This is a genomic window from Paenibacillus sp. P4_A9 (assembly GCF_056402415.1).
This window is the reverse complement of sequence record NZ_JBFUHL010000048.1, coordinates 1-41,309: the sequence shown is the minus strand read 5'-3', so window position 1 is coordinate 41,309 and position 41,309 is coordinate 1. Positions and strand designations below refer to the sequence as shown.

The window sequence follows — 41,309 nt, the reverse complement described above, 5'->3', positions numbered from 1 at the left end:
GTTTTTTTGCTACTGATACCGTTTAACCTTGATCCTTGCATGAAGAGACGAACAGGTTTCGTCAAAGTGACATTCCCGAATCCAGAGATCGAATCCGCCCGTGATCCGCCCTTGTCGGAAGTAGGCCGCATACCAATTGAGAACGGGGGACGATAATCCACCGAATTGATGCCAACCTGCGCCATTCCCTGACGAGATGATGAAATGCTCGAAGCAGTTGTAAGTCTGCTCCGTATTCGCTTTCCATAGATCAAGTGCCGTTATCGCGATTTGCCGTGCATAGTCGGCGTATCCTAGGTCTAGCATCGTTTTCCAGTAAAACCATTGGTGAGCCATCCAGACGGTGCCGTTCCAGTATCCGTCCTCCTTATAATAGGGGGCAGTCCGGTCGACGGCGGACATTCCGATCGACGTCCACATCCGCTCAGGGTTCATCAATCGGTCAAGCAGCGTACGTTCCTGTTCATCCGTACATATTCCGGCAATGATCGGATATGTCCCATCCATTCCCATATTAAAGTTCGCTCCGCTATCATGCTTTAGAATGCCTTCCGGCAACCCTTGCGTATCATGCAAGATATAGCTGTAATAGCCTGCATCCTCATCCCAAGCCAGCTGTTGCAGCGAATCGGTAAACTTGGCGATGTCCACATTATAAGAACGGATATCATCGTTGTAATGCAATTCCTCCGCCGCTTGCCGTAAAATTACGGCAATGCGAATGGCATGACTTGTCACGGAAGAAGGGGTGGTTTTGGACTGCAGCTTGTTTTGATGCACGTGCGCTTGCGGAGGATAATCATCCCACCCACCCGAATTATAGAAGTAATCCCAAGTTTGAAGCAGATTCGACCGTAGGCTTCCAGTCGTAGAACTACCCGCTTGACCGCTAAAGAACATATAATATTGCTTGAGTCTAGGATAGAAATAGGCCAAAAGCTCGCGGTTCTGCGTTCTGTTCCACAATTCGTGATATAGATAATGCTGCACGGGCACCATGCTGCCATGATGAAGAAAAGCGGCATCCGGATCGCCGGGTGCTGTCAGGTAAGCGTTCAGACATTCGATTGCGCGGTTTTGGTCCAGCTCAAGCAGGCCGAGTCCAATGAAACCCGAGTCCCACGTATACAAGCAATCCCACCATCGTCCGGGAGTATAATGCCTGATGTATGATCGTCTCGTATATATGGGATAAACAACATTGGTCATCAATGTCGCAGCCATCAATTGCTGGCTCATTTGATACCGTTCTCCGGCAGGAACCGGGGTTAGATTTGATACGGCCGATTTGGCCGCCAAATATACCTCTTCATGGCACTTCGGGTCCTTCGCATATTGCTGCAGCATTCGCGTAACCTCTTCCGGATTTCCGCAGCATACAAAACCGTAAATAATACGCGAAGCGTGCGGTTGTACGAAAATCGGCCTCATAAATATATTCGTGTAATGGCCATTTCCCTGCTCGCGATACACCTTTTTCACATGATCATTGGCGCTCATGCGCATGGATCGTTCCAATTCATCGCCGAAAAATTGCCTGATTTCGGCCGTCTCTCCACCCCAGTGAATCCCGTAGCAGGTTGCTTCATGGTCATATTTCAGAATGAGACTATTGCGGTCCGGACCGTCGATCAACTGCGGAACATGGTTACGGATTACCTGCTGAAAATCCGTTTGTTCAAGCTCGTAAGCCGAGCCGATGATGAATCCGTCTAATTCGACCGTATCTTCACCAAGTGCTTGCAAGTTGAAACTTTGCGCTCCGGCGCTTAGCTCCCCAACCGAAATATCCGTTGTCTCGAAACTACCTGAAAGCTTAAAATTGACGCTCTTTACAATATTTCCATTGATGGTTAACATCATGGGGGTTTCCAAGTTCTTCTCCGCCCCGCCGTATGCTCGATAACGGATTCGCATCCATGCGTCTGCCTCCGTTTGATCTAGAACAAATCGATAATGGACTTCGTCCCCGGGGGTTTGCCCGAACCCTTGGCCTAGCGCCGTCCCTTCGACAAAACCATGATCCCTCTTCTCACCCCTTCGATATCCGTCATAGACCAGATTGTCCGTCGGTCTTTGATTTGCATAACGCAATTCCGCATAATCCATCGCGTCTATCCAAATGGCATGCTCCGAAAGTTGGACCTTGTACGGCAAAATCTCTTCATCGGAATAAGACTTCAGCGGTGGGAAATTCATATTCATCATATAGTGCAAAACATGACTTTGCTGGATTTCGGACTCATTGACGAACTCAGCGCGAATCAGTCGCGAGCATTCATTCAGCGCCGTATAAGAAACTTGGCAATAGACTCGATCCTTCCATTCCAGCTCGTGACGGAACGAATAATACCGAAGATCCCCTGTCGCTTCCCAAGGATGATAGCCCGATTCCCACTTTGCCGACGGAACGTCTACCCTGCCCCTGTAATAACCGGGAATGACGCTGAGGTCAAAGCGATGTCCAAGCTTGGCGTCCGGGATATGAGAAATCCCGATATATTTCTTGGAATACGGCCCCCAAGAAGGCAGCCCAACATCGTGGTTGTTCGGCGGCCGGAATATTTCTTCTTCACCTGGCATATGTGGGTCCTCCCAATTCAGGCCATTTCAGTGAGAAAACCTCTATCAAGGCCTCTCGAAGACGAGCGACCRCGGTCAGACGTAGGTTTTATCGCCAATTTTGAACTTCACTTCGTTTACTTTGCAAAAGTTGTAAATTCTATATTGGTCAACCAATCCTGGCATAGTTCTTTACCATTAATGATGATCACCGGGGTAACTCCATGACCTATCCTTACTTTTATCGTTGGAGTCCTTTCAAAGCTTTCCAGCATGTTGACTTCCAATTCGACTTTACCCAGTACGAATAAGCGCGAAACAACAACACAGCCATTTATGCCAACGGCATGTTTTCGATCGAAATCAATATACAAGTCTCCGTACTTTTCACGATGAATGATCCATCCCGTTAATCCCGAGCCCACCTGCCAATCGAAACCTGATGCCCCAGCGGGCAAATCTCCATCATGGGCATAGTTTTCAGGCGAATGACCGATGGCATATTTCTGCCAATAGGGGTAAATCGCATGATTTTCAGGAATATTCATGGTCAGGAAGGAAGCTCTTGCCGCATAAACCGCTCTTTGCAAATACTCTTCGTTGCCGGTTAACGCATAATAATCTCCGTAGGTTTCCGTAAAAACTCCTTGCCTCGCATCGTTCCATTCGGCATCACTGTTTTGAACCCCGAATCCGCCGAAAGTATACACAGATAAGAAGGGCGCATCCCAAATCTGTTGAAACAGGCTTAAATAGTCCAGAACGGCCGTCCCTTTTTTTAGAAAACGATCCTCTCCGGTTGCTATATACAGATGCTTGAATAGTTCCGCCGTCCAATGAATCACGAGATTATTTTGACCATACTGCCTAGTATGGGAGTCGTAAAAGTCCAGCGGCTTTCTAGAACACGAAAAGAAGACTTCAAAGTCCGTCCAACGGTTTTCGGAAATGATTTCATTTTCCAAAAATGTAGCAATCTTTCGTGAAGCTTGTAAATATGCCGATTCTCCGGTAAGATCTGCAAGCAGTGCGAGGAATAGTCCGGAGACGCTGCTCTGTGCCGATTCTTTTAAAACCTCAGACGGAGTTCCCTCCGTTACATGCAGCCAACTGGGAATCGCGCCGGATGGCAATTGAATACGCAGCAGGTATTCACCGTAATTGCGGCAAAACCGAATAACAGCTTCTTCCGCTTGAATATCTTTATGCCACCTAAGCAGCCAATAGGCCGCCCACGACATGTCGGTCGTGTGAAAGTGAGAATCCCCKCCTCCCTGACGGGTAGACGCTCGCCAAGCCGGATATTTCGTCGCATTGACCAACTGCTGATAAAAAACCGTCGGAAATGCTCCTTCGTTTGATGTATGCCTCATTGAAACAGCGGAATCGATTTTTAGCGGACATGTCTCCCGTTGGTCATCGGATGCTGACTGAGGCGCTGCCAATAATAATCGTTTTATTGCTTCTCCCCTGCTTTGCCAATCTTCATTTTCGGAATAACTTCCAAGCAGCTTCATCCCGTACGCGGTACGAATATGGTTGAACCACGCTTGAAAATGCACATCCAAAGGAAGCTCGCGATTCATGATCACATAGCCGATCTTCTTGTCACCGATTCTACCGTTCATCCAAAGCTCTGAAAGCGCATAGTCCATACCGTACTCCGCGTATTTTTCTAGCGTGACCGTTTGCGGGAGAAGAGATTTGAGATATTTGGCTGAATATTGTCGCCACATCCAATGAACAACGGATCGATAGCCTTCTCTAGCGGGAGCCCGCGTATCCGTAAACAAGTGAAATCCATACGAAAGACTCGTACCCGCAGCAATTTCAACTTTCTCGTTCGGATCGTGCCTATAGTAAACGTGACCTTCGCTTCGATGGAGCTGAAAACCGTACCCCACCTCGGGAAAGAGGACCGTTTGCGGATCGGCTTCCACATGAATGCAATGAGGCATAGTCGGATTTCCGTCTTGAAACAGCCTTTCAATCTCTGCGAGATCTGGGATCAAGGCTCCACAGACTGTCTTTTGTTGAAAGATGACGGCCGGACTGCGGAATACATGTTGGCCGATCACTTGATTTTCTTTAGGACGAACGTTCGGCACATAACTGAAATCAAGCTCCGACCCTAAGAAACGATATAAAGAGTGAAGCTTATTCAGCATGATACTTCGGGTGAAATGCACTTGTACCCGGATATGAACGATAGGCTGAGTCTGATCTACGGATATCATTACCGTCTGATGCATCGAATCTTCCGTATTTGTTTTTGTTATGTAGATGCTTTCGGAATCATGGCCATATTTAATATCCAAGTTTTTATTTCCAGACTCCACGTCGCCATTCCATTGGCAAATATCACCAATCGTTTCCCACACCAATGCATTTGTACTTTTATCATAGACTCTGTGTATAACAGCTCCCATTTCGTTAACGGACACTTCACATAGCAATGTTTCGTTCGCGATTGTCCAGTAGTTCTGCTCTGATTTCATGGTTCACCCGCTTGCCGACGTCTCTTATAAGTCTTACAAGCAATTTCGAATGTACTTCTTGTTTACTTCCCATAGCTCATCCAGAATGTGAATTGCTGCATCTGTACTATTAATAACCGGATCAATCAGCAAGGCTTGCAAGGCTAGCTCTTTGGAACCGCGGACGGCCGCTTCTACCGATTGCTGCTGGACGCCGGCCTGCACCATGAGGAACTTCTGCAATTGAGCCGGCAAATCGCCTACCGTAACGGGGTGAAAGCCATGAACATCAACCATTACCGGAACTTCAACCGCCAGATTTTGAGGCAAATTGGTAATGGCGCCCCGATTATACACAACCCCCGAATCCAGCACCGTTTTCCGATTATGCAGAATGCCCGCTATCAAATGGACCGCCTTTTCTCCTGAAGGTGTAAACCAGTCTTTGAGCGGCAATCTTCCGGCTATGCGTTCATCAATGGCAGTTTTCATTTCAACTCGTTCTTTCTCATCTGCATCAAAGTCATAGCCGTGCTCTCCGCCTTCCCATCCATAGGCCATATATTCGCCGATATGGTCATCGCTGCAGGAAGGATAATAGCCGAAAGCACGCATTAATTTACGGGATAACGGYTGGTGCGACACGTCGTATGTCAGATCTTTCTCCCGAAGCAGAGGATATAAATCCTCTCCCGTTTGTTTGTCCCGTATTTGCAAAAACCACTGGAGGTGATTCAGGCCTGCGGCACGAACATCGATGCTATCGGCCTTTTTGCCCATAATTTTCGCCATCCGCTTTGTCCCGGAATAGATGCCATGGCATAAACCGATCGCCTTTATCGATGAGTACATATTGACAGCCAGAATGATTCTGCTTTCCGGATTTGAAAAATTAATAAAATATGCATCAGGACACAGCTCTTCCATATCTCGTACGATATCGAAAATAGCCGGAATCGTCCTCATTCCGAAAAATAATCCACCTGGTCCGCCATTCTCTCCGAGCGCGTGACGAATCCCGTATTTCTTCGGAATCTGGAAATCCTGCTTCCATAGCTCACAGCGTTCGATGGCGATACTGTTGACGACAAATGAAGCCCCCTGAAGCGCCTCCCGCCGGTCAGTCGTTTTCTCGATCGTCATGTTTGTCCCGGCTTCCTGATTCATCTTGAGCGCGAGCTGGTACATGCGTTCCAGACTGTCGGCATTCAAATCAACAAGTGTCAGCGTGCTGCCTTGCAATTCCCTTGAACCAAACACATCTCGAAAAAAGGTAAGACCGAAACACATGCTTCCAGCACCGATAAATGCAATTTTTGCAGTTCTCACACAATCACCTCGCAATGCTAAATTTTTCAAACCTGACTTTCAACGGTGGCTTAATTTGATTTAAGCAGTATTGCAATTTTCATTCAACCGATATGATTCTGACTGCCAACATATTTACATTTTTGACTAAAATATTTATCCAACTATATTCATTCAAGAGAAGTTTGGTCGAATTTCCGTTCGAGAAAGAAAAAGTCTCCTTGGTATGATGTTGATCGGGTTCCCGACGCCGGCCAGCTGACGGATCCTAAAACAAACCAAGAAGACTACACCTTCGGAAAGCTCATTTAAAATATTTGGCTAAGTGTTCATAGCCTTTCACAATACCTTGCTGTTCGTTCTCCAAGGTACCGCCGAACCGGTGGTCCTCTAGTTCAAGGCTAATCGCGCCTTTGTAACCCAGACGATCGAGACGAACCGCCACTTTATCCCATTCAACAGTACCGTGGCCTGGAATCGTATACCTCCACGAACCTCCGCTATTTTTGTATCTCGTGCCGAAGGTCGGGGGTATAACACCAGAATTGTACAACTCCTCGTATAAAATTTCTGTGTCCTTTCCGTGACAATGATGCACCCGTTCCCCGAATTCGGTCAGAGCCCGCAAGTAGTCGACGCGCAGCCAAACAAGATGGGAGGGATCATAGTTCAGTCCGAAATGCTTGGAAGGAATCGCCTCGAACATGGCGCGCCACATCTCGGGCGTACAACCGATTGTAGGAAAATCAGGGCCCGGCCCCGGCCATCCTTCGATCGCGATGTACACCCCCTTCTGTTCTGCATACTGGACGAGTTCGGGAAAGGTGTCTTTCCAAATGGCAAAGGTTTCGCGCCGATGCATTTTACGATCTTCCGGTACGAGGCACATAAACATGATGCTGGCTCCAACGGAGGCCATGTCGTCCATTTGTTTTTTGACGGTAACGAGAGCGTTTTCCCGCTTGTTTTCGTCTACGCTGAGCAAATGGCCTTCACGTATAGCGTCAACGGAACCGATTTCAAGGCCGTACCGTTTGCAGATTTCATTCTTTTCGGCCAAATCTGACCCACCGACATCCAATACGTCGAGCCCGACCTCTGCCGCCCACTTCGCGGCATTTTCAAAGCCCTGCTCTCCGATTATTTTGGGTAAGCGCATTCCGATTTTCCATTTCATCTTCTCACCGGATCCTCTCTACCGTCATTAAATTCGGGGGATATGAACTTCAACTTCCCTGCGCAGTGCCGCTGAACGGAGAATGCCGTCAAGTATAGCTTGGTTAATCAAGATTTGTTCACCCGGGATCGGAGCCGGACGGTTCTCACGGATTGCCTCCACAAAATCGCGGATTTTCTCATGGAACACATCAAGCTTATGCTGTTTGACAGGAATCGTCGTCTCCGTTTGATGTCCCAGGGTATCTTGATACAGCGTCATATTTGCAACGGCACTGTCCCATGTCTGTCCCAAAGGATTTGCTTTCAGACCGCCTTCTGTACCAAGGAACAAAGTAGGGCCGAAAGAATCGGCGTGCATCGCCCAAGATATTTTGAAATTGAGAAGGATGTCGCCTTCGAGACGGATCATGGCAACACCGAAATCATCGACTTCGAATTTATCCCATTGTTTGAAATATTTCGGATTCGTGCCAATGAAATTGGACGTATAGGCCGAAACTGTGATCGGTTTGGGATAACCGATCGTATTTAGCGCCGTATCGAGCGAATAACATCCGACGTCGAATATAGCGCCTGCACCCGATATTTCTTTGCTAATAAACGTACCGTCGGGAATAAAGCGTCTGCGGCCAGCGCCCGTTTGTACATAATAGATTTTGCCAAGCTGTCCGGATTCGACGATCTGTTTCATTGCCTTGTGGTTGGGGTCATAACGCGGTTGGAATCCGACCGTTAATATTTTACCCGACTTTTTACCGGCCTCGACCATTTCCACCGCTTGCTCCAACGAGGAGCACATCGGTTTCTCGACAAGCACGTGTTTTCCCGCGAGAAGCGAATCGACCGTTGTGCGATGATGCGCAACGTGCGGCGTACAAATGCTGACAGCATCGATGTCTTCGCCCAGCAGTTCGAGGTGGTTTTCGAACGCCTTTGCACCGTCGAGCTCCCAAGCTTTTATAAATTCCTTCGCCTTGCCCGGAACAATATCCGCCACCCCGACAATTTCAACTCCCGGCAGCGCTTTGTAATTTGCAGCATGTGCTCTGGCGACTCCACCGCTGCCTATAATCCCCACACGAATTGTTTTTGTCATCGCTTACAATCTCCTCCTCATTCTTTAACCGATCCGAGCATCGATCCCGAAATGAAATACCGCTGCAGCCATGGGTATACGAGCAGAATCGGGACCACGGCGAAAATGATACTAGCCGCCTTCGTGCTTTCAGGGAGAACTGGAATCTGCAGCAGCGACGCCCTTTCCGACAGATTCTGATCGACCATCATGCTGTTCACAACCACCTGATACAATTTCAATTGCAACGGATATAGCTTCGGATTAGAAATGTAGAACAGCGTGTCCGAAAACCCGTTCCATCGGCCGACAGCATAAAACAAGCTCAAGGTCACGAGTACGGGAATAGACAGGGGAAGAACGAGCCGTATAAGTATTCCGAGTTGGGAAGCGCCATCAATTTCCGCTGCTTCCTCCAGCCCCTGCGGAATCGAACGAAAAAACGACATCATGATGATCATGTAGAACGGACTGATGAGTCCAGGCAGAATGAGCGCCCACATCGTATTGAGCAAATGCAGCTCCTTGATCAGCATGTAGTCCGGAATGATGCCGCCTCCGAAATACATCGTCAGCACGATAAAATATAGGATGGGTTTCCTTCCTTTCAAACCTCGTTTGGTCAACGGATAGGCCGCCAAAATCGTCACGAACATGCACAAGACGGTGAAAGTGACCGTCATCACGATGGTGAACAGAAGCGACCGAAACATACCGGAGTCCTGCAGCACCTTCTTGTACGATTCGACACTCCATCCTCGCGGAAAGAGTGTTACATGTCCTGATAATATCTCGGAACTCGAGCTAAGCGACAGGGAGATGATATGCAGCAGCGGCGCCAGACATAGTACAATCATCACGCACAGAAACGCGAGATTCACTGGTTCGAACATTCGTCCCGCAACCTTTGGCTTCACTGTCCGGCCTCCTTTCGAATATAAAGGTCAAATTAAGCTTTGGTCTGCAAATTTTTTGGAAATCGCATTGGCGCTGAGCAGAAACGCGAGCGCGACTACCGACTGAAACAGACCTACGGCGGTTGCAATGGAGAACTCCCCAGTCTGCAGACCGACTTTGTACACAAAGGTACTGAGTACCTCGGAGAAATCGCTTACCATCGGATTTCCGAGAATAAAAGGTCGTTCGAAGCCGATCCTCGGCATCTCTCCGATTGCGAGAATGAATAGAATGATAATGGTAGGCCGAATGCCCGGCAGCGTGATGTGCCAAATTTTCCTCATTCTTCCGGCACCGTCCGTCTCGGCCGCTTCGTACAGCTCTTTGTTGATGCCGGTCAATGCGGCCAGATAAATGATCGTTCCCCAACCGGCGCTTTGCCAAACCCCTGCGAACAGGTAGGTGAGCAGCCACCAATATTTATCCGAGAGAAACGGGATCGAATTGAATCCGCCATTGTGCAGCAGCTGATTGACGATCCCACTGTTAGTCGAAAACATTTGCAAGAATAACCCGCCGATGATCACCCACGAGATGAAATGCGGAAAGTACATCACAGTCTGGAAAACCCTCTTGAGTCGCATCTGTCGAACCTCGTTCAGCATGAGTGCTAAGATGATCGGCGCTGGAAACGAGATGGCGAGATCGAGAACGTTCAACAGGAACGTGTTCCTGAATGAGGTTTTGAAGGTTTGCATGGTGAAAATGGTCCGGAACGTTTCGAGCCCATTCCATGGGCTCTTCGATATGCCCTGAAACAGATTGTAATCCTTGAACGCAATAATGATGCCGTACATGGGGAAGTATCTGAACAATGCAAAAAACATAACCGGCAGAAGCAACATGGCGTACAGTTGCCAATACCTTCTGAAGTATGTGCCACGGCCCATTCGCCGTTCCTCCCTTCGCACGCCGAAAGCCGCGCGTCCGTGCCTCGGACCGTGCGGCTTTCGATCGTGCCCGAATTACTTCTTCATGGACTGATAGGCTGCTACTCTTTCTTTCTGAATCTCAACCCCGCCGCTTGTCATGTATTGCTTTAACAGATCATCGTACGTTTTGTCGAAATCGCTCGGTTTGGCTAGCACGGATTTGACGAATAGTTCCTCGTATTTACCTTTAAGCACTTGGCCGAACTTCGCTTCCGAATCGATCGGCTTCGGGAAAGTGTGAATCGGTACGGCATCCACTTCGCTCGACAGTCGGTACGACTCTATCGCACTGGGGATATATTCTGGAAGAAAGTTTTGAGCCATAAATTTGATATTCGTTTGTCCCGTTCCGAAATCGAGACCGTTGGTTACGATCGCCATATCTCCGCCGTTGAATATTAAGTCCTCGGGCTTAACATCCCGTTTGATCAAAACCGGGATACCGTTTTGCATTTGATACGCTGTTCCTTCCGGACCTCCTAATATATAGTAGAGCAAGTTGTTTATCTGAGCCAACCAATTCAAATATTGTACAGCTTGCGCTGCAACCTTGCTCGTCTTCGGTACCATTAAGTACATGCCTGTCGCAGGATTGAGTTCCTTGACATGCTTGCCTTGATCGTTCGATATCGGATCGACCGGAATGAGAGTCCCGCCAGGGACATTCTTCGCCAGTGTGCCCGCTTGCCCGTCTGCGCCGTTTTCGAAGCTTTGCCCGGATTGTTCGCTATACAGGCCGATTTTTCCGGTCGCTACTCCCTGTTTGCGAGCGTTTTCATCCTTGTCAAGTCCGAAATCTGGGCTGATCAGGCCTTCGCTATACCATTGGTTTATCGTTTTCAAAGCTTCCTTGTGCCCATCCATCAGAATCGGGTATTCTTGCAAACTAAGTCTTTGCATCCCGGTGTAGTATTGCTCTTCTGTCGGGTTCTTGATTAACCCCAGAACCAGCGGAATGTATTCGTCTGGATGCAACGCAAGGCCGAGCGGAATCGTTCCCTGACCGCCGAGCTGCTTGTCTTTGAAGGCTTTCAATACATCGTGCGTTTGCTGCGTAGTTTGGGGAGCGGAAACACCCAGCTTGTCGAGCCAGTCCTTTCTCATCTCCCATGTCGTTAGTCCCGTAAACACCCGTTTGGCCGGAATGGCAAGCTGCTTATCTTCCCACTTTCCATAGGCAAGCGTCTTATCGCCAAGATAGGTCTTGAGGTTAGGGCCATACTGATTAACGAGACTGGTGAGGTCCGTGAGCCCGCCTTGCGCCATATACTTGCGGGCAACTGACTCGTTGTACGTGAAGACGATATCCGGCGCGTCGGAGCTGGCCATTAAAACATTCAGCTTATCGACTTCCTGACCTCGAGGAACCGGAACGAATTCCATTTTGATGTTGTTCGGATCTCCGAAAGTCTTCTGGATGTACCGGGTCAGAGCGTTATCAGTAACCGTCAAACCCGACGGGGCATTCCCACGGTCGAATATTTCCACCCGCAGGGTTACCTTTTCTTTAGGTGCAGTCGATGCACTCGGTGCAGTGGATACAGTGGAGCTAGGTTGGCTCGTTTGTTCGGTCTTCTGAGTGTCCGAACAACCAGCGCTTACTGCGACAATCCCCATGACGGTTGTGAATACCAGCGTCTTGAAACCCTTCCCTCTACGCTTCAACTATCATCATCCCCTTCTGATAGGCACTAGCCAAGTTGACCGCTACACGATCTGCATCCATACGTACAGCTCATAGCATACCATGCTGCCTGAATGCGGTTTTTTGCAACGTTGTTCCGGACCGTACTCTTGTTATAACCCCGTTGACGTCAGACGAGCAATCTACAAGATTCAGGCTCCCAACCTTACATCAGAATAGGACATCCGAAAGCACACAACCGGATACAGCGACCCAACGTTTTAGCAGATTCCGTTCGTGACGCTTGAATTTTAGCTATTTTGCAGATTCCTCAACAAAAGGATAGCACATGTATTTGCGAAAATCGCTTGGGGTAACGCCGGTCGCCCGCTTAAAGGTTCGGCCGAACGAGATTGGATGGAGATAGCCCACTTTCATGGCGATATCGTTTATCGATTCCTCAGTTTCGAGCAGATTGCGTTTGGCATGCTCCATCCGCAGGTTGATGAGAAAATCAACAAACGTCATGCCGAATTGCTGCTTAAAGAGTTGACTGGAATATTTCCCGTTGATATTAAATTTGTCGCCTATGTGATCTAGAGACAAATCGGGAGAAGCGTAATTGTCCTCGATGTACATCCGGATTTCGGTGAGAAGCTGGCGGTTCGTTTTCGCCTGCCGGTAAACGATGCAGAACGCGCTCAGCCGTTTCAATCTGGACGAAAGCGGCGGCAGCATCGCCTCGAGCGTCTCCAGCTCCATAATCCCGGCTATATCCACTTGTGCGGACTGCCAATACTCCCTGATCTCCTCGGGCATGGTGTCTATCATACGTTGGAATGAACGAAGCAGAAAGACGAACAAATGCCGGATCTCTTCTTCCTGGAACAAGTCAATTTCCAATTGGTGGAAAAATTCATCAAGCCGCACTTCCCAATCCATCTTAAATATGCGAAACTCGTCAATGATGGAGCCGATTCTGGCGTAATATCGCGATAAATCACCGTTTTTCTGTGCGCTTATCTCGTCATACTGAATCAACCGATTCGTGCCCAGTGAGCATTTGAATTTGAGCGCAATGGCAGCCTGAGCGTAGGTGGCGGGAATTTCCCGCCACGAATCGGCTTTGCTTCCAACGCCGATCGTTACGGAAAACCTCAAGTGAACGGCGACCCATGTGCGAAATTTCTCCCAGACATCGTGGTCCGTCGGGGTAGGGGAATGGCTCATGAGAAGCACCGTAAGCCGGTTAGCTTCTATCCACTCCGGCCAAAGATCGTAATGATGACGATCGAAAAACTCTTGCAGTACGTTCGTCAGCGAAAATCGCAGCAAATTTTGATCCTGCGTGTTATATTTGGCCTGAAAGTCCCGAAAACCGTCAATTTCCACTATGGCGGAGAGAACAGGCGACGTCTCGGCTTCTTCAGGCAAAGTGATATTGACATTCGACAGGTTTGTTCGCAATTCTGACGCAGAAACGGACTTATCGCCGGAGAGCAGATCCATTAAAAACTGCTTCCGGCGGACGGGCAAATCCTGACGGCTCTGCTGTTCGTAGGAATGATTCTGATCCATGACATTTTCCAGCACTGTGCTAATGAACACGAATTCGTCCTGTCCGGTTCCTTTCGGCTCATATTTACCGACCCAAGTCTGCATCTGTCCCAAGATTTGCTCGATCGGGCGGTAGTTTCTTCTCGTGATATAAACAAGATAGATGAGGCTCGACAGGATGGTGACAACGCCAAGGATAACCCATCCTCGGGAGATGGCATGCATCCATTCGAAAAACAGGCCTCCTGTAATCCCGCTCTCGAATTGCAAACCAGCATAGGGCAAATCGATTCGGGTCAAAATATCCTTCCGGCTGGACATTCTATTGCCGGATGGATATAGTTGCATTTGGTCCCCACTGTTAATAAACATAAACATAATATCCGGATCGATCATATCGTTGGCGATGGAAAGAAGTGAATCGAGCGACACATTGATGATGACAATGCCTTGATTGCCAAGTGGAATTGGTGCTTTTTTCACGATGGAAATCACTTTCTTGTCGGGCACCCCGATCAGCTGCTCCGGTAAATCTCGTGCATCCGACCAATGCCCATTAGGCGCCGCCTGAATCGATTGGGTGATGAACTCGTGGTCCCGAAAAATCGGAAGCGGTTCGAAACGTTCTTGTGTCAGTACGGTATTGTCGCTCGCCCGGTAAAGATTGATAGAGTAGATGACCGGCACGTCATCGATGATTTGTCGTATTTCCCTGGATACCTCATAATTGATCAACCGAGAATCGTCTGAGGGGGAAGGTTCGAAAAAACCTTGAAAGGCACGGTTGCCCTGAAGCTGCACGAGCACAACCCGTTCGGCTTCTCTTAGAGAGTGTTCGATGGAATCGGAGACATAGGAAGCTGACACGCGGTTGGCCTTCTTTGCTCCCTGGAACGAAACCTCGCTGATGACGAAACAGGATAAGAAAAGGATGATAGAAATCGTCGTATACAATGCTCTTGCATAAGAAAAAAGCATTCTCTTGTACCATCTTTTTTTCAAGCCGCATCTCTCCCGTATCAATCATATTGGACAGCCAACACCGCATGCGAATCTATTAAAGAAATTCGACGAAAGTGTCTTGACTCCTTGTAGAATATGGAAATAGATCCTTTCACTCGACCGTTCATCCCTATTGAATGTATACTCGTCCATAAAGGAGACATTCCTTTAATGAATAAATTAAAATCAAAAAAGATGACCCCTAACTAGTATTCTAGTTTAGGAGTCATCTTTTTATAAACGGATCGATCAACATGGCCGATAAGAGAGTTCTTTTCGAAAAACATTTTTCAAATGCGCTCCAGTCTTTCGGGAAACAACTGCATGACCAATTCGTCCGCATTGTTACATTCTCTGATTGTTTGGAACATGCCAAGGCTGCGTTCGATGGATGTATACGTCCAATTCAGCTGTATCAACCGTTCGACTCTTTGATCTCCATGGCAGCCGTGCACATGAAGCAATTTTGCGCCTTCTTTGTATTTGGCATATTGAAGCAGTTGTAAGATCGCATCTACATTCCCGCCGCTTTCAACCACATCGACAGCTTCTTTCTTACATAAATAAGCGGCATAGGCAACAATTTCTTTCCCGCTTCTTGCGACAACGATATTCAGCGTTTTGCGGGAGAATAGTCTCAATGAATCCTCGAAGCTTCGGAATACTTTTATCCAAGTGGATAGTTTCCGCAGTTCGTGCAGTTGAGCAAATTCACCTCTGAACGCATTGATCGAATATTGGGTTCCCACATTCGCGCATTCGGTGACAGTAATGTTCTCTTCAAAGCCATTATGCTCCCACCCTAATCTCCGGTAATAGTCGGGGCTTCTCGACCACAATATGCACAATTGGATTCCGTCCGCTTTCATTTTTTGAATCGCATCCTTGAGCAACTTCGACGCCAATCCTTGATTTCTGTACTCAGGGTGAGTGGAAACCCCACCGATCATGGCAAAATTCCAATCGCGATTTGCATACTGAAACTTACTATATTTCAATGCAACATGCGAGACGATCTTCTCGCCATGTGTGATGATTCTCATATTCTCAAGATTGTCATAGTTGTAGACGGTTGGAGATATCTCGGAGATTTCGCCTTCAATATTCCGCCATTTCAGCAATACATTATTCATTAACTCAACGGTCGAATCGAATTCCGTTACGGAACATGCTTTCGGACCATCATACAAACCCAAGGTTCAACACCCTTCCGTACAAGTTTCGAAATCAAAAGGCAGACCGTATAGTTAAACATTACCTGATCATGTTGTTGAAATAATGACTTCCCCATGGATATTGGCTGCTGCCCGCCCATCTAAAGTCCTTCTGCAAAAGCTTGGGCAGCATGAGTTCCTGACTTCTGCTGGCAATCGGGAACTTGATGATTTTGAAGGCTTCGGCATAGCCGAATTCCGACATGTGGCCCCTGAATGCGGCGGAGACTTCCTTTTCTTTTGCAAGCCATTTACCGTCGCCGTTTTTCGGGCCTAATACGAGAAGGCTTTCTTTTATACGGTCCATATATCCCGATATATTTACGTAGTAATCCGGATAGAAGTACACCATACTTTGGAAAGGTCCCGCCTCATAAGCATGAATCTCGCACTTTGCCGAATAGCATAGTGCTCTAAACGAAGCTTTGGATACTTCGACATGTTCGTGGTGATTGTCGCATGGCCAATGGATGAATGCGATATCCGGATTAATCTCTTGGATATGCGTTCTGAGAATGCCTATGTTGTCGTCCGTGCATTCAAAAAAATGTTTTCCGGCCGCTGTTTCCAATACGATTTTCTCGGCTCCGAGCACTTTCGCCGCTTTGTACTCTTCCTCCTGATTCGTTTTGTACAACTCCGAGTAGGCCGGATTTTCCATATGGGGCTGGCGAATTCCCATCGCAACATCGATAAAGTATATATCGAAACCCTTTTGCTTAAGAAGACACGCCATTCCCCCGGCGCCATATTCGTTGTCGTCGTGATGAGCCCCTATAAAAAGCGCACGCTTTTGCTCCACCTTTAATCCCGCCCTTCTGACAATAGGATATTCGCTCGAATTCGAACAGGCAAACCGCTTTCACTGGATTCGGCGGCGGCAATGGCGATCGCTGCGCTGTTTCGCGCTCCTAGAATCCCTTTGAGACTCGGCTTTCCTTGTTTGATCAAATCAACAAATTCGTTAACAATACCTGTATCCCCTCCGCCGTGACTTCCGGGCCGTTTCTCGGGATGGTAGATTGTCTCCTTTTCCGTAAACCGCTGCAGCACTCTGATTTTAAAATCCTGAGCATTGTTGTAGAACCCCCAAATCTTCCCCTTCGTACCGACAAACATGAATTCGCGGGTATATTCGGGTGTAAAATGACATTCCGTATAAGATATCCGGACGCCATTATCATAGTCGATCAGGATAATCGAGTTATCTTCGACATCGCATTCTTCCGAATAAACGCACAAATCATCTTTCAGCTTCACATCGCCGTAATCCAGCTCATGTCCGCTGGCTTTATCCAAGAAATACTCACAGGTATTTACCTCATCGCAATCGCTGCAATGCTTGTCGCTAGGGGCGCTGCGACCGAACACATCCAACCCGCTGCTGCAATAAACCCTGACCGGATCCGCATCGATCAGCCAGTTGGCCAGGTCAAGGGAGTGCGTGCCTTTCTCAAGCATTAAGCTTTTCACGTAATCTTTACGTCGTTTGGCGCCATGGAAATAATAATGTCCGCCGACGGAAACATTATCGGTTACACTTCCGAGCTTAATCTCTCCTATTTCGCCGGAGGAAATGATTCGTTTCATATCGGTAAACAGCGAGCAATACCTGAGCTCCAACCCTACCATAAACACGCTGCTCGATTTCGAGGCGACTTCGATAATCTCATCGCAGTCCTCTATTGACTGAGCCATCGGCTTTTCCAAATAAACATGTTTGCCGGCATGAAGCGCGGCAAGCGCGTTCTCGGCATGGGCGTGATCGTTGCTGCAGATCACCACCGCATCGAGATCGGGAAACCGTAAGAACTCCTCAATTGAGGTAGTCGCCGGAAGATCCCCCAACTCGTTCCGAGCATATTCCAAGCCTTCCGGCCGTAGATCGCAGAGGCCCACCAGTTCACAATCAGGATGTTTGCTGAAATATTTACCTCCGAAATATATGCCTCGGCCTCCCGTACCTAAGATGCCTACCCCGATTTTCCCGTTGCTTTTCGTCATAATGGACATTTTTACCTCTCCTTCGATTTCAATTTATGGCAGGTTACTTAATCGATTTGACGGGATAATACTTCGGGATTGGGTTTTTATAATGATCGCGAGCAAATTTGATTTGCTCGGGTGTCCATTGGGAGTAAAACAGCCGGGTTTCTTTATCTTCGCTTAATCCAAGCTCTTCCGGCACCGTAGACCAATTCGTCAAAGGGGCACTCGATTCACGTGAGTGATAGTTGTGCATAGTCCTCCTGCCGTGCATGCATTCAGGCTTGCCGCCCTTACGCGTATGGTAGGTGGTAATATTGTAAAGAATCGCGGTTCCCGCTTTGCCTCTAATCAAAACTTCACTATACTGGTTACCCAATTTTTCCTTGGCCTCGGCCAGCGAGTCATATTCATGACTGTTCGGCACGATACAAAAGGAAGGGCAACAATCGTGCACGTCCTTCAAATAATAAATCACACAAATATACGTGCTTTTATACGGATTCTCCGGATCCCATAGTTTCCCTCCAATCGAACCATACCAGCTTATGTCGCGATGGAACCCCATCTGGCTGTTGCTGGCCCTTTCAATCGTAATATCCCTGAAATCAAATTGAGCGAAACGGGCTTCCCCAAGGAGCACTTCTTGAATTAGAGGAAATATTTTGTGATGACGTACAAACCTATCCAACTCGAAAGGAAACTTCATTAATAAGCTTCCGTTGCCGACGGCACCTTCAATTGGCTTGTGCCAGCTATCCGGATCGGTTTGAAGCTCGCTGTCTACGAGGTGGTTCAAATAGTCCAGTTCCTCCTGTGATAAAGTATTCGGAATAACCGCATAGCCGAATGCTTTATAATGGGCCAAAATTTCTTCCTTCGTCGTCTGAATATCGGTAATGTTCATTTTCTCGTCCCCTCATTTTCGACCGTATTTCCACACGCTTTCGATTCGAGTTCCACTTTATTTACTCCGATTTTCTATATTCATTCAACTAACATGATTCTAACTACCAACAAAATCACAGTTATGGCAATTAGCATCAATCAACATTTTTCAGTCGGCTGAATTTGGGTCAGAAATGGGCACTACTCTATCACGCCGCAGCCAATAAATCCTAATTTCAAGATAACCCGCTCCTATATCGTCCACACTTCATTGCTTCATTATTGACTTAAAGCAAACTTGCGGCTGCTTCGTCTAAACAAACGTGCAAATTAGTGTGTAGCTGCAGTACCGAAGCTGGAACTTGATTCGTTACTTCATCCCGCAGAGCTTTCCGCATGATGTCTGCCTTTTTGGTTCCAGCCGCTACAACAATCACGGCATCGGCCTCTAACAAATGCTTGATACCCAGCGTTATGCCTCGTTGAACATCCCTTTGCTCAGAAAAATATTTAGCCGAAACTTGCTTTGTAACCGTATCCAAATCAATGACATGGGTATTTAGCTCAAAGCTGATATTCGGTTCGTTGAAGCCGAGATGACCGTTCATGCCTACGCCAAGCAGCAGTAAATCAATACGCCCGTTTGCCCATATTAATTCATCTATGATCTCGCATTCGGCTTGCAAATTTTCGCTTTTACCGTCAAAAAAGTGAATGTTTGTTTCATGAATACCGCAAGGCTTAAAGAAGTGTTCATCCAGCGTTTGCCGACAGCTGCCTTTATCGCTGCCATCCATACCTACCCATTCATCGAGACTGATAAATTTGCATTGCTGGAAGCTTACCTTACCAAGACGGAATGTTTCTGCTAGATGAGCAAATGTGCCAAGCGGCGTATTGCCGGCGGCGAAACATACGAGAGAATTGGGCTTTCGATTCAAGTGATCCATGATTAACTCGGCAGCTTGACGAGACATCTTGTCATAGTTTCGTTTGATGTACGTTTTCATAACACTCTCTCCTGCTTCGTTGAGCGGATCAAATCAAGCACTGCCGGGAGCGACATAGAAACGCCGCCGCCAAGAATCACTTTCTGCGGATTCAACAAACTAACCATGTTTGCAATGCCGATTGATTAGTCCTTTACGAAATCATTAATAATCTCTACCGCTTTTTGTTCGCGGCGTGAATACATTTCGAATAGCTCACGAGGCTAACAACCGTGATTTGACAAAGCTGTACTGGAAATTTTCTTCTCAAACAACCCGAACTCACCAAAAGTGTTTTCATTTCGAAGAAGGACATCTTTATCCTTAACCAGATAAGCGATTTCTCCAGCCATATTGCCGCTTTCTTGAATAAAGGAGCCGTTTGCAACAATGGCACTTCCAACGCCCGTTCCAACCGTAATGACCTCAAAATCGTTCGAGCTTTTTGACACTCCAACTCAATGTTCACCCAAAGCCGCACAGTTGACATCATTATTTACGAAAACCGGCTTATTCAAATACTTTTGAATCTCGGTTTTGAAAGGAGCATACTTTCAGCCACTAATACAATAGGTACCGGTCAATGAAGCCAAGCCAGTTTTGGCCACATCCAATGCGCTCATGGAGCCGGAAAGTTCGAGAAAGAGCTCCAGCGACAAATACCCGCGATAGCCGCTTTCATAGAGAAGCTGCGCCAGTTTCGCCGACGGCGCGATGCCCTCGCCAGGAAACACCCGGTCCCGATCGGCGATCGTCTCTCGAACCGGAACGGCGGGATAGTCGTTCGCATGGACGATCCCGATCCGCTCCCCTTTTATGTAGGCCAAACTGTGTATGCAGCTACCGCCCGTATACATATGGAACGGATCGAGCAATATTTGCGCATCCGGCACGCCGCTTTCCATCGCTACATACATCGCCTCGCTGAGACGGGACAATCTCTTGGCTCTGCCCCAAAACTCCAGATACGGCTTGATTCCGATACGGCTTGCCAAATCGGCGAGTCTAGCAAAGTTTATCGCCATTGCTTCCAAGGAAACATGCTCCACATGCCCGAATGGCGGCGCGGCTATTGCAGCGCAACCGAGCTCCGAAAGAAGCTCCATTTCTTTCTCCGCTTGCACAAATGCATGCGACCGAATCACCTCGTCCTCGTCGGACCATTTGAAGAATGCAATTGCGTTAACGAGGGCTATTCCCGTATCCGCGACGTACCTCCTCAGCTCCTTGACAGTTCCTCCCCCGGTCAAGTAGGCATTGATATCCTGCACCCACAGCTCGACTCCCTCGTACCCGGCTTCGGCCGCAATTTTCACCTGCTCCTTAACTCCCAAGTGAAAAGAAAACAATGTTGACGCATTAAGTGCCGCTTTAAAAGGAAACATTGCCGATACCTACTTTCTATTCGTTCCTGTTAAGACGTAATTTTTTGTCATCTTTTCGTTGCTTCTCTACTCCTACTCGGTATAAGGCAATATCCGCACTTGAGTGTGACTTTGCATGGCCAGTTCCACGATCCGTACCGCAGCACGGGCCTGCTCCGGCTTTACTGCAAGATCCCCTGCTCCCGAAATATGCTCGAAGACGTTCTGGTAATAGGAAGGGTACGACCCCGCGAGTGTTTCGACAGTCCCTTCAACATGCAAGCCGCCTACAGTTGTATTCAATCTTCCCCACTGCTCTTTCGATTCTTTTCCCCAATTTAAGTCTTCTACTGGCGTTTTTCCTTGAATGAGCGCAGCTTCCTGTGGGTCCGTACCGTATTTCACAAAGGTGCCCCGTTCACCGTAAAGAACGTAACGCGGGCTATTAGTGCGGACGAATCGGGACGATTTTAGGAGTACCTTCAAACCGCTCAAATACCTAAGTGTTATATGGAAGTAGTCTGTGGCGAGTCCGCCATTGCGTTGAATCCGAACATCCCCCTCCACGCTGTCCGGCAGCCCGAACAGACACAATGCCTGATCGATGAGATGCACGCCCAAGTCATATAAGACTCCCGCGCCGGCTTCCGCGGTCTCCCGCCAATTACCCGAAATCACTACCGGGTCGAAGCCATCCCAATGAAATTCGCATTCACGGAGTTTCCCGAGCAAGTCTTGTTGAATCATGACTTTGATCGTCAGGAAATCTCCGTCCCATCTTCGATTATGAAAAACACTGAGCACCTTTCCTTGCTCCCGCGCTAGAGCGATCAATTCATCGGCTTCCTTGCTCGTGACCGTGAAGGGCTTCTCTACCACCACATGCTTACCCGCAAGCAAGCCATCCTTTATAAACTCATAATGGTTCGTACTGGGAGTCGTAACGATGATGAGATCGATGTCCCGATCCTCGTACAGTTCTCGAACATCCCCCAACACTTCTACATCCGGATACTGCTCCTTAGGGAAGGTCCCTCTGCGATCTACCACCTTCGCAAGACGCAGCGAGGCTACAGAGGTAAGGACAGGAACATGAAAGGTTCGACCGGCATATCCGTAACCAATCAAACCCACTTGGAGCTTACGAATCATTCAGATGACCCCCATAGTTTTCAAGTTGCTGTAGCTTGTCTCGATGCAATCGAAGGCCGGCCTTCTGCAATGATCCTGTTCAACCACCAGCCATTTCACACCGACTTCCGTCGCGGCCTTCACGATATCATGGAAATTTAAGATACCCTCTCCCACTTCAGCAAAAAACTGATCTTCCCCCGGCTCCATATCCTTGATATGGAGGAGAGGGCAACGGTTCTTAAGCTTTCGAAGGTACTCGACCGGATCTTCACCGCCCTTTTTCACCCAATAGGTATCGAGCTCCATCTGAACGAGTTCAGGGTCAGTTGCTTCAAGCAGCAAATCTAGAGCATACCGGCCTTCAAATCGAACAAATTCCCAGTCGTGATTATGATAGAGGAATTGCACTCCTTGCTTCCTACAGTTCTCCCCAATGCGGTTAAAAAGTTGGGCCGATTGCAAAACACCTTCCTTCGATCTAAATCGACGAGATAGGACAACGTAGCTCCCGCCCAACTCCTGAAGATACTCTAGCAAGCCGTCTATTCCATTTGTAAGCTGCTCGAGCCCCGCGTGACAACCGATCACTTGCAATCCGATTTGTTGAAAATGCTCCTTCATCTCCGATATGGTGATTCCTTCGGGAGGAGCACCGATCTCTACTCCCTGGAAGCCGATTTCCGCCGTTCTGGTAAAGGCCCCGAGAAAATCCTTGGCGATTTCATCTCGAATGGTATAAGACTGTAAGGCGATTGGAAATTTCATATAGCTCCTCCTATTCAAGCATCCAGCTGATTGTCTTTGAGACCGAGCAGCAACGCAGTTGGTCGCTCACACTCAGTTGTGATGGAAATATGCTGCCTCGTTTGCGAGATGACGATCTCGATTTCAAAACGATTGCGCTAATCATTCCGCAGCCGATAACGTCGGTCTTCACATTTCTCATCTTTATTCACCTTTTAAGGAAGAGATTTTTATCTCTATATCTTTACTCCTTTACGCTGCCGAAAATGAACCGCTACAGAAACGGGTTTACCAGAAGAAATGGGAGCTAATGTTCATTTTCTCGTTACCTCGCTCTCGACCGTTCTCCACGCGTTTTTGATTCGACCTCCACTTAATTAAACATACTGCGATTTTCAATCAACATTAAACCAACATGATTCTAATCGCTAACAAAATCACAGTTATGGCACTTTGCATCAGCCAACAATTTTCAGTCAGTTGAATTTTGGACGGAATTCCGATTCGTAATCTACGGAAGACATGTCGATACGCTATCCGATCGAGTATTGCGGGGCTGCCGGCCGCCAAGGCCTGCTCGTTGTCGACAACGTGTATGAAAGCGTGACCTCTATCCGCACAATTCCAATGATTTTACTCGTCTTTCGTTCGACAGCATGCAGCTGCAGGTCAAATGGCCGACCACCTCGGAGTCAAATTCCATTTTGACGGAGACGCTCGACCAAACGCTGCGGTCCGACGCTTTGGTCATAAACCACTGCACCCGCTTTGTTAGTTGAACTTTGTGGAGCAATTATTGACTTTGCGGAATTTCAGGAATGATTTCCGGGGATTTCTTGCTTGAGGGTTTTGATTGTGGTGTGCTACAGAAACCGAGTAAAATGCCGAGTAATTTAGAGGCTTGGTATAGTATTATCGACTCTTAAAACACTCGATTGTTTAATGCTCTTCTATAATATCACAGTTAAAATCCTAATTAATCAAGTGCGTTACACTCCCGTCAAAATAGAAAATACGTTGCAACAATTATTTAAAAGGCATCTCCGAAGCGTTTGGAGACCCGGGAATATTGCCCGTTCAACAGGCTACCGATATGCCATCAACCAATGTTAACAATTGCTTCTTGTTGATACATTTAAGTTCTTGACTACATTTACGGTAAAAGTTATATGATAGGTAGTATAAAATTGTGATCTCATTACACCCTTTAATGTGTAATATTATGCCTCTAATTCCACCATGGCAATGGATGTATGTTCTTGTCCTCTTACAATATGGTGTAATACATTATATGAGGTACTAATTTTCCACAGAAAGGCAATATTCAGCATTTCTTCTTCAGTCAGCTTAAATGAAGTCATCCTTACGTGAGTACTATCTTGGATCCATGATAATTCCCCGCCACTAATTCGCAGGAGCAACCCATTTTGCAAAATAACCTTTGTTTCCGTTAATGTCTACTATTTCCTCAACATTGGTCATCCTTGATATAACCGAAAAACGTCATTTTGCCATTTTCGTTTTTAGCAATACTGTATGGATGATTCTGGTCAAAATATCTACGAGCGAATCTATCTTCGCCTACAGGGTAGATCTCAATATGAAGATTTCCTGAATATCTCGTAAAGTATAATTTCCCATTAATAAGTTCTACTTGGATCTTATCCTTTAAATAGGTTCCGCAATACTCTTTAAGCTTGTTTTCGTTGATTGGAAACTCTTCATGCTTTATCGGAAAATCCACAACAACTTGATGCAAAATATCTGAAATTGAATTGCCCAGTCTGTACTGATTGATAGATTCGTTATTTGAAAGAATGATTACACAAATATCTTCATCGAAATAATTCTGCATATAAGTGCTTATCCCAAGATGATCTCCCCCATGGGAATATCTATCTGTGCCGTAAATATGATGATGCTCCAGCCCATAGCAGTAATTGTTTTTGTTCTCTTTCAAAAATTTAATATATGTTTTTTGGGTTAGGATTTTGCGATCCCGCAAACAGCTATACCATTTGAACAAATCATCGCAGTTTGAAATAATGGCACCTGCACCGATGCTAAATTTCTCATTATAATATGGACTTCTTATGATTGAATCAAAATCTCTCGAATAATTACTTGATCTGTATTTTATAAGTTTACAGCCGTCATCAACATCGCTGTTCATCATATTAAGGGGTAGAAAGATATTGTTTCTAATATAATCTTCATATTTTTCCCCTGAAACATTTTCAATAATCCATGCGAGTAAATTATAGTTTGAGTTATTGTAATCATAAGTCGTACCTGGCGGATTTGTAGTTTTTTTATTGATAAACTGCCGAAAGAATTCGTTTCGCGAGTAATCCATTCTGTTGTAACCAGCGAAAAAATCATTATCAAAATTATAAAAGTTATATAATCCAGAGGTATGCGATAATAAATGATGAATAGTGATCGATTCGTCAATCTTCATATCCACAGGGAGGTATAATAGTGCAGATTTATCTATATCCAGCATTTTCTTGTCATAAAGGAGCATGATCGCAAAAGCTGTAAACTGTTTTGAAATGGAAGCAATTGAGAAGCATGAATTAATATCGTTTTTAATCCCGAACTCGATACTTGCATAGCCATATGCATTTTCAAAAAGAACTTCACCTTTATGGATCACTTGAATAACTCCATAAAAATCCCACAAGTCCAAATATTTGTTAATGTACGTTTCTAGTTTCAATCGAATTGATTGCATAATCCCACTCCTCTCAAACTATCCGCAACCGAAGTGATGGATCCTATACCATTTCGATTATCGTATAATCTATATGGTATCATTCGAAATTCACTAAATCTAGAATTTTCCATTTAACTATTTATCAATGGTGAAAATAGAACTTTGTTTGATAGTATCCGTAAATAGTTCTGTTAACTTGTCGACTTAACGTTTCGTATAACCAATAGAAGAATGGTTCTAGAGTATTTAAATAAGCCATTACTGAGCTCTCACTGATTCTGTTGACTTGGTCATGGTAATACTCTGTAAGTGGAGTAAACGCCTCCTAAGTGTGCGAACGTGCAATTAAGTTGGTGATAACCTTATCCGCTAACTTAAAGGTGGATGAAGTTCAATCAAATCGCCATAAAAAACGGCGCCTGCCTTAGGCAAGCACCGGTCAAATTACTCATCTCCCATAGGCTCACATTGGACCTCTGTAAACAAATTCAGCGGAAACAACGTGGACACACTGCCTCGTGACTGTATTAACTCTACGAAGTTGCGGCCGACTTGCACCAGCTGTCCTCCGATTTCGCCCAGATCCTCAGCCCTCGCATTCACATTGAACGGCAGGAGTGGCCTCCCCCGCACAGGCAGCAAGATATAGAACGATGTTGCAAACGGCACCCGCAAGGCCCCCACTGTGAAACCGCTTGTTGAGTTGTTTGATAACACCCCTGTTGTCCGGATTAAACCGGGCGTAACGACTGTAACGATCTTGCCAACAAACGGGGCGAGTCGAGCCTTCAGTGTGATCGGCTTTGGCAGCGGGCAGCCGGAAATGTTTCTGCTCATAGTCATATCATCCTTTCGTTATTTTTCCTAAAGGATATGCGGCCGCTCCCCCACCCGATTGGACGTTTCTGTTGCTGAATCTGCCTATTACTACAACAGGCTGCCATCAGTGACGGCAGCCTGACAATATGAAGCTATCGTAACCGTTAGTTGAGTCCCTTTAATTTGGTTTTGCATTGATTTCCGTTAAAGTTCATGCATCACGAAGTCCCACCGAGTTAAGGCAGCTTCCTGCCGGCCGCGATGCGGTTAGTGTCGGTGCGGATGTGTCCCGGCAAATACTTCCTCGTTCCTTGTTTCCGGGACCGAGGGTCGCCCAGCCCCGGAGCGTGAATGCGGTGTTTATATGATGCATCCGACTTCTTCGAGATACTTTCACACGTCTTCTTTTAAACGTCACTTATTTATTACCTAGTTGTTCCGCCAAACCGATTAGAAGTCCTTCATTTCCACGAATGTAGCAGAGCCGATACGAGTCCTCGTACTGAACCACTTCGCCAACGAGCTGAGCACCAAACTTAGTGAGTCTGGATACCATTTCGTCAATGTCTTCAACGGTGAACATGACGCGTAGATAACCGAGGGAATTTACAGGAGCAGTTCGGTGATCTGATATAGTAGGTGGGGTGAGAAATCGCGAAAGTTCAAGTCGGCTGTGGCCATCTGGGGTAACCATCATAGCAATCTCTACACACTGTGAACCCAGCCCGGTTACGCGACCAGCCCATTCACCTTCGACAGTAGCTCGCCCTTCGAGCTTCAAGCCAATCTCCTCGAAGAAAGAGATTGCGTCATCAAGGGATTCTACAACGATGCCAACATTGTCCATTCTTAGTAATTTGTTTTTTACCATAGTTTTATCTCCTTATGTGTACAAATTTATTACCTGATCATCTTCATATTTATTCTATCAAGAATTACTAACTCTTTCCAAACGATTAACATCTTGTCACAGTTCATGATAATAAACAAAAGAGGAGCTGCCGCGAAGCAAGCCCCTCAACTATCGTTCACGATTAACTTAATTGCGATAAAACCGACTTCGGCAGCTTGCAAACTACACTGTAGGCGGGGTTAAACATGTTGGCAATTTCATATTCCACTGCTTGCCCCAGCAACAAGCTGGCTTCCGAAGACGTTAAGCCGAAATCTTCCTGCAGCAGCCGAAACATTTCGGTCGTTGCATGTTGAAGCGCCTGGTCAAGCGGCCGTGCATTGCCGATACAAAACCAATGTGTATCGGTTTCACCTCTCGGCCAGCCTATCATTTTGCCTTTTTGAACGCTAACTGTGAACCGAACATCCATAGATATTTCGAGACCTGTACCGATGATTTCTCCATCGCCTTGCAAGGCATGACCATCACCCAAATAAAACAATGCACCTTTGGTCGACACCGGAAAATATACTGTAGAGCCTGCGATCAGTCCTTTATAGTCCATGTTACCGCCATACTTGCCGCTAGTAGCAGTTGAGATGAACTGACCATTGGAAGGCGCTACACCAAAACAACCTAGAAAAGGCCCCAAAGGCAGCTTCAATTCAACCAGCCCCGGCGTTGGCTCCTTGAGAAAAGCAATCCCCTGTGGAACATCCACCGTCCAGTGAACGATGTCCGATGCCGGCAATGCAGCAACAACATATGGTTCGATAACTGCTGGGGCAAGCATGTTGGTTGTCCAAGCCCAATCGCGGTTCGGAGTGATTGATTCGAAATGAACCGCTAGCGTATCACCGGGCATCGCTTCTTCTACATAGAAAGGTCCTGTCATTGGATTCCCGCGAGCAGCTGCGCTTTCGCCGTTGTTGTCCCAGCCTCTCGCATCGACTGTCGTCGTAATGACCGTATCCCCATCCCGAATCGTCAATATAGGTGGATGCTGGCCTATCGTATTAAAATAAAGCTGAGGTATGAACTGATGAATCATGGCTACTCCCCCTTGTCGATTGGATAGTCTATAGTTTCGACAACTGTTATAAATTTCCTACCTAGCTAATTCAAACCCTTCATCGTTAACTATACTTGCTCTATACTAAGATTCATCTTCACTTTAAGAAATAGCTTCTTCGTGATGAAAGGCAGTATGTTCTCTAATGCCCGCTCTGCACTCCTTCTACTTTTACAAAAGATGAGGAGATCGTCCGCGTAGCGTACGAATTTATGCCCTCTTTTTTCTAACTCTTTATCCAATTCATTCAGCATGATATTGCTCGACGATCTTACTTTGGTTCACCGTATCGAAGTATTTCTCTAAGTCCATATCCACCACATATTTGTACCCTTCACCTATATGGCTCAGGCTTTTCCTAATCGCATCGTGTGCACTTCTCTTTGGGCGAAAGCCAAAGCAGCAACGGGCTGAGGGTCTAAGATTATCATCTATCTCCATAATTTTCACTTCTCCATCATAAACAAAGCCCAAATTATAGTTTACGAAACTATTACTTACCTAGAGCTGAGCCTGTACTAAATTTCGGGGAAAACCGTCTTAAAAAAACCAGGCTTGCCAATACAACGATGCTACGAGTACTGCTTTGTTTTGTTCTTGTTTACGGAGCTTAAATCTAAACGTACTGCTCCGGTAAAGCTTTAATAATCTCTTCATATTTTAGTGCAATAGTAATTTCCAAAATATGAACTGGATTTTGATGAGCGTAGGCTAACAGCAGTTCTTTATTGAATTCGTCATCGTTCATTTTCAAGCTTTTTCGGATTAACTCCATCATTGCTTTTTGACTTCTCGTATTCAATTGCTCAATTTTCTCCACAGCCAATTCAATTTCACTCTCCATAGTAGCGCTCCTAATTCAGATTCGTTTAAGTTCTAACATAGTAATTCGGCTTTGTTTTGTGATTTGTGGTTTGCAGCGTTTTATATTTCGTAGAGACGAGTAACACCCTCGAATCTGCCTTATCAGATTTCTTTTCTCAATCCAGGTAATCCTTATATTTTCATGCCATTAAAAATAAGAAAAGCCGCGATTTACGCGACTTTTGTCATTGTATTTACTCTTAAAAGGTAAATACATGATTACCAATGGTAATCTTGGTGGACCTTTTTTTGCTCCAAGATGACTTGGTAATATCAGGATTGTAATAAAATAGTGCCCCATTTGTTGGATCCAAACCATTCAAAGCAGCTTTTGCTGCGCGGTAGGCTGATAAATTTGGTTTAAGGTTAAACTGCCCATCATCAACGGCTGAAAATTGACCTGGTTGATGAATAACCTCAGTGATGGAGTCAGGAAATTCTTTGGACTGAACTCGATTAAGAACGACGGCACCCACGGCAACTTGTCCTAAAAAGGACTCTCCTCGGGCTTCGGAATGAATTATTCGTGCCATTTCATCCATCACCGACTGCTTGGGTGAAATCGTATTTTTTAGTTTAGACAGAGTTAAAGAATCAGCTTCACCATCAACTGACAAGCCATAGCTGGCTTGAAATTTTTTTACCGCATTCTTAGTCTGGTTACCGTAATAACCGGTAATTCCTGTTTTAAAGTAACCGAGAGCGCTTAATCGTTCTTGCAAATCCAGTACTTGGTCACTTTGTGTGCCCTGTCCTAACGACTGAGCACCGACCGGCACGGCCATCCCCATTACACCAAGGGAACAGACACAGATAAGAGCTTGTAGTTTCTTCTTCATGTTTCAAGATAACCTCCTCTTCCTTTTCGCACTGCACATGGAAACGAATGCAGCATTACAAATTTAGGGGTGTTGATCCGACTCAAGATGTCGCTTGCCTTACACGCTCGAAATGTAGTGAACAGCACCAAGCTGTCCCTATAGACTTCGGGAGAAACACCAATTAAGGGTCGCAAATCACCAAATAACGACTGAATCTCCATCGTCGGGCAGGCATATCCTAAAGAGAAAGATTAGCTCATTCGAAACGAAAACGGATGCATCGGTATCCGCTGTTCCACTATCGTTCTTCCGTTAACGCAATCACTTCTTGAATATTTTTGGGTTTTTAACCCTCATTGAAATTACCTCTCCGCAATCTAAGCAAATGGTAAGAATAAGAGGAACACCTAGGCTAAAGAGCTTATTTTTGGGATGAACATTACCTTCGCCTCTTGTTTCACCTTCACCAAAATTAATTCCACCACAGTTAATACAAGGTCTCATTAATCAAAATCCTTTCAAAAAAATATTGAGCTTATTATATTTCTTTCGTTAATTTCCTCCTCAACCTTGGTGGTTAAACTCTCGTTATCCGTTAGAGTTTAATTACTTATTGCAATTTTTGCTGGTAAAAAACAAGACTGCTTTGATTCTCAAAGCAGTCTTGTTGAAGTTTTTCCGATATTTTATTTGTTAAGTTGCTGAACATATTTCGCATCTCGGAGCAAGAAATTCGATGCGTCACTAGAAATGTGCTTTCCGCTTTGCGCTTGCAGTTCATTGATAAAACTGCTCAGATCACCACTAGCCAATTTGGCTTGCAAGCTTTTCGCAATACCGGCATTGTCAATTCCTTTATTCTGAGCAAATCGCTCGACTAGGTCTTTGAGAGATTCCATATTAGCCGTAGTTCGGAACGTCACGGTTTGGTTCTGCACGTTTCCGGCCACATCGCTCGCAGTAATGGTTAACGTATGGGTGTCGAGTTTCAAAGTGTAAAGCGGAATAGCTACACCTTGCTGCAAGTTTTGGCCGTCCAGAGTTACTACGGTTTTTGAGCCGTCTACTCCAGACGAGCTATCTGATACCGTAAACTGCGGAATCAAGTCGACGGAGTCGTTATAGCTGTCCTCAATGGGCGGCGATACCGTAATGATAGGTGCGGTATTGTCCAAGCTGAAGCGAATCGATTTCACCGACTCCTCATTCCCCACATTATCCGTTGAACGATAGCTAAGGGTAAAGTTACCGTCTTTGCTAAATGTAATCGGAAGCGTATAGGGATTCCAGACCACTCCGCCGTCTAGACTGTACACCGTCTTCGCCACGCCGGACAAATTGTCCTTGGCGTTGAGACTTACCGTCAAAGGATGCACATACCATCCGTTTAAGCCGTCCGGTTCGGACGGTGCAACTGCAGCAGTCGTTGTCGGCGCCACGTCATCAGAAGGTTTCACGGAGGCGTCTACTCGCACGTTGTGCAGCATGACGGTGTTATTGGTACCCGTGTTGCCGTATTCGTAAGAGGAGTTGCCAGAGTTGTTAATGCGGATGCCGAAGCCGCCGAGAATGTTGTTACCCAAAGCGCCGGTATCATCCGTCCACGAGATGTCAACCGAATTAGGCAGATTTTGTTCGGTTTGCAGCGGCGTCTTCTCGGACAGCGTCGAGGCTTGTACGCGAAGGGTGCTGCCCGTTACGGAAACGGTAATGGTGCTCTTTGGCATAAACGCGACTGTCTTTAGGGGCTCGCTCAACGGTGTCTGATTGGTGCCCTCATATTTATACAGCGTCCATATCGTAGCGTTAGAGCCGCCGGCAGCGGTACGTTCTACGCGCAGGCCGTATCCCTTGCGGGTCGCCGGATCGTATTTAACGTAGATATCCATGAAGTGGCCGTTGCCGCCGAAGCCCTGGCCCTCTACCTTACTTGTGGAGTAGTTCAGGTTTAGCGACATATCGCCGTAGCTGCCGGGTTGACCGAACACGAATCTGGTGTTCGTACCGTTGGAATTGCTCTGAAGGCCCCAAATCTTATCCGTGCCGTTGCTACCGATACCCCATCCCCACGGCACTCCTATACCGCTCACGCGGTCAAAGAACCATCTGCCCTTCGTGGTGGTATTGTCTTCATTGGTAAAATACAAATTCTTAAAGTCGGTATACAACGACGTTTCCGTTACGTCGGCCGCCGTGACCGCACGCTGGGTGTATACCGTGACGGGGGCGCCGGCGGAGCTGAACTCATACTTCGGTATGATAACGGCGCGCAGGTAGTAACCTACGTCGAACTTATTAAGAGTGTAGTTTTTATACGGATCGTCTACGAAGAATTCGTTAGCGTCATTGCGCATCGTGCCGATATGAATGCCGTTCGTAGTATCGGGCCCCGTCTCGCGGTACCATTCGATGACGGAGGTATCCTTGTATCCGAGCTGATCCAGCGTGTAGCTGAGCGTCGCAAGGTTCTCGCTGATATCGATCGCGGGCTCCTTAACCACGGGCGCGGGGACGGCCGTCGGGCGGATGTACAGCGTCGCGCCGGCCGAGATACCGCTCGGAAGCGTGCCCGTCACAATCGTCTTAACGATAGCGCCGGTATTGTTGGGCTTGGCGGTCAGCGTAATTACGCCAGTCGCCGCGTCGACTGTGCCGTTCAAAAGACTCGTATCGTACGACCAAACGGTATTTTTTACGTCGACGGAATCCGCCGGACCCGGGGCGGGAGTCAAAACGGCCCTGTTGGTGTTGTCTGCTTTGTCGGAATACATGATTTTACCCGTTGCGCCGACTAAGAATCGGTATGGCAGGTTGGCGTAAGATGCCCACTCAGCGTTGTACTGGCCTTTAGGGTCCCAACCGTCTTTACCCTTTAAGAGGTTATACACGTTGTATTCCTCGCCGACCTTAAAGGCTTCAAGGGCGTTTCCTTTAAGCGTGACGGAAGTTTGCGGCTGGGACGAGCTGATTACGAGCGGCGTTTTTCCTTCGCCGATTGTGTTGTTCGACACAAAGTGGCGGGCGTCCTCGCGTACCACGTTTTCCCACTCGACAGATTCGATACGGCCGGTGAACTCGGTATCGATGATGGCGAAGATACCGTTCGCATTAGGGCCGATTGCGTTGGACTGCTTAGCAAGGTAAAGATCCGTACTAGTCATTTGCGGCATGCCGATGATTTTGCTGCCCAACAGGACGTTGATGCCTCCGTTACCAGCGCCGCTGACGGACGGGTGATTGCCGAAGAAGTGGAAGGTACTGTTCTCGTACACATTGACACCGCCGGCGAAAATGGAGTCGTCGGTTAATTGGAAAAAGCTGTCTAAGAAATACGCGCGGGCGGGCGCAAGGCCAACCATCATGTTCAAATAGCCGACGAACCGCGTGTTTTTAAAGTACAGCTTGTCGGGCGCGCCCGTGCCGTTGGCTCGCGTTAAAACCTCGGCATGGTTTTTGGAGTCTATGCGCTTATTCATATTTTGCGACGGATCACGCGGATAAACCAAATCCTCCTGCGCGTAGTTTGCGATTGTGACATTCTCGCCGTGGAAGCCCGAAGAGATGCCAAACGAATACCAACTGCCGGTCGCGCCTAGGCCGGTCGCGCCCCCCTCGCCACGGTTTCCGCTGATGATTGCGTCTGAAGCATCCTCGGTAAGGCCGATGAAAGAGATGTTTTCGCCCAAAATGCTGAGGCCGATATTCGGACCTGCAATCACGCCGCCTTCCTTATACGTCAAATCCGTCCAGTACACGCCGGGGGCAACGTACACCGTCGTGCCCGCGGGCAGCGTCAGCTCGCGTTGGTTTGCGGACAGAGTTCCCAAGGTCTGCAGCGTCGCCGCAACGTAAGGGCTTTCAAGTTCTTCAGCCGAGGCGTAGGCGTTCAGCAGGCGATGCGTCTCGTCCACCTGGACCCACTTTGCGTGCAGCACCACGGAACCGGCCACCTTTTCGTTCAAAAAGTCCCACATATGGACACTGGTGTTTTTATCCGTGTACCAACCCACAAATACCCAACCGTCCTTTTCAGGACGCGCAGGAACCGTGATTGCGTCGCCGACACGCACGCGTTGCGGATCAACCGCGCTACCGCCGTCGGTGTCAAAAATTACTAACAGATTATCGCCGTTTATCGCATAGATATCAGACCACTCACTTTCTCCGAAGGAATTGACCGCTTTTATCCTAAAGGCATATGTTGTGTCCTCGCTGTCGGCCTGTGCCAAAATGGCTTTCAAGTTGGCGAATTGGTCTATCTTTTGGGTGATAAAGGTGTTTGGCCTGGAACTCGCTTGAACGGTTCCAATTGTTTCCCAATTGTTACTTCCCTTATCCCACTGAATTTCATAGTGGTCTGTCGAAACATCTTTGGAAACCCAATTGATTGTAAAGGTATCTTTGTAGACAACAATCTTGCCGGGATCAGGTATAAATGACGTAGGCCCACCGAAAGCAGAACGAGCTTCGTCGTTGATTTTGACGCTTGAAATTGCAGGAGCCGCGGGAGCCGAATCGGGAGCCAGTGCAGGCATTGCGCCGGTATAGGTCTCAATCTCGTTTCTCAAAGCTTCCACTTGTTCCGGGGTTTCTGTTGGCCATACGCCACTACGGTTTGGCCTGAAAGACCAATCCAATTGCGCAGAGGGGGTTGTGGTCATAGTCGGATTCGTAGTGGTTGAACCTGCAGCAACAACAACGCCAATGTCCAGCTTCGGGTCAAAGTGCTTTCGAGAAGCCTCGTCAAGAACATTTGGCTGAAGGCTTAGAGCAGCATCCCTGAGGTTTTGAAGATCTGTCTCTGTAAGACCGGTCATATAATCTGAGGAGCGTCTAAAACCATCTACACTATTAGGGAAGTCGCCTTCAGTTACATTCTCTCTTGCGATGATAAAGCCGGGAGCGTCTCCAAAGAAATGGTTATATCCACTTCCAGTGGTAGAATCAATGGGATCATTCCCCCTCGCATGACCCTGGCGGCTTCTAAGGAATGGGAAGTTGACGTTGTCAAAGATATTGCCTTCCGCCCATATGGTTGCATTGTGGGCCGCGCCAATACCATAACCCGTATTTCTATCTAAGAGAGTATTATGATACGTATGCCCCTGAATACCATCATACAGGTTGTTAAACACGTGAATCCTGCCGTTGCGCACACGGGGGGTCCTTTCCTCCGAGCCCAAGAACCAGTTGTGGTCTAAGGTGCCATAGTGAGCGCTTATTGAAGTGGTGCCGCCGCCAATCAGCAAGACCTTGCTGCTACCGGCATATTTATTGTAAGAAACTGTGTAGTTTCTTGCGTGGTTCGTTATGTCTGTCGCGCCGTCACCCTTTGCCTGGTCAGGGTCTTGATTCAGGGCGAGATACTTGTTCTGCCCGTATCCAAATGTACAGTTATGCACCCATACATTGGAAGCCCTTATGGTCGTATTGGCACCGTTAATCTCTATGGCGTCGTCATACCATTGGTCGAACCTGAGGTTGTTGAATACCACATTGTGGGCGCCGCTGGTGCTTATGCCCCAGCCAAAGATCGTCGCGTCAGGGCCAATACCTTCGATGGTTACATTGCCGTTGCCTTGGCCGACCTGAATCATACGGTTACTGTTTAACCACGTAGGTCCTACCGTGCCGGAGTTGGCAACGGTTGAGTTGACCGTTTCAAAAGAGCCGACAGTACCTAAGAAGCGAATGACAAGAGGCGTTCTCGCATTTGCAGTAGATCCTCTGCCTTCTGAAAATACATTCGAGGGTAGGGTTTCCATCATATTTTCATGGGTTACATAGATTATTTTAGCATTGGGATCCACTCTGCCATCCGGCAAATATCCGCCTGTGGCCCCATCGATAGCAAGAGTGTGGCTTCCTTCGAAAGTATTTGCGTTGGAAGGTACAAACGCTGCGCCATTTCGCGGGAAAGAGCGAGTTTTAAGATCGGTGAATGTGTGAAGAACCGTCGTGCCGTCTGCCGCCCTGACTTGGATTTCGTATTCTCCTCTGGGAAGGCCGGGAATATCCACACGCCAGGTGTTGCGGGAAGGATCTACCTTGCGGACAAGCTGGGTGTCCACTTCTTTCCAGTCCACAAGCCAGCCTGTGATTGAACTGTTATCTCTCCAGTCATTAGCGCCCAAAGTACGGACGTAAGCCCGGTATCCGACGTCGGATTTACCTGTCCAAGTGGCATTCGCAGTTTCAAACCAAGTGCCTGCGCGCGCAGTACCTGTGGGTGCAGGTACATCGACACCTGTCGTGGCAAACCCGATTGTCGGGAACATACTAAGCACAAGAAAAAAGCTGATCAGAATGTTGACTACTCTCTTTACTACATTCATACATACACCTCTTATCATTAATATTTGAAGGCTGCGCTTCACACCCGCAATACTAAATGCTTGTAAACATCAGAAAGGTACTTGCCCGTTTCTTCAATGAAAGCCTGTTCGTATAAAGCCTCCCTGCATTCGATTCTTACAATCTTGTCAATAACCAATAACGAGCAATTGCACCCCCTTCTTAGCTGCAAATGCGGTCGGCATAGCTAAAACTGTACCAATTGTAAGCGTTAACACTAAAATTCGAAGTGACCTTTTCAATTTGCATGCGCTCCTTTTAGTTGGAAAGTGGTTGTATCCCCTTGTCTATATTATCGCAAGCAACGTAATATTTCTCTTCGTCTATCTCTATTTTCCTTAAAAACTATTCATATTTTTCACTAAAATCATGTATAATAAATTGGATTTGACTAGAAATTGAAGAAACGATATCCTTGCTTTCGTCCATTGCTTTGTTTTTCAAATCAGATGATAGGTTTAGCATTTACTAGAATAGGTCATCATTTTACTAGAGTGATAGATTCCGAATCTTACGAAATATAATTAATCTGCCCGTCCCTGCACAGGCTGGGATCCCATAAAACAAATAAGCCGCGATTTACGCGGCTTTTAATGAGATAATGTTCTTATCACCCGACAACAAATGCAATATATCGTTATAGCAGCGATTCGGCGCCGTCAATGAACAGCTCCGTGCCAGTGATATGGCTCGAAACGTCCGAGGCAAGGAAAGCTACCAGGTCGGCCACCTGCTCCGGTTGGCCTGGCGCGTGTTCCAAAGGTTGGTTACCTTGCGGATACTTGACCGGAATTTTGATTTTCTCGAGCTCTGGCGTCGGCTGCGTATTTTCTCCAATATTTGTCTTGATCGACCCTGGGCAGATGGCGTTGACGCGTATCTTGTACTGGGCCAGTTCCAATGCGGCCATTTTGGCGAATGCCACTTGCCCTGCCTTAGATGTGCTATAGGCCGTCATCCCGAACCCGGAGAAGGAGCGGCTTCCGTTAATAGAACTCGTGATGACGATGCTCCCGCCACTCTCTTTCATATGAGGAATCGCATGTTTAACGCATAGGAACGTCCCCTTTAAATTGACGAAGAGCGTACGATCCCAATCCTCAGGCTTCATGTCTTCGATCGGCGCTAAAACCCCATTGATGCCGGCATTGGCAAAGACAACATTCAGCCGCCCCCAGGTCTTTACCGTCTGCTCGAACGCCTCCTCAACCCGGTTCGGATCGGAGATGTCGACGTCGATCGTGATAGCCTGGCCGCCTGCTGATTCTATATCTTGTTTCGTCTGCTCTCGCCGGTCGTCCTTCAAATCCGCTAGGCATACTTTCATCCCTTGCTGCGCCAGCATTACGGCGGCAGCCCGTCCAATACCGGATCCTGCTCCGGTGATCAATGCGACCTTATCCTTCAAATCCGGCAGTAGCATACTCGGTTTTTGTATCGTTTTCAAGTTTGTGTGGTTTCACCCCTAACCCTGTATTGTATTGATGGTTTGAAAAAGAATCCATGCTTGGTTTGCCCGACCAGGGTGAAAAATATGTAAAAGTTGTAAACAATTCTAAATCTTCGACTTGCTTAACTGCCCGTTACTTGAATGAACAAAAAAAGAGCTGCCGATGAGGCAAGCTCGTTCACTATCTTTATCCGTTAGCTTTACGATAAAATCCTTGAATCATGACTGACCCCTGGCGAATTCAGAGGTCATCCGATTACAAGCGGTCTCGAATTATATGTATGAATTGGCTTTTAGATCAGCCAAGATCTCTACGGCTGCCCGTTGGCCGGTTTCGACTGCGCCATTCATATACCCTTGAAAATCAATAGATGTATGCTCTCCTGCGAAAAAACAATTACCTTCGCGTTCACGCTCGATACCTGCGAACTGCGTATATTGTCCCACTTTCCAATAGGAGTAAGAGCCTTTGGTCCACTTGTAGCCGGCCCAGTAATCGAGTGTCGTCTTGCCGTTCCATTTTGCAGTACTGCCAGGTAAAACAGACTCGATTTGCGTCAAAAATTTATTTGCATATTGTGCAATATTTCCATCTCCAAAATTGTCTCCAAAATTCCCTCCGGTGTAGTTTACCAAGATGCCGGATGCCCCTGCCTGAGTAAGAGAAGCATCCCAAGTATTTTGGTAGCCCGTATCCGCAAAAGTTTCGCCTGAACACCCTTGCGTCTCCCAGAAGCGATCCGTAAATTGCACATGAAGCTTGGAGTTGGTGCCCATTCCTTGTTGCCGTATTGCGGTTTGTTTTAGATCTCGAAATCCTGCTTTTGAAAAGTCCACGCTTGAGCGAAGTATCGAGAACGGAACAGTCAAAATCACCTTATCGGCGATAACATCGTGAACACCACTGTTTGTTTGAAAGGTCAATGTATAGGAATCGTTGCTGTTTAATTTAATGGCAATGAGTTCTTTACCCAAGTTGATCTGATTTGGAAGTCTTGAGGAAAGTGCAGAGGCAAGCTGATCATTTCCACCCCGGATATGAAACTTCTCGTTCGAAGGACCGAATAAACGTAATTGCCCTTGGCCTCTATACCCTAGAAGATATAGTAGATTTAAGGCGCTTTGACTGCTGGATTCTCCTCCATACTCAATCGTGTAGGCGATGTCAAGCAGCTTACCTAGCTTAGAAGATGTACCCCCAGGAACATTCTGACTCAGCCAATCTAATACCGAGATGCTGTCCAGCTCTAGTCCACGCTGTGTATACGAGTTATACAACGTCGGATAGCCTGCTTCCGAAATATCTTTATGTAAAGCTTGCCAAATCTGTTTGATGTCATTCGTAGCCTCGGCATAGGTATATGGGGTTCCATTAAAATAGTAAAGCGCCTCCGTGCCTTTTTTCTGTGCTTGAAACAGATTATCAAGCATAAGCCCCATTTCCTGAGCTAAGTGTTTCATTTCATTATGGCCAGTATCGATTAATTCACCACCCTGCTCCACAATCTGGTCATTGGCAAAATCTCCTCGGCGAGTCCAACATCTCCCCCCAACGCGGCCAGATGCTTCATAAAGATCTGCTATGTAACCGGACTTCTTCAGGTAATAAGCTGCCGTTAATCCGGCCAAGCCTGCTCCAACGATTGCAATTCTTGGAGTTGCGGCACTTTGGCCGGGGGGAGATCCAAACGCCCTTTGAACTAAGAGGTTTGGAAAAGATAATGCCAAACCTACTGCGCCTGCTTGTTTCATAAATTGACGCCGGCTGATCTTTTTATCCAGAAACTCAACGGTTTCGCAGGATGGAGTTGTTGAATCCTGTCCTGCTCTTGAAATGATTTCTTTTAATTGATCAATTATCGGCAAATGTCCCAAATGCTCACCCTCCAATAGGCTGTAGTTTTACTTTGACCTTATGAGTAATTATATAGGGGTAAACTTAAAATGATTGTCGAATCTTCATTGGCGGGATGGTTTCAGGATACGCGGTTCCGTCATTCCCATCATTGGTTGTCTCGTGCCAGAACGTATACTTATTTAATCTAAAAAAGTAACGTTAATATGGCGTATTTCCTAATATGTAACTACTATCTTCTCATATTGCTCGATTACTCGTACTGTATCCACTTTTAGCTTCTGATATAAAGAGATGTATCTATCCAATTCGTGGCTAATTGCAACTACATTTTCATTTGTAAGACTGTTTTGTACTAATGCTTCTTGAACCATTTGAAGACGCACTGTTTCGATTTTTTCTAAGAGGAATTGCTCCATTTCACTTATCTCCGTTTCTGTTCAAAAAGTCGACAAAGATATTATAAAACAGACGGATACAATAAGGTTGTTACTATTTGTCGAATATCTAAAATAATATTTTAAAAAAATCGTTTACTCTTGATTTTATGTTTCAAACTATTTTGTCATATCGCTAATAGCCTCAATTCTTTCCACAACCCATTTTGAGGAAATAGGCTACCGAGTGAATTCTTCGGTAGCCTCCTTAGATATGAATGTTGAACTAAAGTTTTCGTTAGCTGAGTCGATTGAAGAAATTTCTCAATTAATATCTCCTATATAAAAGACATCTGGTATTTTATCATTTGCGATTTCAAATATATAATGAATCAATCCTTTTGGGAAAAACCTATATTCATCAAGACTTATTACTGGAATCCACTCAATCCCAATGCAGTCCTCATCTGGAGCTATTCCATTTCCGACATTTTGCGCATCTATTATGTCACGCAAATTAGTTAAAACAGATACATATTTGTTTATTTTGTGCCTCTATTATAAGAAAGACAAGTGTTATAAAATATAACAAGCCGTAATAAACATTACCAAAACTGAGGAGATGAATTTGCATTCATGAGAAACTTAACATTAGAAAAACTGAAATTCATCGAAAGCCAATGCGTTAATCCACAAGATGCAATCATCATCAGTTTATTAATAGAAGGCGTTGACATTAGCGAACTTGTAGGTTTAAAACAAGATTCCCTTGATCTAAAAAATCGTATACTTACAATTAAAGACTGTTATGGAAAACAGAGAAAAATGGTAATTTCAGATAGATGTGTTGAACTTTTTCAAAGTGCCGTAAAGCAGTCTACATACATTTTGAATAGTGGATTTAACCAAAGTAAACAACGTACAGTCAGTTTGAAATACAGCGATTATCTTATTAAGGTATGTTTGGAAGATTACATAGCTAATGAAAGTATGATCACCGAGATAGATTCCGTTATTAAGAGGGCCGTTTATATGAGACTTAACAGATTAGCAGAATTGTATGCCTTCGATGAATTACCTCAATTATCAAC

General features: G+C 46.5%; 31 protein-coding genes and 2 pseudogenes. 2 read left to right on the top strand and 31 right to left on the bottom strand.

The genetic code is table 11. From position 1 onward, the window contains the following. Positions 1–9: 9 nt before the first annotated feature. From AC1DVJ_RS23420 to AC1DVJ_RS23330, 19 genes and pseudogenes are all read right to left on the bottom strand, one after another. Positions 10–2,583, bottom strand: a complete 2,574-nt coding sequence (locus AC1DVJ_RS23420) for an MGH1-like glycoside hydrolase domain-containing protein (protein WP_477593832.1) — start codon at positions 2,581–2,583, stop codon at positions 10–12. 116 nt (positions 2,584–2,699) lie between these two features. Further along, positions 2,700–5,060, bottom strand: coding sequence for a hypothetical protein (locus AC1DVJ_RS23415; protein ID WP_477593830.1), 2,361 nt, complete (start codon positions 5,058–5,060; stop codon positions 2,700–2,702). A 33-nt stretch (positions 5,061–5,093) separates the two neighbouring features. Further along, complete coding sequence (locus AC1DVJ_RS23410; protein WP_477593828.1) at positions 5,094–6,368, bottom strand: family 4 glycosyl hydrolase; 1,275 nt, start codon at positions 6,366–6,368, stop codon at positions 5,094–5,096. Between the two features lie 283 nt (positions 6,369–6,651). Next, the gene (locus AC1DVJ_RS23405) at positions 6,652–7,524 is read right to left on the bottom strand and encodes a sugar phosphate isomerase/epimerase family protein (protein ID WP_477593826.1); all 873 of its coding nucleotides are present in this window, start codon (positions 7,522–7,524) and stop codon (positions 6,652–6,654) included. A gap of 27 nt (positions 7,525–7,551) precedes the next feature. After that, a complete protein-coding gene (locus AC1DVJ_RS23400; protein WP_477593824.1) occupies positions 7,552–8,622 on the bottom strand; it encodes a Gfo/Idh/MocA family protein in 1,071 nt (356 codons plus the stop codon). 17 nt (positions 8,623–8,639) lie between these two features. Then, positions 8,640–9,518 (bottom strand): carbohydrate ABC transporter permease, encoded by an 879-nt coding sequence (locus AC1DVJ_RS23395; RefSeq protein WP_477593822.1) that lies wholly within the window; start codon positions 9,516–9,518, stop codon positions 8,640–8,642. A 27-nt stretch (positions 9,519–9,545) separates the two neighbouring features. Then, entirely contained in the window at positions 9,546–10,448 is a 903-nt protein-coding gene (locus AC1DVJ_RS23390; RefSeq protein ID WP_477593820.1) for an ABC transporter permease, read from the bottom strand. Between the two features lie 75 nt (positions 10,449–10,523). Further along, a complete protein-coding gene (locus AC1DVJ_RS23385) occupies positions 10,524–12,155 on the bottom strand; it encodes an extracellular solute-binding protein (protein ID WP_477593818.1) in 1,632 nt (543 codons plus the stop codon). Positions 12,156–12,429: 274 nt separating this feature from the next. Further along, positions 12,430–14,673 (bottom strand): helix-turn-helix domain-containing protein, encoded by a 2,244-nt coding sequence (locus AC1DVJ_RS23380; RefSeq protein WP_477593816.1) that lies wholly within the window; start codon positions 14,671–14,673, stop codon positions 12,430–12,432. Between the two features lie 290 nt (positions 14,674–14,963). Continuing rightward, the gene (locus AC1DVJ_RS23375; RefSeq protein ID WP_477593814.1) at positions 14,964–15,869 is read right to left on the bottom strand and encodes a GNAT family N-acetyltransferase; all 906 of its coding nucleotides are present in this window, start codon (positions 15,867–15,869) and stop codon (positions 14,964–14,966) included. Positions 15,870–15,927: 58 nt separating this feature from the next. Further along, positions 15,928–16,689 (bottom strand): PIG-L deacetylase family protein, encoded by a 762-nt coding sequence (locus AC1DVJ_RS23370; RefSeq protein WP_477593812.1) that lies wholly within the window; start codon positions 16,687–16,689, stop codon positions 15,928–15,930. Positions 16,690–16,691: 2 nt separating this feature from the next. Continuing rightward, positions 16,692–17,900 (bottom strand): Gfo/Idh/MocA family oxidoreductase, encoded by a 1,209-nt coding sequence (locus AC1DVJ_RS23365; RefSeq protein WP_477593810.1) that lies wholly within the window; start codon positions 17,898–17,900, stop codon positions 16,692–16,694. A 34-nt stretch (positions 17,901–17,934) separates the two neighbouring features. Beyond that, complete coding sequence (locus tag AC1DVJ_RS23360) at positions 17,935–18,780, bottom strand: phytanoyl-CoA dioxygenase family protein (protein WP_477593808.1); 846 nt, start codon at positions 18,778–18,780, stop codon at positions 17,935–17,937. A 268-nt stretch (positions 18,781–19,048) separates the two neighbouring features. Further along, the gene (locus tag AC1DVJ_RS23355) at positions 19,049–19,771 is read right to left on the bottom strand and encodes a glucosamine-6-phosphate deaminase (RefSeq protein ID WP_477593806.1); all 723 of its coding nucleotides are present in this window, start codon (positions 19,769–19,771) and stop codon (positions 19,049–19,051) included. 203 nt (positions 19,772–19,974) lie between these two features. Then, a complete protein-coding gene (locus tag AC1DVJ_RS23350) occupies positions 19,975–20,202 on the bottom strand; it encodes a hypothetical protein (RefSeq protein ID WP_477593803.1) in 228 nt (75 codons plus the stop codon). Positions 20,203–20,208: 6 nt separating this feature from the next. Beyond that, positions 20,209–20,286 (bottom strand): annotated as a pseudogene (locus AC1DVJ_RS23345) (ROK family protein); the annotation flags it as partial. Between the two features lie 18 nt (positions 20,287–20,304). Then, complete coding sequence (locus tag AC1DVJ_RS23340; RefSeq protein WP_477593801.1) at positions 20,305–21,135, bottom strand: sugar phosphate isomerase/epimerase family protein; 831 nt, start codon at positions 21,133–21,135, stop codon at positions 20,305–20,307. Positions 21,136–21,207: 72 nt separating this feature from the next. Continuing rightward, positions 21,208–22,266 (bottom strand): oxidoreductase, encoded by a 1,059-nt coding sequence (locus AC1DVJ_RS23335; RefSeq protein WP_477593799.1) that lies wholly within the window; start codon positions 22,264–22,266, stop codon positions 21,208–21,210. After that, positions 22,267–23,013: a sugar phosphate isomerase/epimerase family protein gene (locus AC1DVJ_RS23330; protein WP_477593797.1), complete on the bottom strand. Its 747-nt coding sequence runs from the start codon at positions 23,011–23,013 to the stop codon at positions 22,267–22,269. 501 nt (positions 23,014–23,514) lie between these two features. Here AC1DVJ_RS23330 and AC1DVJ_RS23325 point away from each other — a divergent pair. Next, entirely contained in the window at positions 23,515–23,700 is a 186-nt protein-coding gene (locus tag AC1DVJ_RS23325) for a hypothetical protein (RefSeq protein WP_477593795.1), read from the top strand. A 760-nt stretch (positions 23,701–24,460) separates the two neighbouring features. On the opposite strand, the gene AC1DVJ_RS23320 is transcribed toward AC1DVJ_RS23325, so the two are convergent. The 12 genes and pseudogenes from AC1DVJ_RS23320 to AC1DVJ_RS23265 all read right to left on the bottom strand — a co-directional run bounded on the left by AC1DVJ_RS23320 (position 24,461) and on the right by AC1DVJ_RS23265 (position 40,734). Continuing rightward, positions 24,461–25,729, bottom strand: coding sequence for a serine hydrolase domain-containing protein (locus AC1DVJ_RS23320; RefSeq protein ID WP_477593793.1), 1,269 nt, complete (start codon positions 25,727–25,729; stop codon positions 24,461–24,463). Positions 25,730–26,155: 426 nt separating this feature from the next. Beyond that, positions 26,156–26,548, bottom strand: a complete 393-nt coding sequence (locus AC1DVJ_RS23315) for a hypothetical protein (protein WP_477593791.1) — start codon at positions 26,546–26,548, stop codon at positions 26,156–26,158. Between the two features lie 400 nt (positions 26,549–26,948). Continuing rightward, positions 26,949–27,401, bottom strand: coding sequence for a VOC family protein (locus AC1DVJ_RS23310; protein WP_477593789.1), 453 nt, complete (start codon positions 27,399–27,401; stop codon positions 26,949–26,951). 163 nt (positions 27,402–27,564) lie between these two features. After that, positions 27,565–28,476, bottom strand: a complete 912-nt coding sequence (locus AC1DVJ_RS23305; RefSeq protein WP_477593787.1) for an acetamidase/formamidase family protein — start codon at positions 28,474–28,476, stop codon at positions 27,565–27,567. A 119-nt stretch (positions 28,477–28,595) separates the two neighbouring features. Continuing rightward, positions 28,596–28,896, bottom strand: a pseudogene (locus AC1DVJ_RS23300) (reverse transcriptase domain-containing protein); the annotation flags it as partial. A gap of 217 nt (positions 28,897–29,113) precedes the next feature. Further along, positions 29,114–29,341: a hypothetical protein gene (locus tag AC1DVJ_RS23295; protein ID WP_028554780.1), complete on the bottom strand. Its 228-nt coding sequence runs from the start codon at positions 29,339–29,341 to the stop codon at positions 29,114–29,116. Between the two features lie 220 nt (positions 29,342–29,561). Continuing rightward, the gene (locus AC1DVJ_RS23290; protein WP_477593784.1) at positions 29,562–30,200 is read right to left on the bottom strand and encodes a cell wall hydrolase; all 639 of its coding nucleotides are present in this window, start codon (positions 30,198–30,200) and stop codon (positions 29,562–29,564) included. A 668-nt stretch (positions 30,201–30,868) separates the two neighbouring features. Continuing rightward, positions 30,869–36,517, bottom strand: coding sequence for an OmpL47-type beta-barrel domain-containing protein (locus AC1DVJ_RS23285; RefSeq protein WP_477593782.1), 5,649 nt, complete (start codon positions 36,515–36,517; stop codon positions 30,869–30,871). Between the two features lie 656 nt (positions 36,518–37,173). Next, a complete protein-coding gene (locus AC1DVJ_RS23280) occupies positions 37,174–37,959 on the bottom strand; it encodes an SDR family oxidoreductase (RefSeq protein ID WP_477593834.1) in 786 nt (261 codons plus the stop codon). A 300-nt stretch (positions 37,960–38,259) separates the two neighbouring features. Further along, on the bottom strand, positions 38,260–39,861 hold the full coding sequence (locus AC1DVJ_RS23275) for a flavin monoamine oxidase family protein (RefSeq protein ID WP_477593780.1): 1,602 nt from the start codon (positions 39,859–39,861) through the stop codon (positions 38,260–38,262). 198 nt (positions 39,862–40,059) lie between these two features. Continuing rightward, positions 40,060–40,260: a Spo0E family sporulation regulatory protein-aspartic acid phosphatase gene (locus AC1DVJ_RS23270; protein WP_477593778.1), complete on the bottom strand. Its 201-nt coding sequence runs from the start codon at positions 40,258–40,260 to the stop codon at positions 40,060–40,062. A 282-nt stretch (positions 40,261–40,542) separates the two neighbouring features. Further along, positions 40,543–40,734: a hypothetical protein gene (locus tag AC1DVJ_RS23265; protein ID WP_477593776.1), complete on the bottom strand. Its 192-nt coding sequence runs from the start codon at positions 40,732–40,734 to the stop codon at positions 40,543–40,545. Between the two features lie 120 nt (positions 40,735–40,854). On the opposite strand from AC1DVJ_RS23265, the gene AC1DVJ_RS23260 reads away from it, so the two are divergent. Further along, the coding region (locus AC1DVJ_RS23260; protein ID WP_477593773.1) for a phage lytic cycle repressor MrpR family protein at positions 40,855–41,309 on the top strand (455 nt) is incomplete at its 3' end.

Coding starts and splice junctions, on each gene's coding strand:
- AC1DVJ_RS23400 (WP_477593824.1), bottom strand. CDS start 8,622: ATGACAAAAACAATTCGTGTGGGGATTATAGGCAGCGGTGGAGTCGCC.
- AC1DVJ_RS23360 (WP_477593808.1), bottom strand. CDS start 18,780: ATGAACATTACCGATATTCAGACGACGAAGGAAGAAATTTTGGCCCAT.
- AC1DVJ_RS23365 (WP_477593810.1), bottom strand. CDS start 17,900: ATGTCCATTATGACGAAAAGCAACGGGAAAATCGGGGTAGGCATCTTA.
- AC1DVJ_RS23295 (WP_028554780.1), bottom strand. CDS start 29,341: ATGGAGAGTGAAATTGAATTGGCTGTGGAGAAAATTGAGCAATTGAAT.
- AC1DVJ_RS23405 (WP_477593826.1), bottom strand. CDS start 7,524: ATGAAATGGAAAATCGGAATGCGCTTACCCAAAATAATCGGAGAGCAG.
- AC1DVJ_RS23280 (WP_477593834.1), bottom strand. CDS start 37,959: ATGCTACTGCCGGATTTGAAGGATAAGGTCGCATTGATCACCGGAGCA.
- AC1DVJ_RS23340 (WP_477593801.1), bottom strand. CDS start 21,135: ATGTTTCCTTTTAAAGCGGCACTTAATGCGTCAACATTGTTTTCTTTT.
- AC1DVJ_RS23310 (WP_477593789.1), bottom strand. CDS start 27,401: ATGGTAAAAAACAAATTACTAAGAATGGACAATGTTGGCATCGTTGTA.
- AC1DVJ_RS23330 (WP_477593797.1), bottom strand. CDS start 23,013: ATGAAATTTCCAATCGCCTTACAGTCTTATACCATTCGAGATGAAATC.
- AC1DVJ_RS23290 (WP_477593784.1), bottom strand. CDS start 30,200: ATGAAGAAGAAACTACAAGCTCTTATCTGTGTCTGTTCCCTTGGTGTA.
- AC1DVJ_RS23355 (WP_477593806.1), bottom strand. CDS start 19,771: ATGAAAACGTACATCAAACGAAACTATGACAAGATGTCTCGTCAAGCT.
- AC1DVJ_RS23285 (WP_477593782.1), bottom strand. CDS start 36,517: ATGAATGTAGTAAAGAGAGTAGTCAACATTCTGATCAGCTTTTTTCTT.
- AC1DVJ_RS23315 (WP_477593791.1), bottom strand. CDS start 26,548: ATGAGCAGAAACATTTCCGGCTGCCCGCTGCCAAAGCCGATCACACTG.
- AC1DVJ_RS23320 (WP_477593793.1), bottom strand. CDS start 25,729: ATGCAATCAATTCGATTGAAACTAGAAACGTACATTAACAAATATTTG.
- AC1DVJ_RS23325 (WP_477593795.1), top strand. CDS start 23,515: ATGTCGATACGCTATCCGATCGAGTATTGCGGGGCTGCCGGCCGCCAA.
- AC1DVJ_RS23420 (WP_477593832.1), bottom strand. CDS start 2,583: ATGCCAGGTGAAGAAGAAATATTCCGGCCGCCGAACAACCACGATGTT.
- AC1DVJ_RS23390 (WP_477593820.1), bottom strand. CDS start 10,448: ATGGGCCGTGGCACATACTTCAGAAGGTATTGGCAACTGTACGCCATG.
- AC1DVJ_RS23305 (WP_477593787.1), bottom strand. CDS start 28,476: ATGATTCATCAGTTCATACCTCAGCTTTATTTTAATACGATAGGCCAG.
- AC1DVJ_RS23335 (WP_477593799.1), bottom strand. CDS start 22,266: ATGATTCGTAAGCTCCAAGTGGGTTTGATTGGTTACGGATATGCCGGT.
- AC1DVJ_RS23270 (WP_477593778.1), bottom strand. CDS start 40,260: ATGGAGCAATTCCTCTTAGAAAAAATCGAAACAGTGCGTCTTCAAATG.